Origin of the sequence: Paenibacillus sp. E194, assembly GCF_000935845.1 — a bacterium.
Lineage (GTDB): Bacteria > Bacillota > Bacilli > Paenibacillales > Paenibacillaceae > Paenibacillus_B > Paenibacillus_B alvei_B.
Genome location: NZ_JMDX01000022.1, coordinates 1 through 40,651, shown reverse-complemented (window position 1 = coordinate 40,651; position 40,651 = coordinate 1). Strand labels below are relative to the sequence as shown.

Sequence of the window (40,651 nt, the reverse complement as noted above, 5' to 3'; positions counted from 1 at the left end):
GTGATGAGCACGAAGATCATCGGTGGAATATGGTTCGTATTGTAGTCCGTACCGTAGTAATAATTGATATACTGCATAGCCATTGGAACCGCATAGAAGGCCAGATAGAGCTGAACGATAATCGGTGTCCCTCTCATGAAGGAGACATAGAATGCCGCGAGAGAGCAGAGCACGGGAATTTGCTTAATCTTGATAAGCGCTGTTGCAAGACCGATCAGCAGGCTAAGGAGCATGGATGCAAAGGCAATTCCTAGCGTGATCGGCAAGTAGGCAAGCAGTTCAGGAATTTGACTGAACACGAGTTCTACATCAAATAAATTGGGCATGCACATCACTTCTTTATGGATATTTGGAATGGAGCAGGCTTGATTATCTCGTATAGTCGGCTCCTAAATATTGAATGGACAGCTCCTTCAGCTTGCCATTGTCCAGCAGTGTGCGCAGCGCACCATCGAATGCATCGCGAATGGCAGGGCCGTCGCCTGTTTTGCTGAATATGAAATAGGCTTTCGGGTTTTGAATCTTTTCGATTTCTCCCTTAGGAAGCTCTACTGTATCGAGCGCAATGCCGTATTCCTTCTCAATGTCTCTCAGCATGACTTTTTCGGCAAAGGTAAAATCGGCTGCACCATTGGCAATGTCTTGATAGGTTTTGATCTGATCTTGCTCGGTGTAAGCAGGATTTATCTCTTTGTCCGGATGCTCCTTGTTGAATTGTTCGACGAACAGCTGCTCGAATCCACCGCCAGGACTGATTGGGATCGTTTTTCCTGAAAGATCATTAATGGATGCAATGTCTGTACGGCCTTTCTTCACCACTACCACGGTACGATTGAAGTAGTAGTATTCGTTGCCGAACAGATATTTCTCTTCGCGTTCCGGCTTCTTGGTGATGTTATTGGCGCCAATTTGATATCGTCCAGAGTCGATGCCAGCGAATATGCTTGGGAACTCAGTTTTCTCAAACTGAATGTCATATTGCGGAAGCAGCTTGTCAATTTCCTTCAAGACAGCAATGTCGTAGCCATCGAGGTTGTTGTTCTGATCTACATACACATAAGGCTTCGGTCCGCCGCTCGTGCCGACTAGCAAGGTCTTGACCTTCTGCTCGCCGGTAGATGATGCTTGATCGGCTGCCTTGCTGCATCCTGTGGCGATTACGGTGAGTGCCACTGCAGCTGTTACGGTGAGTGCCCAGAGTATTCTTTTCTTCTTGTTCATATTTGGCGTTCCTCCCTCGACTTCTATATCCGAGTAATCCTATACGGTTATTTGTTTGCCATCATACGGGATAACGGGGTGTAAATATAGTAAAAATCGGAACAGCACAAAATTTGTTGATAAGGACAGCTACTTCAGCTATGAGAGATCCAGAGGAAGTGAGGGTCGAGGAGGATTGACAGCACACAGAAGATTTGATTTTAATATAATTAATCCGATAGGATAAATATAATTAATATGGGGGTGATCATGTCATGAATGCACAGCCTGACAGCTTGGGATATTTCCCTCATCAGCCATCCTTTGAACGGAAGCAGATGAACTACTTCGACAATCGACTGTCGGCTTATCCCAAGCCGATGGGGATTCAGTATTATACGTTTTCCTTGGATGAAGCAAGCAACCATCCGATGATGATATTGCCTGATGGAAGTATTGATATTATGATTTGCTGTGATCAGGATCGCCCAACCGCTAACGTATGCGGAACGGTGACTTCAGGCAAGCAAGGCGGGTTCCGCCAAGGGAACTGTGATGTGTTTGCGATTCGCTTCTTCCCCGGCTATGGCAGGCATGTGCTTCGTTATCCCGCCCATGAGTTCACTGATTGCGAAATCCCATTAGCTGATGTAATCCGCAATTCCTCCATACTGCTGGAGCAAATTGCAGCAGCGAACAATATGCCGGCAAGAATTGCGATATTCGAATCGTTCTATCGCCAGCTTATCCAAGAAGAGGACGAGACACCGCCCTGGCTGAAGCATGTAACGGAGCAAATCATTAGCAGCAGCGGTTCGCGAAGTATGTCTGATTTATCGCAGCATACAGGGTATTCGTCACGATATATTGCGAAGGTATTCCATGAGTATGTAGGGATGTCCCCGAAGCTGTTCAGCCGTATCGTGCGCTTTCAGCATGTATTGGACGCACTGCTGCGCTCGAATTATGAGGGGGTAATGGAGGAGATGATGGAACTGGGGTATTACGACCAGAATCATTTCATTAAGGAGTTCAAGGAATTCAGTTCGTTTACGCCTAAAAAATACATGGAACAGCTATGAATTCATTCGTCGCACCAATCGCCCGATAGTTCAAAAAGGAACAAGCCAAGGCGGAAGATTACACATTCTGTTCTCCATGCACGGTATTTAGATATATAAAAAGCCCCTCTAACTCGTTGAAGGAGTAGGAGGGGCATAATGCGTATACTACTTTTTCAGTAATAAATAGACGAAATACGGTGCACCAATCAGTGCGACGACGATGCCGACTGGAATACCATCTGGCTCCAATACGTTGCGTCCAATCGTATCAGCCACCAGCAACATCCAGCCGCCTAGCAGTATCGCTACAGGAAGGAACAGCTGGTGCCTTGGGCCGACCAATGCTCTTGCAATATGCGGCGCCATCAATCCAATAAAGGCGATTCCGCCCGTCACAGAGACGGCTGCGGCAGCTAGTGCAACGGCAGCAATCAGCAATGTCAGTCGTTCCTTCTCGATGGATACACCTACTCCGATTGCGACAGGCTCATTGAGTGCCAGTAGATTCAGACGATTCGCCTTATATAAGGTATAGGGGATCAAAACAACCAGCCAAGGCAGTATCGCCCAGATAAATGGCCAATCTGTACCCCATACATTCCCCGCAAGCCACTTCGAGATGAAATCAACCTTGGCCCTTTCCGAAGAGGAGATAAGCACGATCATCGTTCCCGACAGTGCCATGGAGAAGCCTACACCGGTCAGTACCAGCCGTACAGGCTGCAGCCCTGAAGTTCGTTGATACGAAAATAGATAGATAAGAGCTGCTGTAAGCACAGCCCCGATAAAGGCGACAAGAGGCAGCATATATGCGAATGAACCCATGTCTATGGGAACGAACAGGAAGAACACCGAAATAGATACACCGGCCCCAGCATTAATTCCGAGTATTCCGGGATCGGCGAGATCATTGCGAGTCACACCCTGCAGGAGGGCTCCTGATAAAGCCAGAGCCATGCCGGATAGGAGTGTAATCAGGATGCGCGGCATTCGGATAGAATACAGCACGAAGTCCTCCTTGAACGTCCCCTGCCCAAGCAGGGTAGGGAGCAGCCGATCATAGGACAGTGATGAATAACCGAGACCCATTCCGACGATGACAGTTAGTAGAATAAGCCCGAACAGCAATACGAGAATAAGCCGCTGCTTTCTCAATAGAGAGGGTAAGATCATGAGAATGCTTTGCCTCCTTTATGTACAATGAACAGGAAGAAGGGCAGGCCCAGCATGGCAACGATGGCTGCTACAGGTGTCTCGTATGGGCTATTGATTGTTCGTCCAAGCGTATCGGCAAGCAGCATGAAAGTAGCGCCCGTAAAGATGGACATTGGCAATATAAATCGATAATCCGTGCCGACCATAGCTCGTACAATATGAGGAATCATGAGTCCGATAAAGGCCATATTGCCAACAAGTGCTACAGATGCGCCGGCAAGCAGAACGATGACGATAAATAGGATGATCTTCACCATGAGTGTTTTCTGACCTAATCCCACAGCGACCTCTTCATTCAAGCTTAGAATGGTCAGCTGTCTGGAGAAGCCAATTGCAATCAAGATGCCGACGAGGACCACGGGAACGATAATTTGAAGCTGACTCCAATTGGTACCGATAAGCCCACCAGCAGTCCATAAGGAAATTTCCCTAGATAGCTTAAAATAAAGCCCTGTTCCTTCCGCTACCGCGATGAGGAAAGCAGTGACAGCAGCACCAGCTAGAACGATACGAAGCGGGGAGAATCCTCCCTTCTTCATTGCACCGATGCCAAATACGATAAATGCACCAACTGCTGCACCAATGAAGCAAGCAATCGTAATCGCATAATAGTTGGCGTCAGGAATCAATGCTAGTGTAATGGCCAGCGCTGCATTGGCACCGGCAGTAAGCCCAAGCAGGCCAGGATCAGCAAGCGGGTTGCGTGTCATGCCCTGCATAATCGCACCTGCTACAGCTAGGGCGGCACCGACAACCATCGCACCTATCTCGCGTGGAAGACGGATATCTCGTAAAACGGAAATGTTGTCACTTGTAGCATTCGACGTAAGGGCAAGCCACACATCGCGCAGCGAAGTGTCAGCGGCGCCAAATACCATAGCGACGACAAACATCCCAGCGCATATAAGGATTCCCACAATTAACTTTCCTACAAATGGAATCATATGTTGATTCGAGTTCACCATGCATAATGTCCCTTTCTCATAATGGTGCTTAGAATACAGGAAAAGGAATTCTTAAAATTAAGAATTCCTTCTCCAGACGTTACTTGCTTGCCGCGAAATCTTTACTGAATGTCTCCAATTGGAAGTCCAATGTGAGCGGGTCATTGAAATAGAATTCATTCATATTAACCTCGAACACGCGATTGTTCTTCACGGCAGGGATATTTTTATACGATTCCGTTTCTTGGAATGAATTGTCGCCAGCTTTGTTCTTACTGAGAATGACATAGTCGCCTGCGAATTGCGGAAGAACCTCAGTAGAGAGTGCGAAGTAGCCAGGTCCCAACGCTTTTTCTTTGACTTTCTCCGGCATGTTCAGCTTCATCTCTTGGTATAGAATCTCCGTTCCACGTCCCCAGTTGTTGCCGTATACATACAATTGCTTATTGAAGTTCTCGATAACCGAGACAGTTGCATTTTCACCGATTTTGGCTTTAATGTCCTTGCCGGCCTGCTCTGCGCGCTTCTTGAAGTCGTCGATCCAAGCCTTCGCCTCGGCTTCTTTGTTGAAGAGCTTCCCGATTTCCAGGTGCTGTGTTAAATAATCGACCTTGCCGTAAGTGAAAGTAACGGTAGGGGCAATTTGGTTCAGCTTGTCTGCATTTTTTATTCCCGACAATCCGATGATCAGATCCGGATTCAGTTCAATAATTTTCTCCAGGTTCTCATCAGACACTTCTGCAACATCTTTCAATTTTGACTCAAAGCGAGGGTTCTGCTTCGCCCATGCATCTACTCCGACTACATTTACGTTCAGCGCCATGACATTACCAGCGAAGGATGCCAATACAACAACGCGCTTCGGATCAGCAGGAACTGTCACAGGCCCATTTTCTGACTGATATGTAATTGTGTCAGATTTGCTTTCTTTGTTCTCTGCTGCATCTTTCTTCGGCTCGGCAGCAGGGCTTGTGCAGGCGCTAATTGCGAGCACGAATATGAGCATAAAGGGGATGAACCACTTCTTCATGATGCTGTTGCTCCTTTAATTAAGTTATATGTGATACACATCGGCTTGTTCGTTCGAGGATCCCGTCCGATTTCAGCATCGATTTGAAACACCTTTTTCAGTACATCTGAGGTCATAACCTCTTCGCAGTCGCCAGCCTTGACGATCTCACCGTTCTTCATTGCGATGATGTAGTCGGCGAATCGAGCTGCTTGGTTCAGATCATGGAGAACCATGACAATGGTGCGCTCCTGCTCTTCATTCAGGCGCTGCAGCAGCTCCAATACTTCAAGTTGATGAGCCATGTCCAAATACGTTGTCGGCTCATCGAGAAAAATGATTTCTGTCTCTTGAGCAAGTGCCATAGCGATCCAGACGCGCTGGCGCTGACCGCCGGAGAGGGCGTCTACAGGACGATATTTGAAGTCAATCGTCCCTGTCATTTCCAATGCCCAGTCGATGACCTCGATATCCTTCTTCGTTAAGCGTCCGAACCCGCGCTGATAAGGGAATCGGCCATAGGAGACGAGCTCGCCTACCGTTAACCCGCTTGCACTTTCTGGGGTTTGAGGCAGAATGGCCATTTTTTTCGCCAGCAGCTTTGTATTTTCTCTTACAATATTCTCACCGTCGAGGATGACATTCCCGGATTGATGGGGAATAATGCGAGTAATTGCTTTGAGCAGTGTAGATTTACCGCAGCCATTGGAGCCAATGATCGTTGTAATCTTTTTATCGGGAATAGGTACACTTAGGTTTTTGACAATTAATCGTTCACCGTAGCCAATGCTTAAATCATCTGTATATAGGCGAGCCATGCTTCAACCTCCATTTATGGAAAGAAACCACCGTTATCGTCATTAATTGATAATGATTATCAAGATCATTTCTCCCCATAATATAAATTTCTGCATATCAGATGTCAATAGTAATTTTTGTTGTAAAAGAGTAATGAATCGGATATCATTGATAATGATAATCAATACCAACGAGTTTCTGAGGAGTGAAAGGGAAATGGATCAGGAACAATTATTTGATGTGACGGTCATTGGAGGAGGCCCAGCAGGGCTGTACTCTGCTTTTTATAGTGGACTTCGTGAAATGAAAACAAAGCTGATCGAGTATCAGCCACAGCTTGGCGGCAAGGTGCATGTATATCCAGAGAAAATGATCTGGGATGTCGGTGGACTAACACCTCTTACAGGGGCACAGTTAATTAAGCAGATGGTGGCGCAGGGTTTGACGTTCGACCCTGAGGTTGTACTTAATGAGAAGGTCGAATCGATTGTTCGCAACGAGGATGGCATTTTCGTACTGGAAGCATCCTCCGGTCAGAAGCATTATTCCAAGACGGTCATCGTGGCAGTGGGCGGCGGAATTTTGAACCCGACTAAGCTTGATATTGAGGGTGCGGAGCGCTTCGAAGTAACGAATTTGAATTATACGGTGAAATCACTCCGGAAGTTTAAGGATAAGGTCGTGGTCATTTCAGGCGGCGGGAACTCTGCCATTGACTGGGCGAACGAACTAGAACCGGTCGCGAAGAAAGTATACTTGACGTACCGGAAGGATAAGGAGTCTTTGTCCGGTCACGAGGCAACGATTACGCAGCTGATGAACAGCTCTATTGAGTGCTTCTTCAATACTTCCATTACGAAGTTGATTGCAGCGGACAACCATGAGACGATTGAACGAGTAGAACTGACGAATCAAGCGACAGGCGAGATGGCAGTATTGCCGATTGACGAAGTGATTATTAATCACGGCTATGAGCGGGATTCGAGCCTCATTGGCAACAGTGCATTGAAGATTGAGCAGGTAGAAGATTTCTATGTGGCGGGCAATGCCAGCAGTGAGTCTTCGATTCCGGGGCTGTACGCAGCAGGGGATATTTTGCATCATGACGGGAAGCTGCACTTAATTGCAGGCGCCTTCCAGGATGCAGCCAATGCGGTGAATAAGGCGAAGCAATTCATTCAGCCGGATGCAAATGGCTGGGGAATGGTATCTTCCCACAACGATGTGTTCAAGGAACGCAACCGTGAGCTTGTGAAGCAGATGATGAATTCATAATAATAACGAAGGGACGTACCAAGGCTTGTTGCTGCAAGCTACGGGTGTCTCTTTTTGTTTGCCTAATCCATTGAAGTATCTCGGGAAATAGCCGATTGGGTGACTAAGAGCGCGGGATATCTATTGTGCTACGGATCTATTCTAAGGAGTGTGTTTGATGATGCCACCATTGAGCCTATTTGATTGGGATTGACGGATAAATGTCATAGGCGTACAATCAGTTAAAATTTCAGGGGGCGATGGCATGTTGGAATCATGGAGCACAGCGGATGACTTGGTAAATAACCCTTATTTTCAACGGGACGAGGTGCCGTTCAATCTGCTGTACCGCATTTGCGAGTTGGACGGGGCAACTTGTCTCAAGTCGAAGGATGGTACCTTGATATTTGCACAGTCTCCTGGACATAATGGGTGGCTTTGGATGTCGAAAGAGATAACGGATTCGGAACGTGATGAGCGCTTGAGAGAGCTTGCGGAAGTGCTTGAATCGCATGAATTGCCTGGCATTACGGGATTGCCGAACACAGTGGAACGATTCGCCAATCTGTATGCGAATGCAAAACAGCTGCACTATGACACCCATATGGGGATGGAATCGTATTGCTGTCCGAAAGTGCTCAAGCCACAGCATGTAGGCGGAACAATGGAAAAGGCCTTGGGAAATCGTACGGGTATCGTGGCTTCGTTTTTGGCAGGATTCTCGGAAAGTGCATATGGAGTAACCGTCACGCCTGAGAGCCAATTGTCTGCGGCTGAAGGATTGATTGGTCAAGGGAATCTATATTTCTGGATGGTCGATGGTCGGCCGGCATCGATGGCAAATATTGCGCACCGATCGCCACGCCATGGACGGATTAATGCGGTCTATACGCCGCCTGCATCACGGAAACAGGGCTATGCAAGTGCCCTTGTAGCGGAGGTATGTGAGCTGCTGCATAGAGAGTCCCTGCAGCCGATGCTGTATGCGGACTTGACTAATCCCGACTCCAATAAGGTATACCAGCAAATTGGGTTTGTGGACAGCGGCAAAGTGACAGACATTAGATTTAATAGAGGGTAAGCACAACAGGGGCAATCATTAATGCATTTATGATGCACCGAAGAACCGAAGCATTGAAGCTATCAGGCAAGCGTGCCTATAATACATAAGAAGGGAAGCCTTCGGCAGTTCAATCTGATCCGAAGGCTTCTTATTGTTTGCGTAAAGCATACAGCTAGTTGATTAGTCGAGCGCTTGTACCAAGCTTGCACCGAATTGTGCGGTGCCATCCGGGCCGTCGGCGGTAATAATGTCATCATGAGCAACCACATGCTGTGCGATATACGTGACATGATTCGCTTTCAATTGGTCAATTTGAATATCAAGCGGGTAGCATGTCGCTTCTCTGTCTGTAAGCAGTCCAGTACAGGCAACCGTAACAGCGCCTGCGCAAATGCCGGATACAAGCACGCGTTCTTGATGTGCCTGCATCAAGTATTGCTGCAGCTCCTTGTTATCCCACAGATAATCATTCGTGCCAGAACCGCCGATAACGGCTACGACGTCATAGTCAGCAGCGGACACATCAGAGAAGATGACTTCTGCCGTGGCTTTGCCTTGGAAGTCGCCTGTGATCTCGCCGGTTGTGGTGCTGGCAATGGTGACGTTCACTCCTGCCTGCTCCAAGGCAGCTTTTGGCTGGAACAGCTCATCTTCATTGAATCGTTCGGGTGGTATAATAAATAGAGCTTTTTTATTCACAAAATATGGCCTCCTATTTGTGGTACACAGTTACGTTGGTGTCAGATCCGTGCTGCAGCACGTGCTGAATCACTTCTGAATATGAAGTGGACTTGATGTTGCGATCATCGCTGTAAGATGTGTCTTATTGTACCGACGCTCTTCTATCCTGTGAAGAATGCACTTTTTTGTGCGGAGGTTACCTATACGTTACTTATTGAAGAAATAAGGGGTTTTGAAATCAATGTCAGATACATTGCGAGAAGAAATAAAAAAGAAAATTGTGAACGGTGATTTTAACTGTGAGAAGGAATTGACGCTGTCCATTATCAGTGGAAAGTGGAAGGTCGTTATTCTCTGGCACTTGGGCGTTGAAGGTCCTCATCGCTTCAGTGATCTCCAGCGCTTGTTCCCGAAGGTATCTCATAAAATATTGACCAATCAGCTGCGTGAACTGATGGAGGATGGAATTGTTCATCGGGAGGTATATCCCGAGGTGCCGCCCAAGGTTGAGTATTCCATGACGGAGCTTGGCATGACGCTCCTGCCTCTCGTAGAAATGATGTATGAGTGGGGAAAAATGCGGATGGATCAAATCAAGCAGGAGCTGGGGATTGAGGGCGAAGGCTGTACGCATCAGCTATGTAAGGAACGGCACGACTGAGCAGGATAACGGTTTGTTGTCATGAGTCAGTATGTGTGATCTAGATCATGTTGATTTTTCCATGCAGAGTGTTTACAATAGGTGGAAATCACGATGAGAAGGAGTGGGAGTATGAGTTGGAAGCCGAAGACAAACCATTCATTCGCGATTTCAATTTCATATTTCCATCCCATAAGAACACTAAGGCATTCGCTGCTTTAGTGTTTTTTATTTTGCCAATTCCGATGGAGGTGTGGGGATGACGAGATACAAGCGAGTCATGATTAAACTTAGCGGCGGTGCTGTTGCAGGAAGCAGTGAATTCGGCTTTGCTCCTGACAGACTAGAGCATATTGCTAGTGAAGTGATGTCCGTCGTGGAGCTGGGTGTCGAGGTGTCGATCGTCATTGGGGGAGGAAATATATTTCGTGGAAATATGGCGGAGAGCTGGGGGATTGAGCGCGCAGAGGCCGATAATATCGGGACGCTGGCGACCGTCATCAACAGTCTTATGCTGCGAGGCGTTCTGAAGGCGAAGACTGATAAGGAGGTTCGCGTCATGACCGCCGTGCCGGTTACTTCTGTTGCAGAGCCGTATATTCGCTTGCGAGCGATTCACCATTTGGAGAAGGGGTATATCGTCATATTTGCCGGGGGCAACGGCCAGCCGTACGTCACTACCGATTATCCCTCCGTACAGCGGGCAATCGAGGTGAATTGCGACGCTCTGCTCGTGGCGAAGCAAGGCGTTGACGGTGTGCTTGAGGCGGATCCGAGAACGAACAAGGATGCGAGGAAATTCGCTTCTCTCCATTATAACGATGTGATCCAGCATAATTTGAGGGTGATGGATCAATCCGCATTTATTTTGGCAAGGGACTTCCGTCTGCCCATCCATGTGTTCAACTTCGATCGACCGGGGACGATGCGCGACATAGGTGAAGGGCAAAACAATGGCACATTAATTAGCGAAGAATCAATTTTACAGTTTGATTAATACAGAAAAGGATCCACAAGAAGTAGAGAACCGCGTTATAACTGGATTCTCGTCCGTTATAGCTGCTTTAAGTCATCCTATGGGATGGCTTTTTTTATTCATTCAAAGCCAAAATTTCTCTTCCGTGCTCTAATGATATGAGAGGGAAGGGAGATAACGATGCCACATGGATATACATAAGCTCGTGAAGAAAGCGCAGAAGGGAAACGACAAGGCGTTCCTGGAGCTATTCCAACAGCACGAGGAAGCAATCTACCGGATGGCTTACATGTACGTGAAGAACAAGGAAGATGCGCTCGATATTGTGCAAGAAACTGCGTATCAAGCTTTTAAATCGATCGGCAGCCTGCGGGAACCGCAGTATTTTAAGACCTGGATTCTCAAAATCGCGATTAATCGCTCTCTTTATATATTGAAGCAGCGCAATAAAATCATTCCGTTTTCGCCCGAGTATGCCGAACAGCAAATAGAAAGCTCCTGCGAGGAGGATATTCCCTTGGCCGTAACTTTGCAGGAATTGCTCGACGAATTGGATGGCCAAGAGAAGAGCGTCATCCTGCTCAAGTTTTATCAGGGGTATACGTTCCAAGACATTTCGGACATGCTGGAGCTTCCCTTGGGGTCCGCGAAAACGATACTATACCGGGGATTGGGCAAACTTCGGAAGAGTTTGAAGAGAGGTGAAATCTCATGAGCCAGCGCAATCGAATTATAGAGGAAATAGAGAAAATCGATATACCAGAGGAGCTGCGCGAGCGAAGCATCATGGGTGTGCGGCAAGCGAAGCGAGAGCTTCGGCAAACGGGCGGCGTCATGAAGATTGCGAAGGTGGCGGGAATCACCGCTGCAGGACTTGTTCTGGCCGTCGCGCTGGGTGCAGCTACCTCTCCTACATTCGCTGAAGTCGTGAAATCATGGTTCTCGTTGAACAAAACGGATGAAGGCTTGAAGAAAGCAGCGGACGAGGGATTTGCAGAGCCGATCAACAAGCAAGTAACCGATCAGGGGATTACGTTGAAGGTGAAAGAAGTGATTCACGATGTATTGCGCATTTCGATCCTGTACGGCATCGAACAGGACGGGAAGTCCATGGATTCGGATCGATTGTTCGATACGTTCATCCCGAACGGATCCGAAGATGACCCGTACGTGAACCGATACGAGATCGTCGATGGCAACGGGAACGTGCTTCCGCTTCGGTTGCAGCAGACCCATGCAGGGAACGATCGAATTCTAATCCTATCGCTAGATGATCTTGTGCCCGGCCAAGAGATTTCAGATATGTCAGATCTGCCAAACCAGATTACGGTGCGCTTCGATATCAATCAGATCGGCAAGACGCGGGGGAAATGGTACTTGGACGTACCTATTGATCTGATGAAGGCGAAGGCTTCTACAACTATCGTGCCACTTAACAAGCGATATGAATCACAGATGGGGTTCAGCGTAGATGTTAACCAGCTTCGTCATGGGCCAAGTAAATCAGAGCTATTGCTGCAAGTCAATGAGACACAGGCATGGAGAAGCGCTCAGAAAACAGATCCAATGTTCCGGTATGAAATTAAAGATGGGAAAGGAGATATAGTGGCTGCATATGATGGTCTGGTACGCAGAGAATTAGCCATCGGAAATAAGAATGTTCTTCAACAGTCCTTGCATGGTCAAGGAACGTTGGGGCATATGAGGTACCGCCATGCGTTCGTTCCTTTTGAGGAGACAAAGGATTTGACCTTGGAAATGACAGCAATCTATACACAGGAACGATTCTCTAAAGGGGATTCTATAGCACTCGATCCGGCGGTGTTGATGAAGGAGCCGTTAAGGAAGGAGGTGAAGGGGAAGAGCATTGTTTTCAAGGCACGAATGAAGACAGAAGAAGTCCCTGAGCAGATGAAGGACGGCTACAAAGCCTTTCAAGGCAAGGGGTGGATACTGGAGGCTGAACAGCAGCTTGGTTCTGACACGCTAGATCTGGAATGGCGCATGATGGACAAGCAGGGGAAGGAAATTAGAGCGGAGTCGGCGACAGAACTGGAGCAGGATTCGCAAGGAAAGTATCGCAATCGTAAGCTGTTCTTTTTCGAAGGTCAGTCCGAGATCCCTGGCAGCCTGAACGTATCCTTGGAGAGTTGGACGAAGAAGACGCCAATCAGTTGGAGCATTCCGCTCGTGCCGTTGGCTGAACCGCTCCCTCCAGGTTACGATGAACCAATATATGAGATGACAGTAGCGGAGTTAAAGCCCGAAATCGTAAGCAAGGCGGAACAGGCTATGCATGATCTCGCTCCAAACAAGCCAGCCGAACTGTATGGCATCGCAGATTACAGCGATCGGTGGTTCCTATATGCCAAGGATAACAGCGAGAGCTTTGTCATTGTGCTCAAAGAAGCGGCAGAACCCATTACTGTACAACGCGCCGTTCCATACCATGAATTGAATGACAAGCTGCGTCAGACGGTGGAAGATACCTTGCGGCAGATGAAGCCCGAACAATCGGTCGCATTCTCGGATGCTGTCCGTGTGAAATCTAAGGAACTTAATAACTGGTCGTTCCATAATGACCAAGCTTCAATTACGATTGATGCGGTAACGGGCCAGGTGGAAATGGCAGAACTGCGGTATGAACATGGAAGCTTCAATGAAAAGGCCAAAGTTGCAGCGGAGAAGGCGTATCCATTTTTTGCGGAAGGCAAGGCATTGCGCTCTACAACCATGATGCAGAGAATGACTCCAACAGAACATGTATGGGAGATTGGGCGTGATATGAATCTCTTTGCCAGAGTGGGGGTACGGACGAACCGAGTCTGGTCGGTTCAGCAAAGCTATAAAGATGATTATCCTGGCGATGACCAAGCTGCACGGAAGAAATACGCAACTTTGCTTTATACGCCAGAACAGGCTATCAGTAAGGTCGATTCGACCGTTAAGCAAGTATTCGGCATCGATATGGAAGGGTACGAAGTGAGCGTCAAGCTCAATGAATATACGTTCACGAAAAAAGGTTCGATGACGATTAAAGGAACCGTCAATGCAAAGGGCGAGTTCTGGAAGTTGGAACTGATTCCGGTAGAGGGAATACAAGATTAAACGGACATATACGAGGAGGGTATTTTTCATGAAAATGAATACATTATTGGCGCTTATACTCGCATGCAGCCTGTTCGCTGCAACTCCGGCTATGGCGGAACAGGCCGACACGAATAACGGAGGGACGGGAATTGTTCAGTATTCCGATCTAGATCAAAAGTTGGCAGATTCGGCAGAGAAAGCAATCGAGCAATACGGCAATGGAAAAGTATTTCAATTGGAGGAAGCGTTCAAGGATAGTTATTTTGTAGATAAAAGAAAAAGAGAATTGGATCATCCAATCCAAGGATCGGAGCGCCATTGTATCGGCCGATGCAGTTTCGGGCGAGGTACTTACCATATCGCTGAGCTTCAAGATGGAGGAGGTAACTGATGAGTACGCATCGTACCTGAAGGCAGCACAGTCAGCAGCGAAGCAGTTAAGCAAAAATGCGGAGCTTGCCTTTACGGAAGCTCAGTTTTTCCAAAACAATATCGTAGACAATAAAATAGAATCAATGACTTTTAGAGCGAAAGACAATCAATTCGTTCAAATCGATACGAAGACAAATAAGCTTTTAAATTTCCGCTTTACATACAAGGCAGCGGATATGGAACGCAAAATCATAAGCGTAGCAGAGCAGGCTGTAAAAAGTATGGGGATCGATAAGGTTCAACCATTTACGAACATTGAATACGAAAAATATGAAGGAAAAGAAGAGTGGAAGCTAGCAAGGAAAATAGAAGTTAAAGGCGATCCCAGAAAAAATGGGGCTGTGATGATAGACGAGAATAACCGGGCGTTCGTGGTCGAGGCTGCTGCCACAATTGAAGCAAAGACGGGCAAGCTTATATCCATAAATGTTAAGCCTACAACGGATAATCAGAAGCGCAAATCATTGACGAAAGAGCAAGGTGTTGCAATCGCTAAGCCGGTCGCGAAAAAATTGTGGAGTGTAGACTTATCTTCCTACGAGGTGAAGGTTAATAAGGACTGGGGCGAATACACGTTTAGCAGAAAAGGTAATGCGTCTATCGTAGCCCAGTTCGATGGCTTCGGCAATCTCGTTCGCATGGAACGAAAATAGAATAAATAATATAGAGAGCAGAATGGTTATGTTATATATAATTATGGGTTCTAAATAATAGAAGAGAGGGCGCCGCAACTGGCGCCCTTACGTAATGTAATGGATCGGTATACGCAATAAATAAATGAAGAAGGGAATTCGTGCAGCTTGATTCGAAACAGCTTTACTTCTTTCTCCTTACCGGGATCCACACCTCACAAATGGACTCAACTCTTTGATCATCCACCCAGTAATATTTTTCAATACAAGGCCCCTCTACCTGCTCGAAATTCGTGGAAGGGAACCACTCGGAATAGATCCGTCGCCATACATTCTGAATTTCCTGACCGGAATCCGGTTCGTCCGTTAACGTTTCCCGACTTTCAAATACGGCGTAAGTGATAGCGGGGATATGCAATACATCAAATTCAGCGGAAACTTCATGTCCCTCGGGAAGGTCATATCCCATCAGGTAGCGCTTCGTTCCATCCTCTTCAAAATCATAAAAATACCCGTAGAGCAGATTGTGTGCGGGCTGACCCAATATCTCGTTTATTCGATCATGCGTGCCATCATTCCAAATTCGTCGAACGAATTCAGGAATTTCTTTGTAGGGATCGTTATGGATGGTGATGCTTTTCCCAATGACCGTAGATTTGATTTCGTCCATCATGCGATAATTCAATGCAGACTCCCCTTTGATTTGAATGTGAAAGGAGATCGGTGCGAAGGACTTCAGCTTCACATCCGTTTTCTTGGCTGCAGAAGGCGCTACCCCATGTAAACGATGAAATGCCTTGGAGAAGGCTTCAGGGGAGTCATACCCAAATTTGAATGCAACATCGATTACTTTACTATCCGATCCTGCCAGTTCTTCTGCTGCAAGTGTCAATCGCCGATTGCGAATGTATTCGGTGACGGTAAAGTTCGTTAAGGCATGGAACATCCGTTGGAAATGATATCGGGATGACAGCGCTGAACGGGCAATAGCATCGATATCAAGCTCGGTGTACAGATGCTCCTCTATATAATCAATTGCGTTACGCAGCATGATGAGTGCCTCCATATTCCTTCGTCTCCTTTCCTACATTCAATGTATCGTTGTGGCGCAGGTATGTCCTGTCTTTGTGTGCGCGAATATGTCAGGTTTTTCTTTGTAGTGCTTTTAGCGCTAATTATACCTGTTGGCATTCGTCTTGCTCTATGAAAACGATGGCTGATCGCATATAACGGGAAAGACTCTTGTTATATTTCAGAAGTTCTGGGACAATAATAATCAGATTATAAGAGGAAGTTCAAAAAGTCCGCTGCGACATTTTTGAACTATTTTTAAAAGCACTTATAAGCAAATAAGACAGAATTTTAACGTGTTGAAAAGAGGGCACTAGATGAATAAGCAATCCATCTATGGATTAACATTGGATCAGTTGGCCGCTTGGTTAGAGGAGCGGGGGCATAAGAAGTCACGAGCATCCCAAGTGTGGGATTATTTATATCGCAAGCGGGTCAAGGATTTCGCTGATATGACAGAAGTAAATGAAGCCAGCGTAGCACTGCTGTCCGAACACTTCGTCATTCATACGCTTAACGAGCATGTGAAGCAGCAATCGGCTGACGGCACAATCAAGTTCTTGTTCAAGCTGCAGGATGGCAACTTAATTGAGACCGTGTTGATGAGACACAAATTCGGGCTGTCAGTATGTGTGACGACTCAGGTTGGCTGCAACATCGGCTGCAGCTTCTGTGCGAGCGGACTGCTGGCGAAGAGCCGCGACTTGTCGAGCGGCGAGATTGTGGAGCAGATCATGAAGGTTCAGCACCATTTAGATGCAGTGGGTGAGGGTGATCTGGTCAGCCATATCGTCGTAATGGGTATCGGAGAGCCATTCGATAACTTCGAGAATATCGTCGACTTCTTGCGGGTCGTTACCGACCACAAAGGTCTGGCAATTGGAGCAAGACGAATTACGGTATCGACAAGCGGCTTGGCGAATAAGATCAAAGACTTCGCAGATATTAATCTGCGGGTGAACTTGGCCCTGTCCTTGCATGCGCCGAATGATGAGCTTCGCACGCGCATTATGAAGATTAACCGCGCGATTCCGATTGCGAAGGTGATGGAGGCGATTCGGTACTTCATCAATACGACGAACCAACGGGTGACGCTGGAATATATTTTGCTGAAGGATGTAAATGATCAGCAGGAGCACGCACTTGAATTGGTACAGCTGATTCAAGAGTGGAAGATGCAGGACGAGGTCAATGTGAACTTGATTCCGTACAATCCGGTTGATGAGCACAGCCAGTACCAACGCAGCGAGCAGGAATCGATTCGTGGCTTCTATGACGTCATGAAGAAAAATGACATTAGCTGCAGTGTACGGTTGGAGCATGGTACAGACATTGATGCTGCTTGTGGCCAGCTTCGCAGCAAGCAGATTAAGAAAGAAAGCAGTGCTGGTGCCGATCAGGCAGCTATGAGCTAAAAAACATATCGTAATCTAATAAAAGGCGTGCCTACCAATGGGTAGGACGCTTTTTTTCATAATGTCTATGAGAAAGTTCTTTGTCCACCCTACTAAATTTTGCTACAATAACACCACGTATTCTTATCGCAATTACATAGAAACAGTTTATATGGTGCTGTGCATGCGCAGCTTAATAGGGAAGTCGATGCGAGTTCGACGCGGTCCCGCCACTGTAACGCAGAGCTGACAATCAAGGCTTTTATCCACTGTTAACTGAGTTAACGGGAAGGTAGATTGTCGAGCGATGATGCGAAGCCAGGAGACCTGCCATATAAGTGCTCTATATTTCTCACGAGGATGGGAGGGGGATGTTTATTCGTGCTGCTAGTAGGAGATTACTAGTGTATTTGGCTGCACCGAAGTGGTTACCTAACATCTTTCTAACACGGAAAGGTGTTTTTTTATTGCCTACATTTTGAATTAGTAAGGAGAGCGGACATTGAAGATTACGAACAGAATGTTGAAGACGAGCTTGTCTGCATTTTTAAGCATTGTATTGTTGCTATCTATCATTCAGCCACAAGTCATAAAAGCGGCTAGTGGGCAGGACAATACACAGTTAAATAACATGATTGAACAGACGGTTCAATATTATAAGGACTATTATAATGATGCTTCTAATAAAGGCGCTGTAAGTGATTCATGGTGGGAGCTTGTTGCTCTGTGGAGCGCGGGTCAAGATTTACATAATGGGACTTGGAGACTACCTACATGGGAAACAAAAGAGCCAAGACTTCGTCCAAATGCAGGAGGCACCGATCATATTCGATATATTTATGGCCTGCTCGCCTTAGGAAAGAATCCGGCTCACGCTTGGGAAACGAACAGGAATCTGTGGGCGGAACTGGCAGCTCAGCAAGATCCAGCAACGGGTGCTATCGGTGGAGTCAATAAACACATTTGGGGAATGCTTGCCTTAAGCGCCGGTGAAAAGCTTGGTCAGGATATGGGGTCATGGAATGCCGCATCCAAGCAAAAAGCACTCGATTATCTGCTCAAAGCACAATATGCTGACGGAGGTTATGGACTGTCAGCTACCGGCAGCTCGGGTGATACTGACATTACTGGTATGGCGCTGCTTGCACTTGGTCAATACCAAGGACAGAGCGCGGTAGATGCGGCAATTGAACGAGCTAAGGAATTGTTGAAAAAACGCCAATTGGACAACGGAGGGTTTGATTCCGTTGGTACATGGGGATCCGGAGATAATTCCAATAGCTTATCTACATCCGTATCGGGATTGGTTGCTGCAGGCGATGATGTCTTGTCAGCAAAGTGGAAAGAGCCTAACGGCACAGTTATCGATGCATATGCACGATTCCAACAAAATGATGGATCGTTCAAATGGAAATTAACAGATTCTTCTACAAATAGGATGGCTACCGAGCAGGCTCTTGTCGCATTGCTCGATATCAAGCATGGAAAATCGGTATGGAGTCGCCTCGCGGAAGTGAAGCTTCCATCGGATCAATCGCAGACAAATGGCAGGACAATCTTAGTTGGCGAGCATCAAACGAGCGTCACCGAAGGAACTTATCTGGATCCATTATCCTCAAGTAAAGTAACACTTGAATTTCTTAAGGATGAACTGCCACACGTAATTTCGGTAACGAGCAGTACTTACTTAGAAATAGAACCGAAAACGGTTGTAATTTCGACATGGGATAAGAGACTTGAGCTACCCCATAGTTTGGGGACAAGTAATGATAATTTGCTTACGAAGGTCAACGAGGGTTTGTCCCTTGTAAACAAGGAGACAACGGGAATTGATCTCCGCTTAAAAGTGGGCGGTGATCAGGAGATCCGATTCAATCAACATGTAACCCTCATCCTGAAGGGGCAAGGAGATAAGGAAGCCGGGTTCATTAATGAAAACGGGATATTTACGTTGATTCCAAAATACGATAATTCCTCAGAACGGAATGAAGAGGTCTACGCTTATGCACTTAACGGCGATTTGATCGTTAAGACCAATCATTTCACTGAATTTGTAACTTATATTTCGAAAATAAAGGAGACATCTGGAGGAGATAATGGCTCCGGCAATGGCAACGGAGGCGGGACAGCACCTGGAGGAGATAGCGGCTCCGGTAATGGAAACGGTGGAGGCGTAGTCCCTCCGGTCACGAATACGATCACATTGTCGGTCGAAAAACGTACCATAGGCGAAGGGGATATTATTGCACCAGTTCGTGTTGAACTTCAGGATGGAGACACCGCGTATACAGTGCTTGATCGCATTGCTGAGAAACGAGGAATTTCCATTGAATCCACCGGCTCAGGGGCTAACCTCTATATTCAGGCAATCGATGGGTTGGCAGAGTTCGATAATGGGAGCTTGAGTGGGTGGATGTACTCCGTCAACGGTAAGTTCCCGAACTATAGTGCGGGAATCTACATTTTGAAGAAGGGCGATGTTCTTCGCTGGCAGTACACGACAAATTTAGGCGAAGATGTTGGCAATAAATTTGAAGGAAACAAGGAAACCCCAGGAAAACCTGGATTGCCAGTTCAACCAGGGGGTGCAGGAACGGGCGGTGGCGCGCTTACACCGAAGCAGGTAGAAGAGTCTGCTAAGCTTAAGAGCCTTATTGACGGTGCTTCAGCATGGATACTAAGCAACCGCAAATTCACCGTTCAAGACAACTTTAATGATTGGGACGTCATGGCGCTGGCACGTTCAGGCAAGCAAGTTCCGTCTACGTATTACACGGTACTAGAAAACTATGTAAAAGAGAAAAAAGGAGAATTCCGATTAGTTACTGACTATGAACGCATGGCTTTGGCCGTTACGGCAATCGGCAAGGATCCAAGTAATGTAGCAGGCTACAACCTCTTAGAGAAAATCTATAATAATGGGCGCATGACAAATCAAGGTACGAACGGTCTTGTGTTTGCTTTATTAGCCTTGGATGCGAACAAAACAGTCGTTCCAAACGATGCACTCTGGACAAGGGATAAGCTGATTCAGCAATTGCTTGCTCAACAAAATACAGACGGCGGGTTCCCGCTTAGCAAAGAGTCTAATGCAGTGAGCGACATCGATATGACTGCTATGTCACTGCAGGCATTGGCGAAATATCAAGATCGCAAAGAGGTCAAAGCAGCCACAGATAAGGCTTTGTCTTGGTTGTCTTCGCAACAACTCGCTAACGGCGGATTTAAAGCATGGGGTGTGGAAACGAGTGAGAGTATCTCGCAGGTGATTATTGCGCTGTCCGGTCTTGGAATTGACTTGGAAGACAAGCGATTCGTGAAGAAGGATGGGGATTTGCTGAAAGGACTGCGCACGTATCTGAATACAGACGGCGGATTTGCGCATTCACGAGGCGAAGCAAGTAATTATATGGCTACACAGCAGGCATTGCTTGCGCTGACAGCCTACGATCGCCTGTTGACGAATCGAGCAAGCCTATATGTGATGACGGACGCCGCATCGACGGGCACGCAGAAGCCAAAGGATGAGAAAACAACGTACACAGACGAGGCCTCCATTTCTGCTTGGGCAAAAGAAGCAGTCCATAAAGCAACGGAGCTCGGGTTTATGCAGGGTACGGGTAAAGATAAGGACGCATCCCAATTTGAACCGAAGCGGGAATTAAGTCGGGCTGAGTTCGCGGCATTGATCGTGAAATATGCTGGTTTACAGCCACAAGGCACAGATTCAGGATTTACCGATGTAAGTGCTTCGTCTTGGTATGCGGGATATGTTGCCACTGCGAAGGAAAAAGGTCTTATTTCGGGTGTTTCGGCTAATAAATTTGCGCCGAACCAGGCGATTTCGAGACAAGAGATGGCAGCTATGCTCGTACGAATGAAGGGGCTTCCGAAGGATGCAGATTCATCGACAGGACCGAAAGATCAACAGCAAGTAGCTGAGTGGGCATTGCCTTACGTCAAATATGCCTATCAAGCAGGTCTGATGTCGGGTGAGGGCGGTTACTTTAAACCACAGCTTCATGTGACAAGGGAAATGGCCGCTGTTGTCATGGTAAGACTGCACGGCATTCAATAATTTGCACGATCAGAAAGAAGGAGAGCAATCTCCTTCTTTCCGTATGAGCGGAACTACATGATAGCAAGCTTGCATCATCAACGAGTATGCATGGCATAGAGGTGAGGATATGTCCGAATGGTTTGCGTGGATAAAGCGCAACAAACAGAAATGGTTAGCTGGACTGGCAGTACTGGCCATTGTAATTGCCACGGTATGGGTATATGGCGGAAATGGCAGCCAGCCGAAGGATGAGAGGCTGGCTGGTCATACAACGGCACAAGAGCAAGAGCATTCGAGACAAGCTTCTAAGGATCTGGCAAGTGAGACTGCTAATCTATCGGAACAGAAGCAGGATCAAGGGAATTCAGAATCGTTGCCTCAAGCAACAGCTGATCCCAAGTCTGATACAGTGCAGGACATAGGAAGCAAAACAGGAGACACGGATAACCCGGATCACAAGGAAAACGCTCTGATCCATCTTCTACAAGCAAAGAATCAGCAACGTTGGGAAGCCAACAGAAAAATCAGATTTCTGAAACAACGCAGGGAAAAAGCATCGTAAGTAAAGCAACGGAGTCTTCTGTGAAGTCGGATGTAACTCCAAAGGACAAAAAAACATCTGACATGCCTCCTACTGCAAAAGAGAGTAAGAATCATGCAGACAAAAAGGAGAACCAGGGTAGCGGTAAGCAAGATAGCAAGTCTACGCCGAGCAAAGGGGATGCCCCTCAACTGGATGTAAAGCCTCCACAGACTACTACCGTGCAGCTCACAATCGTAGGTTCCTCTGATATAGGTACGATCCTGAGCACAGAGGAAATTGAAATTGGCGATTCGGAAAACGTGATGGATATATTGAAAAAAGCTACGCGCGCTAAGAAGATTCAAATGGACTTCAGCGGTTCCGGTGCAACTGCTTATGTAAAAGGTATTGATAATTTATATGAGTTCGACAAGGGATCAGGGAGCGGCTGGATGTACAGCATTAACAGTAAATTTCCGAACCGCAGCGCAGGCGTATGGCCGATTCATCCCGGAGACCATATTCAATGGCTGTATACGGAGGATCTAGGCAAGGACTTAGGAGCGGGTACTGACGACGGACTATGGGATGGGGAGAGCTAATATGATACACGGCTTCTCCACACTGCATCCGCGATTATGTTTCGCCTATTTTGCCGTACTGCTGCTCTCATGCATGATGTTTACGCATCCGGTATATTCAGTCCTTACTTTACTTAGTATCGTTCTATTGAATCTATCCTTGGATGGAGGGAGATCGCTCAAGAAGGGAATTAAGGGATACTTGATTATGGCTATTATTATTTTCTTGCTTAATCCCTTCTTCTCTAGCCGTGGAGCTACGATTCTATGGTATGTGTTCGACCGTCCGATTACATTGGAATCAATCATATATGGTGCTCTATTCGCATTGTCGCTGCTGAATATACTGCTGGCATTTGTCGCTTACAATCTCGTCATCACGCCGGAGAAATTATTGTATCTATTAACGCCAATCGCCCCGCGAACGGCCTTTATCATTACGGTAACCCTCCGTTTTGTGCCGCTGTTGACGAGACGTCTGAAGCAAATTATGACAGTTCAACGTGTTCTTGGTTACCTTCATCCGAAAGCCAGCAAGAAGCACCTTATGCGCGAAGGCATGGAGACCCTGCATACGTTAATTAGCTGGTCACTGGAAGAAGCGCTTCAGACAGCTAGTTCTATGCGTGCGAGAGGATATGGCATAGGGAAGCGAACGAGTGCAATATCCTACAAGATAGATAAAAGGGATGTCCTTGTATCATGGATCATGGTCGTAACGGGAGCCAATATTGTGATTGGCGGCTTGTTCGGCGTTAATCGCTTCCAAGTGTATCCACGGCTGCAGTCGTTGGAGTGGTCGCCACAGCTTTGGCTGCATGCAGCATGTTACTTGGTATTTATCTTCATCCCGATCGTAATGAACGGAAAGGAAGAGCTGTTATGGCGCACTATCAGATCGAAGATGTAAGTTTTCAGTATCCCAATTGTTCAGAGAAGACGCTTGATCATATCACCATCACCATTGAAGAGGGAGAATTCGTGCTGCTGTGCGGCCCATCAGGATCAGGCAAAACTACACTGCTTCGCCAGCTTAAGCGGGAAGTACGGCCGGAAGGCAATCGGAGTGGCAGTATTTATTATAGAGGAACTGGCCTGGATCAACTTGATGAGCGACGATCCATTGAAGAAATCGGGATGGTATTTCAAGATCCAGACAATCAGATTGTCATGAATACGGTGTGGCAGGAATTGACCTTTGGCATGGAGAATCTCGGCTATTCCACCGCGCAAATGCAGCGAAGAGTGGGGGAACTCGTACAGTTCTTTGGCATGGAGGAATGGCTCCATCTCCCGATACATAAGTTATCTGGCGGGCAAAAGCAGCTCGTCAATTTGGCGTCCGTAATGACATTAAGACCGAGGGTACTGCTGCTGGATGAGCCTACTGCTCAGCTTGATCCGATCGCAGCCAAAGAGTTCATCCAATTGCTCTCCCGAATTAATGAAGAATTCTCCCTTACGATTATAATCAGCGAACACCGAATTGAAGAAGTTGTTCCCCATGCGACGCAGCTTGTCATGCTGAATCAGGGGGAAATCGCTTATCTAGGCACTCCTGATCAGGTAATGAAGCAAATATGGAAGAATGAAGATGCATTATTTTTGCCGTATCTTCCATCTATCAGTCAGCTTTATTTGGGAATAGAGAAAGTAGGCGATGCCCGAGTTGTACCTATGAGTGTGAAAGAAGGTAGGAGATGGCTTGCTGGCAAGCAAGAACAACGGCAGGCTGCTGGGAAGAGCCTGTCTGAATCAGTGAAGGTTGATGGACAGCAAGTAGAGCCGTTGTTAACATGCAAAGAGCTGTATTTTACCTATGACAAAAATGCTCCCCTCGTCCTGAAGCGATTGTCCCTATCGATTCAAGAGGGTGAATTCTTCGCCCTGCTTGGCGCCAACGGTTCTGGGAAGTCCACTTTGCTGCAGCAAATTGCGGGCGCACATAAGCCTCAACGAGGAGACATCTTGTATGCGGGCAAGTCCTTGCTGCGGAAATCTACAGTAGAGCGGAGTCGGATGATCGGGTATGTCGCACAGAATCCGATGCTCTATTTCACTAGAGACACGGTGAGGGAGCAATTGATGGATCGGCTAAGGCGGTTAGGCGAACATAGCAGCATCGAGAAGCTGAATGAACTCGCAGCACGCTTTGATGTAGAGTCTATTATGGATAAGCATCCGTTTGATATAAGTGGGGGGCAGCAGCAGAAAATAGCGCTCATGCTTGTCTTGTTGGCCGACCCGAAGCTGCTGCTGCTGGATGAGCCGACGAAGGGACTCGATCCTATTTCCAAGCACCAACTGGCTGAATTGCTTGAAATGATACGGGCAGCGGGTACCACAATTATCATGGTCAGTCATGACATTGAGTTTGCGGCCAGCTATGCATCAAGATGCGGCTTGTTATTCAATGGCGCCATGGCCGCAGTTGAAGATACACGCTCCTTCTTGCAGAGCAACTACTTCTATACAACAACGATTCATCGCACAGTGGGAGATGTCCTGCCCGAAGCGATCACGGTGAAGGATGTATGGGAACAATGGGGAAATTAAAACGCACGATCTACGTGGGAAGTATGGCAGCGGCCGTAGTCGTAATGGCAGTTGTGTTATGGATGGACAAGTACTACCTGCCCCTGAGCTTTATGATGATCGGGCTCGCGATGCTGCCCTTCTTCATTCGCTTCGAGCGAAAGTCAATGAAGGCGGAAGAGATTCTGCTGATTGCGATGCTTGGTGCGATTGCGGCTGTGAGCCGCGTGCCGTTCGCGCCACTGCCTAGCGTGCAGCCGACATCCTTCGTCATTATGATGTCTGCGCTCGTATTTGGACCGGAGGTAGGGTTCCTCGTAGGCAGTATCGCCGCAGTGGTATCGAACATGTTCCTTGGACAAGGGCCGTGGACGCCTTGGCAGATGTTCTGTTGGGGGATGATTGGATTTACGGCAGGCCTGCTGCGAAATACACGATTCATGAAGAGCTTGTGGGGCAAGAACATATTCGGGTTCTCATGGGGATTCCTGTTTGGTTGGATTATGAATCTATGGTTTTTGATCGGCATGTATGACCATTTGAACTGGAAGGTATTCGTATCCGCTTATGTCGCTAGCTTTTATTTTGATTTAGCACATGCGCTGTCGAATGTATTTTTCATTACAATTTTCTCAGCGATCTGGATCAAGATACTGCTGCGGGTGAAAACAAAGTACGGATTGCTGACCACGAATGACGGGAAACTGGAGGATATGTAAGTATCCATGCGCTAAACTCTAAATCATAGTGCAGAGAGGAGGTTGAATGGTCTTGAATGATGTAAAACAATACTTGCCGACTGATAAATGTGATTATGATTCAATAGATCGGTTGAAGTCACTAAAACCGGAAGAACTCCAAAGGATAATACCGGAATTGCTAGAGTGGACTCAGGATATCAACTGGCCTGTTGCACCTAAGATTATCGAGATTTTGATTCCATTGGATAAGCTTCTGTTGCCGCAGCTCAGGGTCATATTGCGATGTAACGAATACGATTGGATTGAAAATTGTTTGTGGTACTTGGTTCGGAGGTTAAACTCAGATACACTTTTGGAACTGAGAAATGAATTGGTGATGTTGAGCAAAAGCACGAACCCGAACTTTATAGAGTACGAAATTCCTCAGATCTGCAAGGAGATCATGTCGACGCATTCTATGGAATGATGATGAACCGGATCATGTATATCATGATTTTTCGATCTGTTGCGAGGGGGTATTACTAATTGAGTAAGGACTCATTGGATCTGATAGAAAAGGAAATCTATCAGTTAATTAAGTCGATATCAGTCGATCTCAAACTAGAGAAGAAAATAGACGAAAAACAATTTGAAACACTTCTTCATCACTTGGATACATACAAATATCTAATTAGGGATCAAAATGTATTGTGCAGATCATTTGCAGGGAAAATATTTTATTTATTTAGTACGATGGTACTTCAAGCCAAGTATGTGAGATACGATGAACGACTTATGGATCTTATTTTTCAACTTAGATCGTCCCTCTTGTGTGTATTTGATGAAAGTCAGTTCGATACATAAATTTAGTAATTTTACACCTTGACCCCTTGCACCTTCTTCGATTAACATAGGATCTATAAAGGGGAGTAGCTGTTACAATAAAGTCGTCATTACGAGGATAATCCTCCGGCTTTGTTGGCAACTTCGATTGTTAGCGAGACCTTTACCGACAGGGTAAAGGTCTTTATTTTATGGCCTTTACCGTGATCGGTAAAGGCCATTTTTGTTTTTAAGGAGGGTTGTCCAGGGAAATTTCTCATAATTGTGCGCAATTGAAGAAAAGATATACATGACATGATAAGAGGAGAGGGTACTATGGATTTCTTTACACCAGAGTTCTGGTCCGCGTTGATGGCGATTGTAGTTATTGATTTAGTACTGGCCGGGGATAATGCAATTGTTATTGGGTTAACCGCTCGGAACTTGCCGAAGGAACAGCAGAAGAAAGTCATATTCTGGGGTACTTTTGGAGCGATTGCGCTTCGTTCCTTGTTGACGCTTGCTGTGGTATGGCTGTTGAAAATACCAGGTTTGCTCTTAGCCGGCGGCTTGTTGCTCGTCTGGATTGCGTATAAGCTGCTTGTGGAAGAGAAAAGCCATGATGTCGGGTCTGCTGGAAGCTTGTTGGCAGCCATTAAGACGATCATTATTGCAGATACGGTTATGGGACTGGATAACGTGCTCGCGGTAGCGGGTGCTGCGCATGGAGATTTTGTTCTCGTTGTACTCGGTTTGCTCATTAGTGTTCCTATCGTGGTATGGGGGAGCACGCTTATTATTAAATGGGTGGAGCGGTTCCCAATTATAATCTATATTGGTGCAGGCGTCCTGGCTTGGACAGCAGCGAAGATGATTGTAGATGAGCCAATGGTGAAGGGATTCTTTACAGCGAACCCCGTTCTGAAATGGGGCCTCATCGTTGTCATCATTGTCGGTGTATTGGCAGCAGGAAGAATGAAGAAGCAGAAGCAAGTGAAGCAGGCCGCTTAATAAGAGCGCACAGCTGCATAACTGAACACGACGATCTGAGCACCCTAGCAGGGGTGCTCTTCTTTTTACTGGAATCAGATGTTAAATGGGTAATGCAGATTGCTAACTTTTGCTGTATAATAAAATTACACATTAAAATGAAACTTAATTTCACTAGATGAAACAATATGGTACTTGGCTTATGTTCTTATTTCATATCTACAGGAGAGTGATCGTCATGGATAATAAGGAACGATTTTCAACTCGAGTCGATGCGTATGTGAAGTACCGACCTAGTTATCCGGCGGAGGCTGTGTCGTATTTGTATGATACAGTGGGGTTCCAAGCGGGTGACGAGATTGCGGATATTGGAGCAGGAACAGGGAAGTTTTCGAAGCTGCTGCTCGCCCAAGGAAGCCGTATTGTAGCAGTTGAGCCGAATGAGCCGATGCGGGAGGCAGCTGTGCAGGAGCTTGGCGGAATTGCGAACTATCGTGCAGCCGATGGAGCAGCGGAGGAGACCGGACTGCCCGATCACTCCGTCAATCATATCGTATGTGCGCAGGCATTTCATTGGTTCGATCGCACCGCAGCCAGAGCTGAATTTCATCGCATCCTGAAGCCTAGCGGTAAGGTTGTTCTCATTTGGAATTCACGCTTGCTTCAGGGCACTCCATTTCTGGAGGAATACGAACAGCTGCTGAAGCGGTATGGCACGGATTATGAGAAGGTGCAGCACAAGAACATTTCAGAAGAAGCGCTGTCAGCCTTCTTCGCTCCGAATCAAATGACGGTGGCAAGGTGCACGATGAGTCAATTGCTCAACGAAGAGGAGCTCGCTGGTAGACTGCTGTCCTCCTCGTATGCACCAGAGCCTGGCCACCCGAACTATGAACCCATGAGGTCGGAACTGCACCAAATATTTAAGCGCAACGAGCAAGATGGCATGGTATCCTTCGATTATGAGACGGAAATCTTCTGGGGCGGAATGTAGGGAAAAAGCCAAGAATAGCATATTGCTGTAGATAAGAGAGGAGAAATACCTCTCTTTTTTTGCGTCTGTGTCATATTTGGTATTGACTCTGCCATACATTATGATAGAATCATTATCACTTATAAATCCTATTGTATTACTAGGTATAAATAAGGGGGATATACGATTTGGCACAAATGATCATTACTGGATTGTTATGCGGGATACTGCTCGGGTTTGTCATGCAGCGCGGCCGATTCTGCCTGACAGGTGGATTTCGTGATATGTATTTAGCGAAGGATAATCGGATGTTCTATGCGCTGCTCATCGCTATCACGGTTCAAAGCATCGGCGTATTTGCGCTCATCCAGCTTGGCTTGGTGGAGTTCACGGCAGGCTCGTTTCAATGGCTGAGCACGATCGTAGGCTCATTCATATTCGGCATCGGCATTATTTTGGCGGGAGGCTGCGCGACAGGAACATGGTATCGTGCCGGGGAAGGTTTGATCGGAAGTTGGATTGCCTTATTCGGATATATGGTGATGAGCGCCATTATGAAGTCAGGTGCGCTGCTGCCTGTCAACAATGGGCTAAAGGAGTATGCCGCCCCGAATAATTCCATCCCGGATACATTCGGATTGTCCGTATGGCCGTTCATCGCCGTGCTCGCTCTCGTGACATTATGGCTTGTTAGCAAGCAGCTGCGTAAACCTGCTGTTGCGATTCCAACCTTGCCAGCGAAACGGAAAGGACTCAATCATCTATTGTTCGAAAAGCGCTGGCATCCGTTTGCTACAGCTGCTCTTGTAGGAATTATTGCGCTGCTCGCATGGCCGCTGAGCGAAGCAACAGGACGGATGTCCGGTCTTGGCATTACGACGCCGTCAGCCAATCTGTTGCAATACCTGGTGACAGGCGATAGTACCAAGTATGTGAATTGGGGCGTTTTCTTGGTGCTTGGCATCTTTGCAGGCTCTTTCCTGGCAGCGAAGGGAAGCCGCGAATTTCGCTTCCGGGCACCGGATGCAAAGACAGCTGTATCCAGCCTCGGCGGGGGACTTCTCATGGGCTTCGGAGCGAGTTGGGCAGGTGGATGCTCAATTGGCAACGGGCTCGTTATGACGGCCATGATGACTTGGCAAGGATGGGTATCGCTCATTTTCATGATTTTGGGTACATGGACGGCTTCATATTTCGTATATGTACGGCCGCGTACCAAGGCAAGTCGCAAGCTAAGCGCTTCTTATCATGCAAAGACCGTATAGGAGGAGAATGACATGAAAACGAAATTAGCCGTACTAGGCATGGTATGTCCATTTCCGTTAATCGAGGCGAAGGAGGCGATCCAGTCACTGAACAGTGGCGATGAGCTGGTCATTGACTTCGACTGCACGCAAGCTACGGAGAGCATTCCTCGTTGGGCCGCCGAAGCCGGGCATACGATAACGAACTACGAGCAAATCGACGATGCATCATGGACGATTACGGTACGTAAAAATAACTGGGAACATCGACGAACCGTAGCGGAGAGCTTTACGATGCCGCTTCATGCAGCGAACTAAAGAGAGTTGACAAAAAGCAAAAAGGTCGAGTTGGGGACAAAGAGAGTCCTGACTCGACCTTTTATTGATTCCCGATTTTTGATGGCTCTAGGAAAGCTTGTACATATCTTAATATGGGCATTTTGGGTATGTATCCACTTCAAGCACTCCAAACTTCCAACTCCATGGTTGGAACGTCAAAAAAGAGGGAATTAAGCTTGAAAAAAACAATAAAAGCAAGTTGACTCTCACGTTACGTGATACTTTATAGTAGTTGTTGAAGGGAGGTTACATGGCAATCATGAGAGTAAAAGAAGTGGCGGACATCGTCGGCATTAGCGTGCGTACCTTGCACCATTATGATGAGATCGGGCTTCTGTCCCCAGCTCAAGTTACGGATGCGGGTTACAGACAGTATTCAGATGAGGATCTGGCCATGCTTCAGCAAATCTTGTTCTTTCGAGAGCTGGGCTTCCCATTGAAAAAGATTAAAGACATTATTCACAGCCCAACATTCGATCAGACCGAAGCACTCGAACTGCACCGCAGCATGCTGCAAGAGAAGCGCCGGCGCCTGGATGTCATGCTGGAGACGCTGGATAAGACGATACTACATCGAAAAGGAGAAATTCAAATGACAAACAAAGAGAAGTTTCAAGGCTTCGACTTCAGTCATAATCCATATGAGCAAGAAGCGCGCAAGCGGTGGGGAGATAAGGCTGTTGACGCGTCAAATGCTAAGGTTGGGAATATGACGAAGGAGGAGCAGACCTCCATGGGAGAGAAGATGAATGCGATATACTTCCATTTGGCAGAACTGCGTGGAACTGCGCCGGAGTCAGAAGAAGCGCAGGCAGGGATCAAACAATGGTATGACTTCTTGAATACAATGGGCAATTACTCTCCTGAAGCATTCAAGGGACTGGGTGAGATGTATGTAGATGACGCACGATTCACGAAAAATATCGACAAGTTCGGTGAGGGTCTTGCCGTGTTCATGCGCGACGCCATGGCAGTCTTTGCAGATCGGATAAACGAATAGATATTGCAGCTTTGCACGAAATACGAGGGAAAGAGCAAGGATGAACGCAAGAGAGCCCCTAGTTGCTTTACGCATCTAGGGACTAATTCGTTTTATAACGCGAACTGGTGGTTCTAAAAAGTCGAACTGATGGCTCTATAGATTCGAGCAGCTGCCTCTATAGATTCAAGATATCACGGATATCCTGCTCGGTTAGGGCAGATATCGCTTCTTCTCCCGGCTGGATGACCTCTTCGATTAAGTTCTTCTTCCGCTGTTGAATTTCATACATCTTGTCCTCAACGGTTCCTTGCGCAACAAGACGAATGACCTGTACAACCTGCTTTTGCCCAATCCGATGGGCGCGATCGGCTGCTTGCTGCTCCACGGCAGGATTCCACCAGAGATCATACAGAATAACGGTATCTGCCCCGGTCAAGTTCAATCCTGTGCCTCCTGCCTTTAAGGAAGCCAAGAATAAGTCGCGCTCACCTGCATTGAATCGGCTGCACAGTTCCACTCGCTCAGCACTCGGCGTCTGTCCGTCCAAGTAGAAGTAGGACACTCCTTGTTCCGCCAGCTCTCGCTTGATCAGTGCGAGCATCTCTGTGAACTGGGAGAAGATAAGCGGTCTTCTGCCAGCCTCTCTTGCTTCTGCGATAATCTCCAGCAGCTGTTCGAACTTTGCAGAGCTTCCTGTATAGTCTTCCATGAACAAGCCAGGGTGGCAGCAGAGCTGGCGAAGCCGTGTAATCCCAGCCAAAATCTTGATTCGACTCTTCTGGAACCCATCTTCATCCAGATGCTTCAAGGCATCCTTCTGCAGCTTGGCTAAGTAAGCGATATACAACTTCTTCTGCTCAGGCAGCAGCTCTGATGCCTGAAGGGATTCGATCTTCTCCGGCAGTTCCTGCAATACATCTGTTTTCAATCTCCGCAGCAGGAATGGGCGGGAGCGCTTCGCTATGACGTCACGCGGAAGGTCGCTGAACTCCTTTCTCCCTGGGAACAATCCGGGAAACACAGCATCGTAAATGGACCATAGCTCCTCCAGCGAATTCTCTACAGGCGTTCCGGTAAGCGCGAAGCAGTACTCGGCCTGGAGAGCCTTCACAGACTGGGCCGTCTGAGTCGCGTAATTTTTGAACGCTTGCGCTTCATCCAGAATGAGCGTGTGGAAAGAGTGCTTAGCGTACCATTCAATATCTCTGCGCAGCAGCGGGTAGGACGTAATGATAACATCGATGCGCTCAAGATGATTCAGCTTGCGGATGCGTTCCGCCTTGTTCCCGTCAGCAATAATGGTGCGAACCGATGGTGCGAAGCGCGTGAATTCGTTGCGCCAATTATACATGAGCGACGCTGGACAGACGACGAGCGCAGGAAGCTGCCGCTTTTGAATGTCCGGTAGAACAGACACCATGAAGGCGATGCTTTGCAAGGTCTTGCCAAGGCCCATATCATCCGCCAGAATACCGCCGAAGTGGTAGTGGGCAAGTGTCTTTAGCCACTGGAACCCATATGCCTGATATTCCCGAAGCACGTGAACAAGGCTGTCCGGGACGGGGAATTCCAAATGATCCGGGTTGCGCAAATTCTCCAGCAGCTTGCGGAAGGATCTGCCGAATCGTACGGCTTGCCGCTCTCCCTGGGAGTCGATAAGATGCAGCCCACGCATAACAGGGATACGGAACTCTGCTCCTGAAGCCTCCCCCTGACGAAGGCCCACCTCATTCATGAAGCGAATGATCTCTTGGAACTGTTCGCTTTCAAGCGGCATGAGCGCGCCGTTTGCCATTCGATAGTAGCGCCTTTTTTCCTCGATTGCTTTGAGCAGTTTTCGAATTTCTGCTTCTGATATTCCATCCATCTCAAACTTGAATTCAAGCCAATCGATACGTTCGTCCACATTGACTGAGATTTTGGGAGGAGCGTTTGGAATGAACAGCCTTTCCTTCACCGCTGAAGTCGCATAGATGTGCAGGATTCGTTGCAGTTGGGGAACGACATGATACATGAAATTATATTCGGCATCCTCGTCATCCAAGAAGTATCCGCCTTCCGTCTTCACAAAGGGCGATTGCTCCATGATTTCTAGTATCCGCTGCTCTTTGTCCGTATTCCGCATCAGAATCCGATTCTCTGTATGCTTGTGTCGATTCGGATCCAGTGGATTAATGGAGATATCTCCGTAGTGGAATTCCAACCCCGCAAGCAGGCGATCTCGAATGCGATCAAGATACAGCTTCGCCTGCAGTTCCGGCTGCACGACTCGATCTGCTATCGCTTGCGCTACGCGTACGCTGCCGAGCTTCTGCAGCCCCGGAACCACTTTGTCCATAATTGGGCCGATCTGATTAGGTGATATAAGAATTCGTTGCTGGCGACCGCTGCCCAATGTCTTCTTAAGGTCAGAGAGCCGCTTGCATTGCTCAATCGGGGTTTGAATAAAGGCCCCGTTGGCGATGACAGCTCCGTAGCTTTCCAGCACTGTCACTTGCTCTAATCCTTGTACATCAATGCAGTAGGCATCTTTATCCGCCTCATCTAGCCTGAACTGTATTGGAAGAGGCTCATCTATAACTGACAGTCCCTCAAATGTCGCTCCGTCATGCGCAAGGAGCACAGAGGGAGCTTGTTGAAGGGCAGGAAGTAGGGCGTCCCACGAGTAAGGAGGGATGAGCAGCATCCGTTCGTCGTTGCCCTGCTTGGCAAGGATGGCGGAATGCGGCATGTGACGGTAAACATTTTCGTTGCGGTAAATCGCGATCAACTGTTGGATAACGGCAAAATGCTCGGGATGAAAGCAGTGCAGTGACGGATCATAGGAGAAATGCCTTGAAAATACATAGCATTCCCCGCGGTCGATGCATCGCAGCAATTCGCGAATATGCTTTACGATATATAGTCGCTGCGGCCCGACCCTCATTTCAACGGCCAAAAAGGCTTGCTCGTTGCCTGATGAAACCGGGAAGCAGGTGATTTCTACGTCAAGCGGCTGTCTGGTATCGAATAAGGGGCGGACACGGCTTGATTTCAGTGGAGTATCGTCAAATAAACCGAGTATTCGCTGGGCTAGCTGATTATTCCCCGATTCCATATTCATAGTCACTGCTCTCCTTTCTATATGTGAGATGAGTATATATAAAGTGAACGCATGTTCGTGTATGTCGATAGCTATATGATATCAGAAAGCAATAAAAAAGAAACAACAGGACCTTGGAACTACGCGATTATAGTCGGAATTAAGAATATATTCAGTGCCGATTGGTAAGATGGGAGTTAGGGTATATATTATGGTCAGTATTGCGTGCAAGGGCATAATAGAGCCATTTATGGAAAGTTGACACCACTGACAGGATGTCTACAGGCATGTATAATAGGAGCTGCGGTGAAAATATTGTTTTCAGAAAATACAAAATATCCCTCGAATCACCTAGGGATATGGATGTCACCTGTCGAATGTAATAGCGATTATACTTCCTTGAGACTCATCTCACGCAGTTTAATTATAAGGCTATAGACTCATTTTTTTTGAGTTGAATATAGGAAAAGGAGGCCTACCCGATGGCGGGCACATGGTTGAAGCTGAAAATCGGGCAGAGGCTTGAGTCCCTGCGCCGATATGTCTCGCCGGCACTGCTTGCTGCCGCGGGAGTATTCACAATTACTTGTATTGCATTATTTGTTCCCCCTTATATCGGAATGGCAGATAACGGCGACTATTTCCGAATTCTCTACAGCAATGGCCTGTACTTCAACGCACCCGATTACTACAGTCAGTATTTTGGATATTTTATTAAGGAATATGGAATATTCCAATACTACAACGAGAATGCTGCAACCTTATTCTCTTCCCAGTCCATATTTATCAAAGCGGCTATTTGGCTCAATCAATTATTTAATCCAGATGTATTCGATATCCGCTTCCAAGCTGCCATATTCGTGGTGCTGTATATCGTTGCCGTATATCTGCTCGTGGAGAGCTTAACGTGGAAGGTAGCTTCCAAGTACGCATACCCGATTTCGATCATCGCGATATTTCTATTCGGTGATACCGCATATACCGCTTACTTTAACTCCTTCTTTGGGGAGAGCATCGTGTTTATTATGCTGATCTTTGTGTTCGCCTCGGGGCTGCTCATCTATCGCAATCGATACAATGACTATGTCATGATGAGTGTGCTGTTGGCCAGCGGACTGCTATTGACTACCAGTAAACAACAGAATGCGCCTCTTGGCATCATTCTCGGCATATTTGGCATCTTCCTCATCTTTATTCGGAAAGGAAGAACATTCCGGGCATTGATGTCTTCAACGCTCGTGCTCTTGCTACTGGCTGGTATTGGCACTTACACGCTTATACCGAAGGAGTTCGTGAACATCAACCAATATCATGCGATGACGCGGGGGATATTGATGGGATCCGATGATCCGGAATCTACATTGGAACAATTCAATATGGACAAGCAGTACGCCATACTGAACAAAAGTATTTATTACGAGCTGTACACCACAGTAGATGTAGATTCTGAAATTCTAGAGAATCAGTTCTATAACAAATACGGATTTGTATCGATTCTTGGCTATTATGTAACTCATCCTTCTAAAGCTATCGACATGTTGGATTTGGCGGCCAAGAGCGCATTCAAAATCCGTCCTCCCGCAATGGGGAATTACGAAATATCGGTTGGAAAGCCATTCCGTGCGCAGACGACGTTTTTCTCGGGCTACAGCATCCTGAAGGCTAAAATGGCGCCGAAAACATTCGGCTTCGTGATTTTGTGGATTGTGCTTGTTGCCGGATTGTACATGCCTTCCTTTGTTGCGGCTGCAAGAGCCAAGCAAATACGGCGCATGATCCGATTCTCCTTTATCTTTATCATGATTTTGATGGGATTGTCGGGAATTGCGGTGTCCATTATTGGTGCGGGGGATGCCGATTTGGCGAAGCATGAATTTGTGTTTACGGCGGTGTTCGACCTTGTCACGTTTGTAACGGTGTCTGACGCTATACGCAGACGCTTATGGAGCAGGCAGGATGAAGATTCTGCACTGCTTACTTCTGATGCCAGCACTCATGCTCATGAGGGGGCCAAGGTGGTGATGTAACGTGATCCAAAGAAAATTAATTGTATGCATGCTTGCATTGCTGCTACTGCTTGGGTGTGGGGTGCCTACGACCATTCACGCAGCAGAGCAAGCGGCCTCTAAGGTGCTGCTCATCTACGACAGCTTGGACAAAGGGACAACGAGAGAGGGAAATGTCGAGGCAATGCAGCGCCTGCTGGCATCCTATGGCGTGCAGGTTACGCTCGTTCGTTCTGACCAATTTCAGAGGGGGCAGATGGACGCTTATGCGAAGGTGATAGGGATTCATAATCTGACTGATCTGAAGGAATCGAATCAGGATTTCCTTCAGGATGTCGAACAGTATCGAGGTGACTACTTGCACATCGGTACGAGAGTCCCTGCAGCGGTGACCGCAAGCTTAGAGCTTCGCGTTCACAGTGGAGTGCCTGGCCCAATTCGAATCGCTATTGACCGCCTGGTTCAAGATGCAATTCGTACCGAGCAAGTGACCATTATCGAGCATGCTGCAGGCACCCGTTACGGGAGCCTGAGCCCAGCAGGCGCTCCGACTGATTTTCCTTATGGAGTGCGCAACGGACGCTACGGCTACGCAGCTTATTTCGAGCGGGGCAATATCAGTGAACTGGCAATGTCGCATTTGTTGAAGGACTGGCTGGGCAATGCAGGAGAGGCGCGCAGCTACGTTATTTTCAAGGAAGTATATCCGTTCTCCGACCTGCAGCTGCTGGAGCGGCTTGCCGACCGGATGTACGAGGCGGGGATTCCGTTCATCGCAAGTGTGCAGCCGGTGTTCATGAATACCGATTATCCAGCTATGAAGCGATATATGGAAACACTGAAGTATGTTCAATCCCGCAACGGAAGCATTATTGCAAATGCTCCAGTCGTAGCCTCAACGGTCAATCTAAGCGATACGACATTAAAGGGAAAGATGGAAGGGTTCATTGACGTGCTTGCAGACTATGGGGTTGCACCATTGGGACTTGGAGCGGACTTCTACTGGACATATGACCAAAGATATGCAGAAGAGGGCATGAGCTTTACGGACTCAGTCGTGTTGTTTCCAAATAAGACGTTGAAGTACAGAATTCAGACGAATGAGTCCAAGGCATTCCCGTTCTCCGCATTCAGCATGCAGCCTGGATTTTTAGAGCAATTCGGTCATTCCGGAACTTTCATGCCTGCAATGCCTATGAATACCGCATTAACCTTTGACTTTCCCGACACAGAAGAGAAGCTGGACGACATCGTAGAGCAATTGCAGAGCAGCTGGATAACATTTTCTGATTATAAACACGCCTCCCATACCGTTCGTACCCCCAACAGCATCATTATGTCTCGGAGCGGTAGTGTGACCATTAACGGACAGGGTGTAAACTTGGATGTCGTGATCAAGAAGGTAAGTTCGGATTATGTATATAAGGAAAAAGAAGTGAAGAGCTTCGAGACGTTATTCAATGTACAGAACAAAATTTTTATTGTCATTATCGTACTGACGCTTATTGCATTCACAGGGTTTCTCATCGTGGGTAAACGACTGTACAAGCGCAAATATTACAAATAAGGAGATAGCCATGACGACTGCAGATATTTTAATGCTCATAGCGGTTATCTGTATTTGGTCGCTCTTGCTCGTCAACGTCGTCCTGATCATTGCAGGATACTTGTACTACATCAAGATCGAGAACGAGGAAGTGCCGGAAATTAAGGGCGAGGCGCCATTCGTCTCCATCATGGTGCCTGCCCATAATGAAGGGAAGGTCATTACGAAGACGGTGGAGTCGCTATTGGCGCTGGATTATCCTCATGATCGGTACGAGATTATCGTTATCAATGATAATTCATCGGATAACAGCAGCGAGCTGCTGGGCAATTTGCAGCGCAAGCATGACGGCCGCAACCTGATTGTCATCAACACGGATGCGGTGACGGGTGGTAAAGGCAAATCTAACGCGCTCAATATCGGATTCAAGCAGAGCCGAGGCGAATTAATTGCCATCTACGACGCAGACAATACGCCAGAGAAGACGGCTCTACGTTATCTGGTAGCAGAGATTACGAACGACGATACACTAGGTGCGGTAATCGGCAAGTTCCGTACTCGCAACCGCAACACAAACCTGCTTACGCGCTTTATTAACATCGAGACGCTGTCGTTCCAATGGATGGCTCAGGCAGGGCGATGGAAGCTGTTCAAGCTGTGCACGATTCCGGGGACGAACTTCATTATGCGGCGGAGCATCGTGGAAAGCATAGGAGGCTGGGACGTGAAGGCGATTGCTGAGGATACGGAAATTAGCTTTCGCATTTACATGATGGGTTATCGAATTAAGTTCCAGCCGAAATCTGTAACATGGGAGCAAGAGCCGCAGACAGTAAAGGTATGGTTCAAGCAGCGAACACGCTGGGCGAAGGGTAATATTTACGTCATCATCAAAAACATTCCGCTGCTCTTTGACCGCAAGGCACGAAATATCCGTTTTGATATCCTTTATTTTTATCGATTTACTTTTTGCTGCTTACCTCATTGGTCATGTCCGACATCTTGCTCATTTTACATGCCTTAGGCTACGTACATACGACGATAGCTGGCTTCAGTTCCTTCTTATGGCTGCTGGCCATCACGCTGTTCATCTTAGGAACCTATATTTCGTTGATCACGGAAAAAGGGGAGATGGTGCTCTCTAATCTGTGGATCATTATGCTGATGTATGTATCGTATTGCCAGATGTGGATGGTCGTAGCCGCTTATGGGCTCTATAACTATGTGAAGGATTTATTATTCAAGCGAGAGGTCAAGTGGTACAAAACAGAACGCTTTTAGAAGGTCGATTTTGATCACGCAGTATTTCGAACCATTTGATCACGCATTTATATAGGAGCTTGTTCGATTACGGAATACTCATTTTATGAAGAGAAGACAGGAGAGAAGCTTGTGAATAAACGGTGGATCGTAGTCGGCATGACTTGCTTGTCCTTGTTATTCGGACAGCTTGGACAGGCCTCGGCAGCTGTGGCTCCCGCAATGGGCTCTGCTCAACTGAGTACGTATGAAGAGACATTTTCAAGTGCGGACACATCCTTATCCGGGATTATGTCCTCCAGACAGTTCAACTTCCAGACTGAGGAGTATTGGAAGGTTGATGAAGTTAAGATTCATGTAGATTATAAAGCGTCGCCTTTGACGAAAAGAGAACGGTCAAGCGTGACGCTGTCATTGAACGGGAAAAAGTTTCATTCCTTCCGTCCTGACGTCAGCGATGATCCGAAACGGCGGCTTACGGTATCCGTCCCGAAGGAACTGCTGGTGAAAGGGAACAACACGCTGACGATCGAAGGCTATATTGTCACTACTGATGCAAATCAAATTTGTATGCCGTCGGAGAAACGTGACAACTGGCTGCAGCTGTTTGCGACAGCAGGCGCCTCCATTCGATATACGAGTGAGGCGATTAAGCCGAGCATTCGCGATTTTAACCGTCATTTTATAGGCATGGATACGGTTAGTGATGAACGTAACGCGCTAGCGATCCCGAAGAGCAGCAAGCCAGCCGAACTGGAGGCTGCCGTATATGCATTATCAGGTTTCGCGAAGCAAAATAGACTGAAGCAAAAACAAATTCCGATGTATGCATTCGATGCTGATGCCTTGAAGGGGAAAACAGCAGTTGTGGCTGTAGCATTGTACGATCAACTGCCGGCGGCTTGGAAGAGTGAGCTGGGCAATGTAGATGTCGCGCAAGCCGCGGTGATCCGCGTGATTCGTACGGGTACACAGCCTACTCTTGTCGTTACTTCTCAGGATCCTACCATGCTGGTGAAGGCAGGACGATTGCTGGCGAATCAAGAGCTGGTCAAGCAGTTGGACGGGGATACGAAAATGGTATCGGGCGATACGGATGTTGCGACACCTGAAGTCACCATTAGCAAGGACATGAAGCTTACGGACAATGGCGATAAGCTGAAAGGCTGGATGCATCAAGAGAAATCATACTTCATATCGCTTCCAGCCAACCGCACGATTGCCGAGGCTAGCAAAATCCACTTGGATATGCGGTATGCGACCAATCTTGATTTTGATCGCTCCATGGTTACGGTGCTCATTAACAACACGCCAATCGGCAGCAAGAAGCTGAATATGGATTTAGCCAACAAGGATACATTAACCCTGCCGATTCCGAAAAATTTAGATGTAACGGGTAACTTTACAGTTACGGTTGCATTTGATTTGGAGCTTCGGAATGTTGTGTGCATGGAGCCGCAGGATGAGATGCCCTGGGCATTCATCACGAAGGATTCGGTACTACAGCTGAAAACGAAGGATAAGACAGAGCTGCTGTTCGACAGCTATCCGAACCCATTCCTTCG

At 47.3% G+C, this 40,651-nt stretch carries 33 protein-coding genes, 2 pseudogenes and 1 riboswitch; of the genes and pseudogenes, 26 read left to right on the top strand and 9 right to left on the bottom strand.

What is annotated here, in order from left to right; translation table 11 throughout:
* On the bottom strand, positions 1 to 326 hold a 326-nt coding region (locus tag AZ66_RS05065; protein ID WP_044353846.1), incomplete at its 3' end, for an ABC transporter permease subunit.
* A 43-nt stretch (positions 327 to 369) separates the two neighbouring features.
* Positions 370 to 1,221, bottom strand: a complete 852-nt coding sequence (locus AZ66_RS05060) for a transporter substrate-binding domain-containing protein (RefSeq protein ID WP_021260818.1) — start codon at positions 1,219 to 1,221, stop codon at positions 370 to 372.
* Positions 1,222 to 1,475: 254 nt separating this feature from the next.
* Here AZ66_RS05060 and AZ66_RS05055 point away from each other — a divergent pair, with 254 nt between their 5' ends.
* Positions 1,476 to 2,282: a helix-turn-helix domain-containing protein gene (locus AZ66_RS05055; RefSeq protein ID WP_021260819.1), complete on the top strand. Its 807-nt coding sequence runs from the start codon at positions 1,476 to 1,478 to the stop codon at positions 2,280 to 2,282.
* 147 nt (positions 2,283 to 2,429) lie between these two features.
* Here the strand turns inward: AZ66_RS05055 and AZ66_RS05050 are convergent, their stop codons facing one another.
* The 4 genes from AZ66_RS05050 to AZ66_RS05035 all read right to left on the bottom strand — a co-directional run bounded on the left by AZ66_RS05050 (position 2,430) and on the right by AZ66_RS05035 (position 6,250).
* Positions 2,430 to 3,437, bottom strand: a complete 1,008-nt coding sequence (locus tag AZ66_RS05050; RefSeq protein ID WP_021260820.1) for a FecCD family ABC transporter permease — start codon at positions 3,435 to 3,437, stop codon at positions 2,430 to 2,432.
* Positions 3,434 to 4,444 (bottom strand): FecCD family ABC transporter permease, encoded by a 1,011-nt coding sequence (locus AZ66_RS05045; RefSeq protein ID WP_036620374.1) that lies wholly within the window; start codon positions 4,442 to 4,444, stop codon positions 3,434 to 3,436. The genes AZ66_RS05050 and AZ66_RS05045 overlap by 4 nt, the downstream gene beginning before the upstream one ends.
* Positions 4,445 to 4,523: 79 nt before the next feature.
* The gene (locus tag AZ66_RS05040; protein ID WP_044353845.1) at positions 4,524 to 5,453 is read right to left on the bottom strand and encodes an iron-hydroxamate ABC transporter substrate-binding protein; all 930 of its coding nucleotides are present in this window, start codon (positions 5,451 to 5,453) and stop codon (positions 4,524 to 4,526) included.
* Positions 5,450 to 6,250: an ABC transporter ATP-binding protein gene (locus AZ66_RS05035; protein WP_021260823.1), complete on the bottom strand. Its 801-nt coding sequence runs from the start codon at positions 6,248 to 6,250 to the stop codon at positions 5,450 to 5,452. The genes AZ66_RS05040 and AZ66_RS05035 overlap by 4 nt, the downstream gene beginning before the upstream one ends.
* A 196-nt stretch (positions 6,251 to 6,446) precedes the next feature.
* Between AZ66_RS05035 and AZ66_RS05030 the strand changes: the two genes are divergently transcribed.
* On the top strand, positions 6,447 to 7,505 hold the full coding sequence (locus AZ66_RS05030; RefSeq protein ID WP_021260824.1) for an NAD(P)/FAD-dependent oxidoreductase: 1,059 nt from the start codon (positions 6,447 to 6,449) through the stop codon (positions 7,503 to 7,505).
* Between the two features lie 244 nt (positions 7,506 to 7,749).
* On the top strand, positions 7,750 to 8,565 hold the full coding sequence (locus AZ66_RS05025; RefSeq protein WP_021260825.1) for a GNAT family N-acetyltransferase: 816 nt from the start codon (positions 7,750 to 7,752) through the stop codon (positions 8,563 to 8,565).
* Positions 8,566 to 8,727: 162 nt separating this feature from the next.
* On the opposite strand, the gene AZ66_RS05020 is transcribed toward AZ66_RS05025, so the two are convergent.
* A complete protein-coding gene (locus AZ66_RS05020) occupies positions 8,728 to 9,246 on the bottom strand; it encodes a DJ-1/PfpI family protein (RefSeq protein ID WP_044353844.1) in 519 nt (172 codons plus the stop codon).
* 223 nt (positions 9,247 to 9,469) lie between these two features.
* Here AZ66_RS05020 and AZ66_RS05015 point away from each other — a divergent pair, with 223 nt between their 5' ends.
* The 6 genes from AZ66_RS05015 (at position 9,470) to AZ66_RS04985 (ending at position 15,019) form a co-directional block, all read left to right on the top strand.
* Positions 9,470 to 9,889 (top strand): winged helix-turn-helix transcriptional regulator, encoded by a 420-nt coding sequence (locus tag AZ66_RS05015; RefSeq protein WP_021260827.1) that lies wholly within the window; start codon positions 9,470 to 9,472, stop codon positions 9,887 to 9,889.
* A gap of 238 nt (positions 9,890 to 10,127) precedes the next feature.
* Positions 10,128 to 10,865, top strand: a complete 738-nt coding sequence (gene pyrH, locus AZ66_RS05005) for a UMP kinase (protein ID WP_036620422.1) — start codon at positions 10,128 to 10,130, stop codon at positions 10,863 to 10,865.
* A 166-nt stretch (positions 10,866 to 11,031) separates the two neighbouring features.
* On the top strand, positions 11,032 to 11,559 hold the full coding sequence (locus AZ66_RS05000; RefSeq protein ID WP_021260829.1) for a sigma-70 family RNA polymerase sigma factor: 528 nt from the start codon (positions 11,032 to 11,034) through the stop codon (positions 11,557 to 11,559).
* Positions 11,556 to 13,952 (top strand): DUF4179 domain-containing protein, encoded by a 2,397-nt coding sequence (locus AZ66_RS04995; RefSeq protein WP_044353842.1) that lies wholly within the window; start codon positions 11,556 to 11,558, stop codon positions 13,950 to 13,952. Before AZ66_RS05000 ends, AZ66_RS04995 begins: the two co-directional genes overlap by 4 nt.
* Positions 13,953 to 13,980: 28 nt before the next feature.
* Entirely contained in the window at positions 13,981 to 14,325 is a 345-nt protein-coding gene (locus AZ66_RS32395) for a hypothetical protein (protein WP_044353841.1), read from the top strand.
* Positions 14,309 to 15,019: a hypothetical protein gene (locus tag AZ66_RS04985; protein ID WP_044353840.1), complete on the top strand. Its 711-nt coding sequence runs from the start codon at positions 14,309 to 14,311 to the stop codon at positions 15,017 to 15,019. The genes AZ66_RS32395 and AZ66_RS04985 overlap by 17 nt, the downstream gene beginning before the upstream one ends.
* A gap of 163 nt (positions 15,020 to 15,182) precedes the next feature.
* On the opposite strand, the gene AZ66_RS04980 is transcribed toward AZ66_RS04985, so the two are convergent.
* Entirely contained in the window at positions 15,183 to 16,064 is an 882-nt protein-coding gene (locus AZ66_RS04980) for an AraC family transcriptional regulator (protein WP_021260833.1), read from the bottom strand.
* A gap of 322 nt (positions 16,065 to 16,386) precedes the next feature.
* Here AZ66_RS04980 and rlmN point away from each other — a divergent pair, with 322 nt between their 5' ends.
* From rlmN to AZ66_RS04910, 13 genes and pseudogenes are all read left to right on the top strand, one after another.
* Positions 16,387 to 17,484, top strand: a complete 1,098-nt coding sequence (gene rlmN, locus AZ66_RS04975; protein ID WP_021260834.1) for a 23S rRNA (adenine(2503)-C(2))-methyltransferase RlmN — start codon at positions 16,387 to 16,389, stop codon at positions 17,482 to 17,484.
* A 135-nt stretch (positions 17,485 to 17,619) separates the two neighbouring features.
* Positions 17,620 to 17,812: riboswitch (cobalamin riboswitch) on the top strand.
* A 153-nt stretch (positions 17,813 to 17,965) separates the two neighbouring features.
* Positions 17,966 to 21,541 carry an S-layer homology domain-containing protein gene (locus tag AZ66_RS29640; protein ID WP_052648400.1) on the top strand — a complete coding sequence of 1,192 codons (3,576 nt, stop codon included), beginning with the start codon at positions 17,966 to 17,968 and terminating at the stop codon, positions 21,539 to 21,541.
* Positions 21,542 to 21,650: 109 nt separating this feature from the next.
* Positions 21,651 to 22,085, top strand: coding sequence for a hypothetical protein (locus AZ66_RS04965; protein WP_044353839.1), 435 nt, complete (start codon positions 21,651 to 21,653; stop codon positions 22,083 to 22,085).
* A gap of 20 nt (positions 22,086 to 22,105) precedes the next feature.
* Positions 22,106 to 22,648 carry a DUF4430 domain-containing protein gene (locus AZ66_RS04960; protein ID WP_052648399.1) on the top strand — a complete coding sequence of 181 codons (543 nt, stop codon included), beginning with the start codon at positions 22,106 to 22,108 and terminating at the stop codon, positions 22,646 to 22,648.
* 1 nt (position 22,649) lies between these two features.
* Positions 22,650 to 23,537 carry an energy-coupling factor transporter transmembrane component T gene (locus AZ66_RS04955; protein WP_044353838.1) on the top strand — a complete coding sequence of 296 codons (888 nt, stop codon included), beginning with the start codon at positions 22,650 to 22,652 and terminating at the stop codon, positions 23,535 to 23,537.
* The gene (locus AZ66_RS04950) at positions 23,510 to 25,183 is read left to right on the top strand and encodes an ABC transporter ATP-binding protein (RefSeq protein WP_021260838.1); all 1,674 of its coding nucleotides are present in this window, start codon (positions 23,510 to 23,512) and stop codon (positions 25,181 to 25,183) included. Before AZ66_RS04955 ends, AZ66_RS04950 begins: the two co-directional genes overlap by 28 nt.
* A 23-nt stretch (positions 25,184 to 25,206) precedes the next feature.
* Positions 25,207 to 25,881, top strand: coding sequence for an ECF transporter S component (locus AZ66_RS04945; protein WP_036620431.1), 675 nt, complete (start codon positions 25,207 to 25,209; stop codon positions 25,879 to 25,881).
* A gap of 52 nt (positions 25,882 to 25,933) precedes the next feature.
* Positions 25,934 to 26,329: a DUF5071 domain-containing protein gene (locus AZ66_RS04940; RefSeq protein WP_197081653.1), complete on the top strand. Its 396-nt coding sequence runs from the start codon at positions 25,934 to 25,936 to the stop codon at positions 26,327 to 26,329.
* 671 nt (positions 26,330 to 27,000) lie between these two features.
* Positions 27,001 to 27,675 carry a TerC family protein gene (locus AZ66_RS04930; RefSeq protein WP_044353835.1) on the top strand — a complete coding sequence of 225 codons (675 nt, stop codon included), beginning with the start codon at positions 27,001 to 27,003 and terminating at the stop codon, positions 27,673 to 27,675.
* Between the two features lie 217 nt (positions 27,676 to 27,892).
* Positions 27,893 to 28,648 carry a class I SAM-dependent methyltransferase gene (locus AZ66_RS04925; RefSeq protein ID WP_044353834.1) on the top strand — a complete coding sequence of 252 codons (756 nt, stop codon included), beginning with the start codon at positions 27,893 to 27,895 and terminating at the stop codon, positions 28,646 to 28,648.
* A 176-nt stretch (positions 28,649 to 28,824) separates the two neighbouring features.
* Positions 28,825 to 29,892, top strand: coding sequence for a YeeE/YedE family protein (locus tag AZ66_RS04920; RefSeq protein ID WP_044353851.1), 1,068 nt, complete (start codon positions 28,825 to 28,827; stop codon positions 29,890 to 29,892).
* 12 nt (positions 29,893 to 29,904) lie between these two features.
* A pseudogene (locus AZ66_RS04915) lies at positions 29,905 to 30,123 on the top strand (sulfurtransferase TusA family protein); the annotation flags it as partial.
* A 337-nt stretch (positions 30,124 to 30,460) separates the two neighbouring features.
* Positions 30,461 to 31,210 (top strand): MerR family transcriptional regulator, encoded by a 750-nt coding sequence (locus AZ66_RS04910; protein WP_082061456.1) that lies wholly within the window; start codon positions 30,461 to 30,463, stop codon positions 31,208 to 31,210.
* Positions 31,211 to 31,367: 157 nt separating this feature from the next.
* On the opposite strand, the gene AZ66_RS04905 is transcribed toward AZ66_RS04910, so the two are convergent.
* Positions 31,368 to 34,295: a DEAD/DEAH box helicase gene (locus AZ66_RS04905; protein ID WP_044353833.1), complete on the bottom strand. Its 2,928-nt coding sequence runs from the start codon at positions 34,293 to 34,295 to the stop codon at positions 31,368 to 31,370.
* Positions 34,296 to 34,756: 461 nt separating this feature from the next.
* Here AZ66_RS04905 and wsfD point away from each other — a divergent pair, with 461 nt between their 5' ends.
* The 4 genes and pseudogenes from wsfD to AZ66_RS04885 form a co-directional block, all read left to right on the top strand.
* Positions 34,757 to 36,301, top strand: coding sequence for a glycan biosynthesis hexose transferase WsfD (gene wsfD / locus AZ66_RS04900; RefSeq protein WP_044353832.1), 1,545 nt, complete (start codon positions 34,757 to 34,759; stop codon positions 36,299 to 36,301).
* Between the two features lies 1 nt (position 36,302).
* The gene (locus tag AZ66_RS04895) at positions 36,303 to 37,847 is read left to right on the top strand and encodes a hypothetical protein (protein ID WP_052648398.1); all 1,545 of its coding nucleotides are present in this window, start codon (positions 36,303 to 36,305) and stop codon (positions 37,845 to 37,847) included.
* A gap of 10 nt (positions 37,848 to 37,857) precedes the next feature.
* Positions 37,858 to 39,107, top strand: a pseudogene (locus AZ66_RS04890) (glycosyltransferase family 2 protein).
* Positions 39,108 to 39,218: 111 nt separating this feature from the next.
* Positions 39,219 to 40,651 (top strand): cellulose biosynthesis cyclic di-GMP-binding regulatory protein BcsB (locus AZ66_RS04885; protein ID WP_052648397.1); only part of this gene is annotated, 1,433 nt, incomplete at its 3' end.

Coding starts and splice junctions, on each gene's coding strand:
- AZ66_RS04995 (WP_044353842.1), top strand. CDS start 11,556: ATGAGCCAGCGCAATCGAATTATAGAGGAAATAGAGAAAATCGATATA.
- AZ66_RS05025 (WP_021260825.1), top strand. CDS start 7,750: ATGTTGGAATCATGGAGCACAGCGGATGACTTGGTAAATAACCCTTAT.
- rlmN (WP_021260834.1), top strand. CDS start 16,387: ATGAATAAGCAATCCATCTATGGATTAACATTGGATCAGTTGGCCGCT.
- AZ66_RS05000 (WP_021260829.1), top strand. CDS start 11,032: ATGGATATACATAAGCTCGTGAAGAAAGCGCAGAAGGGAAACGACAAG.
- wsfD (WP_044353832.1), top strand. CDS start 34,757: ATGGCGGGCACATGGTTGAAGCTGAAAATCGGGCAGAGGCTTGAGTCC.
- pyrH (WP_036620422.1), top strand. CDS start 10,128: ATGACGAGATACAAGCGAGTCATGATTAAACTTAGCGGCGGTGCTGTT.
- AZ66_RS05060 (WP_021260818.1), bottom strand. CDS start 1,221: ATGAACAAGAAGAAAAGAATACTCTGGGCACTCACCGTAACAGCTGCA.
- AZ66_RS05015 (WP_021260827.1), top strand. CDS start 9,470: ATGTCAGATACATTGCGAGAAGAAATAAAAAAGAAAATTGTGAACGGT.
- AZ66_RS04925 (WP_044353834.1), top strand. CDS start 27,893: ATGGATAATAAGGAACGATTTTCAACTCGAGTCGATGCGTATGTGAAG.
- AZ66_RS04920 (WP_044353851.1), top strand. CDS start 28,825: ATGATCATTACTGGATTGTTATGCGGGATACTGCTCGGGTTTGTCATG.
- AZ66_RS04950 (WP_021260838.1), top strand. CDS start 23,510: ATGGCGCACTATCAGATCGAAGATGTAAGTTTTCAGTATCCCAATTGT.
- AZ66_RS04905 (WP_044353833.1), bottom strand. CDS start 34,295: ATGAATATGGAATCGGGGAATAATCAGCTAGCCCAGCGAATACTCGGT.
- AZ66_RS04980 (WP_021260833.1), bottom strand. CDS start 16,064: ATGGAGGCACTCATCATGCTGCGTAACGCAATTGATTATATAGAGGAG.
- AZ66_RS04930 (WP_044353835.1), top strand. CDS start 27,001: ATGGATTTCTTTACACCAGAGTTCTGGTCCGCGTTGATGGCGATTGTA.
- AZ66_RS05040 (WP_044353845.1), bottom strand. CDS start 5,453: ATGAAGAAGTGGTTCATCCCCTTTATGCTCATATTCGTGCTCGCAATT.
- AZ66_RS32395 (WP_044353841.1), top strand. CDS start 13,981: ATGAAAATGAATACATTATTGGCGCTTATACTCGCATGCAGCCTGTTC.
- AZ66_RS05050 (WP_021260820.1), bottom strand. CDS start 3,437: ATGATCTTACCCTCTCTATTGAGAAAGCAGCGGCTTATTCTCGTATTG.
- AZ66_RS05055 (WP_021260819.1), top strand. CDS start 1,476: ATGAATGCACAGCCTGACAGCTTGGGATATTTCCCTCATCAGCCATCC.
- AZ66_RS05045 (WP_036620374.1), bottom strand. CDS start 4,444: ATGGTGAACTCGAATCAACATATGATTCCATTTGTAGGAAAGTTAATT.
- AZ66_RS04910 (WP_082061456.1), top strand. CDS start 30,461: ATGGCAATCATGAGAGTAAAAGAAGTGGCGGACATCGTCGGCATTAGC.
- AZ66_RS04985 (WP_044353840.1), top strand. CDS start 14,309: ATGGAGGAGGTAACTGATGAGTACGCATCGTACCTGAAGGCAGCACAG.
- AZ66_RS04955 (WP_044353838.1), top strand. CDS start 22,650: ATGATACACGGCTTCTCCACACTGCATCCGCGATTATGTTTCGCCTAT.
- AZ66_RS05035 (WP_021260823.1), bottom strand. CDS start 6,250: ATGGCTCGCCTATATACAGATGATTTAAGCATTGGCTACGGTGAACGA.
- AZ66_RS04965 (WP_044353839.1), top strand. CDS start 21,651: ATGTCCGAATGGTTTGCGTGGATAAAGCGCAACAAACAGAAATGGTTA.
- AZ66_RS04945 (WP_036620431.1), top strand. CDS start 25,207: ATGGCAGCGGCCGTAGTCGTAATGGCAGTTGTGTTATGGATGGACAAG.
- AZ66_RS05030 (WP_021260824.1), top strand. CDS start 6,447: ATGGATCAGGAACAATTATTTGATGTGACGGTCATTGGAGGAGGCCCA.